General features: G+C 71.2%; 53 protein-coding genes and 1 tRNA gene (2 of these 54 cut by a window edge). 8 read left to right on the top strand and 46 right to left on the bottom strand.

The features are described from left to right. Positions 1 to 1,132 carry the 5' portion of a hypothetical protein gene (locus KUV85_RS03640; protein WP_219961859.1) on the bottom strand. 554 nt of this gene lie to the left of the window's left edge, so 1,132 of the gene's 1,686 nt are visible here — the first part of the coding sequence; the start codon lies at positions 1,130 to 1,132; its stop codon lies off the left edge, out of view. A 116-nt stretch (positions 1,133 to 1,248) separates the two neighbouring features. On the opposite strand from KUV85_RS03640, the gene KUV85_RS03635 reads away from it, so the two are divergent. After that, the gene (locus KUV85_RS03635; RefSeq protein WP_219961858.1) at positions 1,249 to 2,532 is read left to right on the top strand and encodes a lipopolysaccharide biosynthesis protein; all 1,284 of its coding nucleotides are present in this window, start codon (positions 1,249 to 1,251) and stop codon (positions 2,530 to 2,532) included. A 17-nt stretch (positions 2,533 to 2,549) separates the two neighbouring features. Here KUV85_RS03635 and polA read toward each other — a convergent pair whose 3' ends face one another. Further along, the gene (polA, locus tag KUV85_RS03630; RefSeq protein ID WP_219961857.1) at positions 2,550 to 5,237 is read right to left on the bottom strand and encodes a DNA polymerase I; all 2,688 of its coding nucleotides are present in this window, start codon (positions 5,235 to 5,237) and stop codon (positions 2,550 to 2,552) included. Between the two features lie 42 nt (positions 5,238 to 5,279). Here polA and KUV85_RS03625 point away from each other — a divergent pair, with 42 nt between their 5' ends. The 3 genes from KUV85_RS03625 to KUV85_RS03615 all read left to right on the top strand — a co-directional run bounded on the left by KUV85_RS03625 (position 5,280) and on the right by KUV85_RS03615 (position 7,880). Beyond that, complete coding sequence (locus tag KUV85_RS03625) at positions 5,280 to 5,696, top strand: hotdog fold thioesterase (RefSeq protein ID WP_219961856.1); 417 nt, start codon at positions 5,280 to 5,282, stop codon at positions 5,694 to 5,696. A 15-nt stretch (positions 5,697 to 5,711) separates the two neighbouring features. After that, the gene (locus tag KUV85_RS03620; protein WP_219961855.1) at positions 5,712 to 6,458 is read left to right on the top strand and encodes a DUF554 domain-containing protein; all 747 of its coding nucleotides are present in this window, start codon (positions 5,712 to 5,714) and stop codon (positions 6,456 to 6,458) included. 144 nt (positions 6,459 to 6,602) lie between these two features. Continuing rightward, a complete protein-coding gene (locus KUV85_RS03615; protein WP_219961854.1) occupies positions 6,603 to 7,880 on the top strand; it encodes an ABC transporter substrate-binding protein in 1,278 nt (425 codons plus the stop codon). Between the two features lie 56 nt (positions 7,881 to 7,936). On the opposite strand, the gene KUV85_RS03610 is transcribed toward KUV85_RS03615, so the two are convergent. From KUV85_RS03610 to KUV85_RS03585, 6 genes are all read right to left on the bottom strand, one after another. Further along, positions 7,937 to 8,836 (bottom strand): NAD-dependent epimerase/dehydratase family protein, encoded by a 900-nt coding sequence (locus KUV85_RS03610; protein WP_219961853.1) that lies wholly within the window; start codon positions 8,834 to 8,836, stop codon positions 7,937 to 7,939. A gap of 133 nt (positions 8,837 to 8,969) precedes the next feature. After that, positions 8,970 to 9,743, bottom strand: a complete 774-nt coding sequence (locus KUV85_RS03605; RefSeq protein WP_219961852.1) for an ABC transporter ATP-binding protein — start codon at positions 9,741 to 9,743, stop codon at positions 8,970 to 8,972. Beyond that, complete coding sequence (locus tag KUV85_RS03600) at positions 9,740 to 10,660, bottom strand: ABC transporter ATP-binding protein (RefSeq protein ID WP_219961851.1); 921 nt, start codon at positions 10,658 to 10,660, stop codon at positions 9,740 to 9,742. Before KUV85_RS03600 ends, KUV85_RS03605 begins: the two co-directional genes overlap by 4 nt. Next, the gene (locus KUV85_RS03595; protein ID WP_219961850.1) at positions 10,650 to 11,645 is read right to left on the bottom strand and encodes a branched-chain amino acid ABC transporter permease; all 996 of its coding nucleotides are present in this window, start codon (positions 11,643 to 11,645) and stop codon (positions 10,650 to 10,652) included. The genes KUV85_RS03600 and KUV85_RS03595 overlap by 11 nt, the downstream gene beginning before the upstream one ends. 13 nt (positions 11,646 to 11,658) lie before the next feature. After that, positions 11,659 to 13,098, bottom strand: coding sequence for a branched-chain amino acid ABC transporter permease (locus tag KUV85_RS03590; RefSeq protein ID WP_219961849.1), 1,440 nt, complete (start codon positions 13,096 to 13,098; stop codon positions 11,659 to 11,661). Positions 13,099 to 13,238: 140 nt separating this feature from the next. Beyond that, a complete protein-coding gene (locus KUV85_RS03585) occupies positions 13,239 to 13,847 on the bottom strand; it encodes an ANTAR domain-containing response regulator (RefSeq protein ID WP_425299383.1) in 609 nt (202 codons plus the stop codon). A 75-nt stretch (positions 13,848 to 13,922) separates the two neighbouring features. On the opposite strand from KUV85_RS03585, the gene KUV85_RS03580 reads away from it, so the two are divergent. Beyond that, a tRNA-Leu gene (locus KUV85_RS03580) sits at positions 13,923 to 14,006 on the top strand. Between the two features lie 40 nt (positions 14,007 to 14,046). Next, positions 14,047 to 14,826 (top strand): hypothetical protein, encoded by a 780-nt coding sequence (locus KUV85_RS03575; RefSeq protein WP_219961848.1) that lies wholly within the window; start codon positions 14,047 to 14,049, stop codon positions 14,824 to 14,826. Here the strand turns inward: KUV85_RS03575 and pyk are convergent, their stop codons facing one another. The 8 genes from pyk to trpC form a co-directional block, all read right to left on the bottom strand. Then, positions 14,827 to 16,293, bottom strand: a complete 1,467-nt coding sequence (gene pyk / locus KUV85_RS03570; RefSeq protein WP_219961847.1) for a pyruvate kinase — start codon at positions 16,291 to 16,293, stop codon at positions 14,827 to 14,829. Positions 16,294 to 16,415: 122 nt separating this feature from the next. After that, a complete protein-coding gene (locus tag KUV85_RS03565) occupies positions 16,416 to 17,885 on the bottom strand; it encodes a glutamate synthase subunit beta (RefSeq protein ID WP_219961846.1) in 1,470 nt (489 codons plus the stop codon). After that, on the bottom strand, positions 17,878 to 22,455 hold the full coding sequence (gene gltB, locus KUV85_RS03560; RefSeq protein ID WP_237690193.1) for a glutamate synthase large subunit: 4,578 nt from the start codon (positions 22,453 to 22,455) through the stop codon (positions 17,878 to 17,880). Before gltB ends, KUV85_RS03565 begins: the two co-directional genes overlap by 8 nt. Before the next feature lie 105 nt (positions 22,456 to 22,560). Then, the gene (gene lgt / locus KUV85_RS03555; RefSeq protein WP_219961844.1) at positions 22,561 to 23,544 is read right to left on the bottom strand and encodes a prolipoprotein diacylglyceryl transferase; all 984 of its coding nucleotides are present in this window, start codon (positions 23,542 to 23,544) and stop codon (positions 22,561 to 22,563) included. A 24-nt stretch (positions 23,545 to 23,568) separates the two neighbouring features. Then, a complete protein-coding gene (locus KUV85_RS03550; protein WP_219961843.1) occupies positions 23,569 to 24,174 on the bottom strand; it encodes an SCO family protein in 606 nt (201 codons plus the stop codon). Next, the gene (trpA, locus tag KUV85_RS03545) at positions 24,167 to 24,961 is read right to left on the bottom strand and encodes a tryptophan synthase subunit alpha (protein WP_219961842.1); all 795 of its coding nucleotides are present in this window, start codon (positions 24,959 to 24,961) and stop codon (positions 24,167 to 24,169) included. Before trpA ends, KUV85_RS03550 begins: the two co-directional genes overlap by 8 nt. Further along, positions 24,958 to 26,187 carry a tryptophan synthase subunit beta gene (gene trpB, locus KUV85_RS03540; RefSeq protein ID WP_219961841.1) on the bottom strand — a complete coding sequence of 410 codons (1,230 nt, stop codon included), beginning with the start codon at positions 26,185 to 26,187 and terminating at the stop codon, positions 24,958 to 24,960. Before trpB ends, trpA begins: the two co-directional genes overlap by 4 nt. Continuing rightward, on the bottom strand, positions 26,187 to 26,969 hold the full coding sequence (gene trpC, locus KUV85_RS03535; protein ID WP_219961840.1) for an indole-3-glycerol phosphate synthase TrpC: 783 nt from the start codon (positions 26,967 to 26,969) through the stop codon (positions 26,187 to 26,189). Before trpC ends, trpB begins: the two co-directional genes overlap by 1 nt. A gap of 136 nt (positions 26,970 to 27,105) precedes the next feature. Between trpC and KUV85_RS03530 the strand changes: the two genes are divergently transcribed. Continuing rightward, entirely contained in the window at positions 27,106 to 27,468 is a 363-nt protein-coding gene (locus tag KUV85_RS03530; protein WP_219961839.1) for a DUF4190 domain-containing protein, read from the top strand. A 26-nt stretch (positions 27,469 to 27,494) separates the two neighbouring features. Here the strand turns inward: KUV85_RS03530 and KUV85_RS03525 are convergent, their stop codons facing one another. The 10 genes from KUV85_RS03525 to hisD are packed head-to-tail and all read right to left on the bottom strand — an operon-like array spanning position 27,495 to position 34,481. Beyond that, complete coding sequence (locus tag KUV85_RS03525) at positions 27,495 to 27,944, bottom strand: DUF2752 domain-containing protein (protein ID WP_219961838.1); 450 nt, start codon at positions 27,942 to 27,944, stop codon at positions 27,495 to 27,497. A gap of 12 nt (positions 27,945 to 27,956) precedes the next feature. Beyond that, on the bottom strand, positions 27,957 to 28,145 hold the full coding sequence (locus KUV85_RS03520) for an HGxxPAAW family protein (protein ID WP_219961837.1): 189 nt from the start codon (positions 28,143 to 28,145) through the stop codon (positions 27,957 to 27,959). 54 nt (positions 28,146 to 28,199) lie between these two features. Beyond that, positions 28,200 to 28,823, bottom strand: a complete 624-nt coding sequence (locus tag KUV85_RS03515) for a Trp biosynthesis-associated membrane protein (RefSeq protein ID WP_219961836.1) — start codon at positions 28,821 to 28,823, stop codon at positions 28,200 to 28,202. Then, positions 28,820 to 29,188, bottom strand: a complete 369-nt coding sequence (hisI, locus tag KUV85_RS03510; RefSeq protein ID WP_219961835.1) for a phosphoribosyl-AMP cyclohydrolase — start codon at positions 29,186 to 29,188, stop codon at positions 28,820 to 28,822. Before hisI ends, KUV85_RS03515 begins: the two co-directional genes overlap by 4 nt. Before the next feature lie 4 nt (positions 29,189 to 29,192). Further along, positions 29,193 to 29,969 (bottom strand): imidazole glycerol phosphate synthase subunit HisF, encoded by a 777-nt coding sequence (hisF, locus tag KUV85_RS03505; protein ID WP_219961834.1) that lies wholly within the window; start codon positions 29,967 to 29,969, stop codon positions 29,193 to 29,195. Next, entirely contained in the window at positions 29,966 to 30,700 is a 735-nt protein-coding gene (priA, locus tag KUV85_RS03500; RefSeq protein WP_219961833.1) for a bifunctional 1-(5-phosphoribosyl)-5-((5-phosphoribosylamino)methylideneamino)imidazole-4-carboxamide isomerase/phosphoribosylanthranilate isomerase PriA, read from the bottom strand. Before priA ends, hisF begins: the two co-directional genes overlap by 4 nt. A gap of 43 nt (positions 30,701 to 30,743) precedes the next feature. Then, positions 30,744 to 31,376 carry an imidazole glycerol phosphate synthase subunit HisH gene (gene hisH, locus KUV85_RS03495; protein ID WP_425299382.1) on the bottom strand — a complete coding sequence of 211 codons (633 nt, stop codon included), beginning with the start codon at positions 31,374 to 31,376 and terminating at the stop codon, positions 30,744 to 30,746. Between the two features lie 20 nt (positions 31,377 to 31,396). After that, positions 31,397 to 32,005, bottom strand: a complete 609-nt coding sequence (gene hisB, locus KUV85_RS03490) for an imidazoleglycerol-phosphate dehydratase HisB (protein ID WP_219961832.1) — start codon at positions 32,003 to 32,005, stop codon at positions 31,397 to 31,399. Then, on the bottom strand, positions 32,002 to 33,138 hold the full coding sequence (locus KUV85_RS03485) for a histidinol-phosphate transaminase (protein ID WP_219961831.1): 1,137 nt from the start codon (positions 33,136 to 33,138) through the stop codon (positions 32,002 to 32,004). Before KUV85_RS03485 ends, hisB begins: the two co-directional genes overlap by 4 nt. Further along, positions 33,135 to 34,481: a histidinol dehydrogenase gene (gene hisD, locus KUV85_RS03480; protein WP_219961830.1), complete on the bottom strand. Its 1,347-nt coding sequence runs from the start codon at positions 34,479 to 34,481 to the stop codon at positions 33,135 to 33,137. Before hisD ends, KUV85_RS03485 begins: the two co-directional genes overlap by 4 nt. A gap of 75 nt (positions 34,482 to 34,556) precedes the next feature. Between hisD and KUV85_RS03475 the strand changes: the two genes are divergently transcribed. Beyond that, complete coding sequence (locus KUV85_RS03475) at positions 34,557 to 35,222, top strand: LON peptidase substrate-binding domain-containing protein (RefSeq protein WP_219961829.1); 666 nt, start codon at positions 34,557 to 34,559, stop codon at positions 35,220 to 35,222. Here KUV85_RS03475 and KUV85_RS03470 read toward each other — a convergent pair. From KUV85_RS03470 to KUV85_RS03375, 20 genes are all read right to left on the bottom strand, one after another. Then, positions 35,151 to 35,789, bottom strand: a complete 639-nt coding sequence (locus KUV85_RS03470; RefSeq protein WP_219961828.1) for a hypothetical protein — start codon at positions 35,787 to 35,789, stop codon at positions 35,151 to 35,153. The genes KUV85_RS03475 and KUV85_RS03470 overlap by 72 nt on opposite strands. After that, on the bottom strand, positions 35,786 to 39,358 hold the full coding sequence (gene dnaE, locus KUV85_RS03465; protein ID WP_219961827.1) for a DNA polymerase III subunit alpha: 3,573 nt from the start codon (positions 39,356 to 39,358) through the stop codon (positions 35,786 to 35,788). Before dnaE ends, KUV85_RS03470 begins: the two co-directional genes overlap by 4 nt. A 160-nt stretch (positions 39,359 to 39,518) precedes the next feature. Then, positions 39,519 to 40,451 (bottom strand): RluA family pseudouridine synthase, encoded by a 933-nt coding sequence (locus tag KUV85_RS03460; RefSeq protein ID WP_219961826.1) that lies wholly within the window; start codon positions 40,449 to 40,451, stop codon positions 39,519 to 39,521. A 1-nt stretch (position 40,452) separates the two neighbouring features. Next, positions 40,453 to 40,974, bottom strand: a complete 522-nt coding sequence (gene lspA / locus KUV85_RS03455) for a signal peptidase II (RefSeq protein WP_219961825.1) — start codon at positions 40,972 to 40,974, stop codon at positions 40,453 to 40,455. A gap of 38 nt (positions 40,975 to 41,012) precedes the next feature. Beyond that, positions 41,013 to 41,843 (bottom strand): TraR/DksA family transcriptional regulator, encoded by an 831-nt coding sequence (locus tag KUV85_RS03450; protein WP_219962847.1) that lies wholly within the window; start codon positions 41,841 to 41,843, stop codon positions 41,013 to 41,015. Positions 41,844 to 42,029: 186 nt separating this feature from the next. Beyond that, positions 42,030 to 42,842: a DivIVA domain-containing protein gene (locus tag KUV85_RS03445; protein WP_219961824.1), complete on the bottom strand. Its 813-nt coding sequence runs from the start codon at positions 42,840 to 42,842 to the stop codon at positions 42,030 to 42,032. A 112-nt stretch (positions 42,843 to 42,954) separates the two neighbouring features. Continuing rightward, positions 42,955 to 43,248 carry a YggT family protein gene (locus tag KUV85_RS03440; RefSeq protein WP_219961823.1) on the bottom strand — a complete coding sequence of 98 codons (294 nt, stop codon included), beginning with the start codon at positions 43,246 to 43,248 and terminating at the stop codon, positions 42,955 to 42,957. An 84-nt stretch (positions 43,249 to 43,332) separates the two neighbouring features. Next, entirely contained in the window at positions 43,333 to 43,815 is a 483-nt protein-coding gene (locus tag KUV85_RS03435) for a cell division protein SepF (protein WP_237690192.1), read from the bottom strand. Between the two features lie 67 nt (positions 43,816 to 43,882). After that, a complete protein-coding gene (locus KUV85_RS03430; protein ID WP_219961821.1) occupies positions 43,883 to 44,581 on the bottom strand; it encodes a YggS family pyridoxal phosphate-dependent enzyme in 699 nt (232 codons plus the stop codon). Next, the gene (gene pgeF / locus KUV85_RS03425) at positions 44,578 to 45,261 is read right to left on the bottom strand and encodes a peptidoglycan editing factor PgeF (protein ID WP_219961820.1); all 684 of its coding nucleotides are present in this window, start codon (positions 45,259 to 45,261) and stop codon (positions 44,578 to 44,580) included. Before pgeF ends, KUV85_RS03430 begins: the two co-directional genes overlap by 4 nt. Before the next feature lie 8 nt (positions 45,262 to 45,269). Next, positions 45,270 to 46,496 carry a cell division protein FtsZ gene (gene ftsZ / locus KUV85_RS03420; RefSeq protein WP_219961819.1) on the bottom strand — a complete coding sequence of 409 codons (1,227 nt, stop codon included), beginning with the start codon at positions 46,494 to 46,496 and terminating at the stop codon, positions 45,270 to 45,272. A gap of 254 nt (positions 46,497 to 46,750) precedes the next feature. Then, positions 46,751 to 47,509 (bottom strand): cell division protein FtsQ/DivIB, encoded by a 759-nt coding sequence (locus KUV85_RS03415; protein WP_219961818.1) that lies wholly within the window; start codon positions 47,507 to 47,509, stop codon positions 46,751 to 46,753. Then, on the bottom strand, positions 47,502 to 48,920 hold the full coding sequence (murC, locus tag KUV85_RS03410) for a UDP-N-acetylmuramate--L-alanine ligase (RefSeq protein WP_219961817.1): 1,419 nt from the start codon (positions 48,918 to 48,920) through the stop codon (positions 47,502 to 47,504). The genes KUV85_RS03415 and murC overlap by 8 nt, the downstream gene beginning before the upstream one ends. Next, positions 48,917 to 50,017: an undecaprenyldiphospho-muramoylpentapeptide beta-N-acetylglucosaminyltransferase gene (gene murG, locus KUV85_RS03405; RefSeq protein ID WP_219961816.1), complete on the bottom strand. Its 1,101-nt coding sequence runs from the start codon at positions 50,015 to 50,017 to the stop codon at positions 48,917 to 48,919. Before murG ends, murC begins: the two co-directional genes overlap by 4 nt. 49 nt (positions 50,018 to 50,066) lie before the next feature. Continuing rightward, entirely contained in the window at positions 50,067 to 51,239 is a 1,173-nt protein-coding gene (ftsW, locus tag KUV85_RS03400; RefSeq protein ID WP_219961815.1) for a putative lipid II flippase FtsW, read from the bottom strand. A gap of 124 nt (positions 51,240 to 51,363) precedes the next feature. Beyond that, positions 51,364 to 52,833, bottom strand: a complete 1,470-nt coding sequence (gene murD, locus KUV85_RS03395) for a UDP-N-acetylmuramoyl-L-alanine--D-glutamate ligase (protein ID WP_219961814.1) — start codon at positions 52,831 to 52,833, stop codon at positions 51,364 to 51,366. Continuing rightward, entirely contained in the window at positions 52,830 to 53,942 is a 1,113-nt protein-coding gene (mraY, locus tag KUV85_RS03390; RefSeq protein ID WP_219961813.1) for a phospho-N-acetylmuramoyl-pentapeptide-transferase, read from the bottom strand. The genes murD and mraY overlap by 4 nt, the downstream gene beginning before the upstream one ends. Beyond that, entirely contained in the window at positions 53,936 to 55,321 is a 1,386-nt protein-coding gene (locus KUV85_RS03385; protein ID WP_219961812.1) for a UDP-N-acetylmuramoyl-tripeptide--D-alanyl-D-alanine ligase, read from the bottom strand. The genes mraY and KUV85_RS03385 overlap by 7 nt, the downstream gene beginning before the upstream one ends. Further along, complete coding sequence (locus KUV85_RS03380) at positions 55,318 to 56,841, bottom strand: UDP-N-acetylmuramoyl-L-alanyl-D-glutamate--2,6-diaminopimelate ligase (RefSeq protein WP_219961811.1); 1,524 nt, start codon at positions 56,839 to 56,841, stop codon at positions 55,318 to 55,320. The genes KUV85_RS03385 and KUV85_RS03380 overlap by 4 nt, the downstream gene beginning before the upstream one ends. Then, positions 56,841 to 56,962: the 3' end of a peptidoglycan D,D-transpeptidase FtsI family protein gene (locus KUV85_RS03375; RefSeq protein WP_219961810.1), read on the bottom strand. It continues 1,645 nt past the right edge of the window; the window shows 122 of its 1,767 coding nt (coding positions 1,646-1,767); the start codon falls outside the window, past its right edge; its stop codon occupies positions 56,841 to 56,843. Before KUV85_RS03375 ends, KUV85_RS03380 begins: the two co-directional genes overlap by 1 nt.

Genomic DNA, 56,962 nt, shown 5'->3' with positions numbered 1-56,962 from the left:
CCCACACCGCATCGGGCAACAACAGCACCGGGAGAAGGACGACGGTGGCCGCGGTGACGGAGCGCGCGACGGCGCTGGGCGCGATCCGACGCCGGGCCTCGACGACGCCGTGCCCGACCAAGGACACCAGCAGGGGCGCGCAGAGCACGAGACCGCGCGCACCGTCGCGGAGGAGGCCGAGGCCCGGGACCTGCTCCCCCAGCCATCCGACGGCCCCCGGCGCCACCCACGTCGCGCAGGCGGTGGCCCATCCCGCCACCCAGCACCCCAGCACGGCACCACGCTCGCGGCGCTCGGTACGTCGCCACCACGACCGCGCGCCCAGCGCCGCCAAGCCTCCCAGCACCACCAGCGCGATCCACCCGAGAAGACCACCACGGGTGTCCGGCACGACCTCGCTGTTCCACACGCCCCCGAGCGTCAACGCTGCCACCGGACCCGGCACGGTCCCCTCGTCGTGGAGGGCGAAGACCCGGGCACCAGCCGGATCCACGGCCGCGTCCCCTGCGTGGAGCAGGCCAGCGATGACCCACGGCGCGTTCGCCGCGGCGACGAGCAGCACCAGAGTGACCTGACGGGCACGTCCGGCAGCCGCGGCGACCAGCACGACCGCCGTGGCGAGCCCGGCGCTCGCCGAGAGGCTGCCCAACGGCACCAGGAGCAACAGGCCGGCGGGCACGGCCGCCCGTGCCCGCCACCGGCGGCACAGCACGATCACCCATGGGAGGACGGCGTACCCAACGAGCACCGGCCAGTGGCCGAGGACCAGTCGCTCCACCACCAGCGGGTTCCACTGGTACACCCCGACCGCGACCAGGCGGGGGACCAGGCCGTCAGGCACCAGTCTGGCCGCGCCGAGGCCGCCACCGACCAGGGCCGCCAGCAGCACGACCTTCTGCAGCACCGCCCCCGGCACCAGCTCGTCCAGTACCGCCACCACGGCATCCGACGGCACCGCCCGCGGGAGTTCGCTGCCGAGGCCGAGGAAGTCCGGGCGCAGCGACAGGTCGGGGACCCAGACCATGTCGTAGGAGAGGACGTACCCCGGCGCCAGCGCCGGACCGAGCAGTGCCACCGCGAGGACGACGGACCACCCGGGGACCAAGGCGCGCGTGCGGTCGTACGTGCTCAAGCTCTCCCCTTCACCGGCTGGGCCAATCCAACCACCTCGGTCCCGCGCCGGGTCGACCTCGACACGGCGCCCGGGCGGTGGGATCGATGTCCCGGGCAATGGCTAGTGTCATGGTCGTGAGCACCGACACCGGGTCGCGCGACCGCTCGACCTCGCCAGCTGCGACCGGGCGCATGATCGCGTTCCTGCGCAGCAGCGCCGGCATCGCGGTGGCCATGGCGGCGATGAACGTCGGCAACTACGTCTTCCAGATGCTGGCCGCGCGCCTCCTGGGACCCAGCCAGTTCGGCGCGATCGCCAGCCTGATGGCACTACTGATGGTGCTCTCGGTGGTCCAGCTCGGCATCCAGGCGACCGCAGCACGACGTATCGCCGCCGACCCTGACGACGTGTCAGCGATCGAGGACACGGTGCTGGGCACCACCTGGCGCGCTGCGATCCTGCTCGCCGGGCTCGCCGTCGCCTCAGCACCGCTGGTCGCCTCCCTGCTGCGCCTCGATTCGGTGTGGTCGGCGGTGATGCTCGCGCTCACGGTGCTGCCGGTGACGGTGATGGGAGGCCACGCGGGAGTCCTCCAGGGCGAGCGACGGTGGTTCGCCCTCAGCCTCGTCTACCTGGCCGTCGGCATCCCGCGCGTTGCCGTCGGCTCGGTGTGCCTGCTGGTGTCCCCCACGGCGACCAGCGGCATGGTCGGCGTGCTGATCGCGGCCTGGGCACCGGTACTGGTCGGGTCGCTGGCGCTGCGGAACCGGACCCACCACGAAGCCGCCTGGAACGCGCACGACCGCGCCGTACGCCGCGACGTCCGGCGCGAGGCGGCCGGGAGCTCGGTGGCGCTGCTGGCCTTCGTCGCACTGGCCAATCTCGACGTGGTCGTCGCCCGCAGTGTCCTCGACGACCACGACGCCGGCCTCTACGCGGCCGGCCTGATCGTGACCAAGGCGGTGCTGTTCCTCCCCCAGTTCGCCGTGATCATCCTGTTCCCCTCGATGTCGACGGCCTCGGAGAACCGGCAGGCCGTGCGACAGGGACTGGCGCTCCTGACGGGGATGGGAGCCGCGTGCGTGCTCGCCACCTACCTGCTCAGCGGTCTGGCCCTCGAGTTCATCGGCGGCGGCGAGTACGCCGACGTCCAGGACCGCCTCTGGCTCTTCGCCGTCCTGGGAAGCCTGCTGGCGCTCCTCCAGCTGCTCGTCTACGCAGGCCTGGCCAAGCGCGGCCGCTGGACGAAGTACCTCATCACCATCGGTGTCGGCGTTCTCGTCGCCGTCGGCGCCACCACCAGCACCGTGACCGGCCTGGCAGCGAGCGTCGCGACGATCGACGCGGTGGTGCTCACCCTGTTGCTCACGCTGCAGGCGATTCGGTCGCGGACCGGGCGGACCACCGTCGGCGCCTAGCCAGCGCGGCGCCGCCCTCAGTGGGCGGCTTCGTGCCAGGTGGCGCCGGTGCCGACCGAGACGTCGAGCGGGATGGTGAGCTCGGCGGCACGGCCCATCTGCTCGCGCACGATCTCCTCCAGCGCGTCCCGCTCCCCCGGCGCGACCTCGAGCACGAGCTCGTCGTGCACCTGCAACAGCATGCGGGAGGAGAGCCCGGCCGCAGTGATGGCGTCCTGCACGTGCAGCATCGCCACCTTGATCAGGTCCGCGGCCGACCCCTGGATCGGGGCGTTGAGCGCCATCCGCTCCGCCATCGCGCGCCGCTGCCGGTTGTCGCTGGTCAGGTCGGGCAGGTAGCGGCGCCGGCCCATGATCGTCTCGGTGAACCCGTCGCGCCGCGCCTCGTCGACGACGCCGTCGAGGTAGTCCCGGATGCCGCCGAAGGTCTCGAAGTAGTCCTCCATCAGGCCCCGCGCCTCGCCCGGCTCGATGCCGAGCTGCTGGCCCAGGCCGAAGGCGGACAGACCGTAGGCGAGGCCGTAGTTCATCGCCTTGATCTTGGCCCGCATCTCCTGGGTGACCTCGTCGGGCTCCACGTCGAACACCCGCGCCGCCGTCGTGGCGTGGAAGTCCGCGCGGTTGCGGAACGCCTCGATGAGCAGCTCGTCCTCGGACAGGTGCGCCATGATCCGCATCTCGATCTGGCTGTAGTCGGCCGTCATCAGGCAGTCGTAGCCCTCGCCCACGACGAACGCCTCCCGGATGCGGCGCCCCTCCTCGGTGCGGACCGGGATGTTCTGCAGGTTGGGGTCGGTGCTGGAGAGACGCCCCGTGGCCGCGATGGTCTGGTTGAAGGTGGTGTGGATCCGGCCGTCCGGCTGCACGGTCTTGAGCAGGCCCTCCACCGTCTGACGCAGTCGCGCCACGTCGCGGTGGCGCAACAGGTACTCGAGGAACGGGTGCTCGGTCTGGACGTACAACCCGCGCAGCGCGTCGGCGTCGGTGGTGTAGCCGGTCTTGGTGCGCTTGGTCTTCGGCATCCCCAGCTCGTCGAAGAGCACCACCTGGAGCTGCTTGGGCGAGCCGAGGTTGATCTCCTTGCCGATGACCTCGTACGCCGCGTCCGCGGCCGCGCGGACCTCGCCGGCGAAGTGCTGCTCGAGCTCGGCGAGGTGGTCCCCGTCCACCGCGATGCCGACCTGCTCCATGCCGGCCAGCAGGTGGACCAGCGGCAGCTCGACGTCGGTGAGCAGGCGCGCGCCACCGGCGCGCTCGATCTCGCCGGCCAACGCCTCGGCCAGCTCGATGACGGCGTGGGCCGAGAGCATCGCGGTCTGGGCTGCTCCCCCGGCCGTGTCGGGGTCCTCGAAGAGCTCCCCCTGGTCGGGGTCGGCCTCGGCGTGCAGCTCCCGCTTGAGGAAGCGCAGGGTCAGGTCGCGCAGGTGGTAGGTGCGCTGGTCCGGCTGCGCGAGGTACGCGCTCAGTGCGGTGTCCGCGGCGACCCCGGCGAGCGTCCACCCATGGGCAGCCAGCGCCAGCTCGGGCCCCTTGGCCTCGTGCAGCACCTTGGGCTTCTCGGGATCGGCCAACCAGGCAGCGAGCGCGGCGTCGTCGGCCGGCCCCAGGTCCGCCAGGTCGAGGTAGGCGGCCCGGGCGTCGGCCGTGGCGAAGGCGATGCCGTCGACGCTGCCCGTGCCCGCGGCCCAGGCGCCGCGCAGGTGCACGCCGACCTGCTCATGGCCCAGGCCCTCGAGGAAGTCAGCTACCTCGCCGGCACGCACCACCGTGGTGGCGAGCTCCACCTGCTCCTCCGTCACCGGCTCCTCGTCGCCACCGAGGGTGTCGAAGGCACGGGTGCGCAGCTCGCCGCGGAACTCCAGCTCGTCGAAGAGCTCCAGGGTCGCCTGCCGGTCCCAGTCGACCCACGCGAGGTCGCCCGGCGCGCGCTCGAGCGCGAGGTCCCGCACCAGGGCGTTGAGGCGTCGGTTGCGGATCACGTCGCCCAGGTGGGCGCGCAGCGCCTCACCCTTCTTGCCGCCGATCTGGTCGGCCTGCGCGATGACGTTGTCCAGCCCGTCGTAGGTCGTGAGCCACTTGGCAGCGAACCCCTGGCCCACACCGGGCACGCCGGGCAGGTTGTCGGAGGTCTCCCCCACGATCGCCGCGAGCTCGGGGTAGCGCTCCGGGCGGACGCCGTACTTCTCCTCCACGGCGTCGGGCGTCATCCGCGCGAGGTCGGACACGCCGCGCATCGGGTAGAGCACGGTGGAGGTGTCGGTGACCAGCTGCAGCGAGTCGCGGTCGCCGGTGAGGATGAGGACCTCCATGTCCTCGGCGAGGGCCTGCGTGGTGAGCGTGGCGATGATGTCGTCGGCCTCGTAGCCGTCGACCTTCAGGAACGGGATGCCGAACCCGGTCAGCACGCCCTCGATGAGGGGCAGCTGGCTGCGGAACTCATCGGGGGTCTTGTTGCGCTTGGCCTTGTAGTCGGCGTACTCCTCGGTGCGGAAGGTCTGGCGTGAGACGTCGAAGGCCACCGCGACGTGGGTGGGCTGCTCGTCGCGCAGCACGTTGACCAGCATCGAGGTGAAGCCGTAGACGGCATTGGTGTGCTGGCCGGCGGCGGTGGAGAAGTTCTCCACCGGCAGGGCGAAGAAGGCGCGGTAGGCCAGCGAGTGGCCGTCGAGCAGCAACAGGCGGGGGCGCGAGGTCTCGGAGGGCACCCTGCGACCCTATCGACCGCCACGGACAGTAGGTTGACGCGCATGACCGACGTCGACGCGCTCCTCGCCGCCATGCCCGACGGTGCGGGCGCACTCAACCGCAAGCTGGGCGTGGAGGTCCTCGAGGCATCCGCGGACCGCGTCGTGGCCACCATGCCCGTCGAGGGCAACACCCAGCCCTACGGCCTCCTCCACGGCGGCGCGTCCGTCGCACTCGCCGAGTCCCTGGGCTCGATCGGCGCCGCCATCCACGCCTTCCCCGACAAGGCGCCGGTCGGCGTGGACATCAACGCCACGCACCACCGCGCCGCCACCGAGGGCACGGTCACCGGCACGGCCACGGCCATCCACCTCGGTCGCACCAGCGCGGCGTACGAGATCGTCATCACCAACGAGGCCGGCAAGCGGATCTGCACCTCGCGCATCACCTGCGCGCTGGTCGACGCCAGCCGGGTCTGAGCCGAAGGACCCACGGTGATCCCGGGCACCGGCACGGCCGTCAACATCGCGACGGTGCTGCTCGGCTCCGTGATCGGCCGCTACGCCGGCCACCTGCTCCCCGAGCGCACCCGGCAACTGGTCACCGACGCGCTCGGGCTGGTGACCCTGCTGATCGCGGCGACCTCGGCCCTGGCAGTGCTCAGCGAGGACCTCAGTGATGCCGTCGGGGACGCCGCTCCCCTCCTCATCGTGCTCGGCTCGGTGCTGATCGGGGGCATCGCGGGGTCGCTGGCCAGGATCGAGGAGCGCGTCGAAGGGCTCGGCGGCTGGCTGCAGCGCCGCCTGGCCGGTGGCGCCTCCGGTGCCGATCGGCGCCGCTTCGTCGAGGGATACGTCGTCGCCTCGCTCATCTTCTGCACCGGCCCGCTCACCATCCTCGGCTCCCTGTCCGACGGCCTGGGGCTGGGTGCCGACGAGCTCTACCTGAAGTCCGTGCTCGACGGCTTCGCCGCCATTGCGTTCGCCGCGGCGTTCGGCTGGGGCGTCGCGGCGAGCGTGCTCACCATCGCCGTCGTCCAGGGCGGCCTCACCGTGGTCGGCATGGTGCTCGGCGACGTGCTCTCCGACGCCCAGGTCGCCGCGATCACCGCGACCGGAGGCGTGCTGCTGGTCGGCGTGGCCCTCCGACTGCTGGACCTGCGCCGGGTCGCCGTCGCCGACCTACTGCCGGCCCTCCTGATGGCGCCCGTCCTGGTAACGACCGTCACTGCCCTCGCCTGAGGATTCCCCCGGTTTATTACGGTTCGGCCACATTCGGCAATTGGTTGAAGCAACAACGTGCCCGAAGTGGCCCAGCGCACATTATCGTGCCCTCCAAGCCCGTTCCCGAGGGCGTGACAACTATCCGGAGGACACATGAAGCGGATGACCCATGCGAAGCGGTTGGCAGCAGTGAGCGCTGCGGCGGCTCTCGTGCTGACAGCCTGCGGTTCCGAAGACGGTGGCGGCGGTGACGGCGGGGGCGACGGAGACGCCGCGGCCCCCACCGGCGACGGCACCTTCAAGGTCGGCGCCCTGCTGCCCCAGTCCGGCAGCCTCGCCTTCCTCGGCCCCCCGGAGTTCGCCGGTGTCGAACTCGCGGTCCAGGAGATCAACGAGGCCGGCGGCGTGCTCGACAAGGACGTCGAGTACCAGGCGGCCGACTCGGGCGACTCGGACAACAAGGCGGCCCTCACCAGCTCGGACGAGCTGCTCGACTGGGGTGCGGACGCGATCATCGGCACGGCATCCTCGGGCGTGGCCAGCACGGTGATCGACAAGATCATGGGCGCGGGCACGGTGCTGTTCTCGCCGGCCAACACCACGACCACCTTCGACGAGGGCAAGTACGGCGAGCCGGACAACTACTTCCGGACCGCACCGTCGGACATCCTCCAGGGTGCGGTGCTGGCCAACCTGCTGATCCAGGACGGTCACCAGAACGTCGCGATCATGTCCCGCCAGGACGCCTACGGTGAGACCCTCACCGACCAGGTGACGCAGAACCTGGAGGCGCAGGGTGCGTCGGTCGTCGAGACGGCCTACTACGGCCAGAAGGCGACCTCGTTCGGTGCCGAGGTCTCCAGCGTCGCCGGCTCCGGTGCCGACGCGCTCGTTCTCATCGCCTTCGACGAGACGACCACCATCGTCCCGGAGCTGATCCAGGAGAACTTCGGCCCGCAGGACGTGCCGACGTACTTCGTCGACGGCAACACCTCGGGCTACACCCCGGGTGAGAACGACCCGAGCCTGCCCCGCGGCGTCCTCAAGGGCACCAAGGGCACCATCCCGGGTGCGGACGCCGGTGACGAGTTCAAGGACCGCCTGCTGGAGGTCAACCCGGACCTGACCTCGTGGTCCTACGCCGGTGAGGCCTACGACGCCACCATCGTGTCGGCACTCGCAGCGATCGCTGCCGGTGACGACGCCGGTGACGCCATCGCCGAGGAGATCCCCGACGTCACCCGTGGCGGGACCAAGTGTGAGTCCTTCCAGGAGTGCGCCGACCTGCTCGCCGACGGCGAGGACATCGACTACGACGGTGTCTCCGGCCCGATCGAGCACGGCGAGACCGGCAGCCCGACTGCCGCGTCGATCGGCATCTACGAGTACGACGGCAAGAACGCCATCGCCCCCGTGGAGTACATCGACGGCCAGATCTGATCCGGCTCGACCAACGACGGAGCCCCGCAGCCGGAAGGTTGCGGGGCTTCGTCGTGTCAGGCGCGGCCGGGATCGTCGAGCACGTCGCGCCACGAGTGCTGCGGCTCGTAGCCCAGGAGCTCGCGAGCCTTCGCGATGCTGTAGAAGGTCTCGTCACGCCCCAGGTCGCGGCGCAGCTCGACGCCGCCGTAGAACTGCTCCCGGACCTCCTCGGTGGTGGCCGCGACCGACATGTCTGCGTTCGCGACGTTGAAGACCTGGTACCCCAGGCCGTCGGTGGCCAGGCACCGCTCCACCATGAGAGCGAGGTCGCGGGTGTCGATGTAGCCGAAGACGTTGCGACGCCGCAGCGACGGGTCCTCGAGGAAGTCGGGGAAGAGCTCGGCGTACTCGTGCGGCTCGATGACGTTGTTGATCCGCAGGCCGTAGACGTCCGTGCCGGCGCGGGCCTGGAAGGAGCGGGCCGTCACCTCGTTGCTGACCTTGGCCATGGCGTAGGAGTCCTCGGGCACGGTCGGGTGCTCCTCATCGACCGGGAGATACAGCGGCCGGCGCTCGCCCTGGGCGAAGCAGATCCCGTAGGTCGTCTCGCTGGAGGCGAAGACCACCTTGGGGATGCCGAGCCGGGTCGCCGCCTCCAGCACGTGGTAGGTGGTGAGCACGTTGGTGGCGTAGGTCGCCGCGTCGGAGGCGACCAGGATCGCCGGGATCGCCGCGAAGTGGACGACCGCGTCGTACGCCGGCTTCTCGGGCAGGTCCAGCTCGTCCATGCTCGCCAGCCCGGCCATCGCCGACCAGGTCTCACCGGCGTCGGTGAGGTCGACCCGCAGGTCCTGGACATCGGGGTGCCCCAGGGGAGTCACATCGGCGTTGGTGACCTGGTGCCCCTGCGCGGCGAGCGCAGGGGCGACGTGGTGGCCGGCCTTGCCGCTGCCTCCGGTGAAGAAGATCCGCATGTCTCCCGAACGTACTAGCCGGGTCCGGAGGCGGGCGGCGTCATGGTGCAGCGCTGTCCGGTGCCGACCTCGAGGCGCAGGTCGGCGTCGACGGGCCCTGAGCGGCGACCCCTCCCGTGAGGCGTACCGCGCCTCAGCCGGCCTTCTTGCCCAGCGTGCCCAGGTAGAGCTCGATCACCTTCGGGTCGTCGGCGAGGTCCTTGCCCGAGCCGGTGTAGGCGCTGCGGCCCTGGTCGAGCACGTAGCCGCGGTCGCAGACCTGCAGGCAACGGCGGGCGTTCTGCTCCACCATCACGACCGAGACACCGGCCCGGTTGATCTTGCGGATCTGGACGAACACCTCGTCCTGCAGCACCGGCGACAGCCCCGCGGAGGGCTCGTCGAGGAACAGCACCGCCGGGTCCATCATCAGCGCGCGACCCATCGCGACCATCTGTCGCTCACCGCCCGAGAGCGAGCCCGCACGCTGCTTGCGACGCTCCCCGAGCTTCGGGAAGAGGTCGGTGACGAAGGAGAACCGCTCGGAGAACTTCTTCGGCGCTTGGTAGCACCCCATCTCGAGGTTCTCCTCGATGGTCAGCGTCGGGAAGACGTTGTTGGTCTGCGGCACGTAGCCGATGCCGCGGCGTACCAGCTGGTCGGCGCGCATGTTCGTCACGTCCTCGCCCTCCAGGCGGACCGTGCCGCTGGAGACGGTGACCAGGCCGAACATCGCCTTGACCAGCGTGGACTTGCCCGCACCGTTGGGGCCGATGATGCCGACCAGCTCGCCCGGCTGGCAGTACAGGTCGGCGCCGTTGAGGATGTTGACGCCGGGGAAGTAGCCCGCCACGACATCGTCGGCGCGGATGACGGCGCCGTCCGCCGCCGCGAGGTGCGCGGTCCGCTCGGGAGTCTCGTCGGTCACTTGCGCTCCTCCTCCTCGATCTCCTCGCGAGCTTCCTCTTCCAGCTCGTCCTCGTCCAGGTCACTCAGGTCCGTGTCGTGGTGGGCACCGAGATAGGCGTCGATGACGGCCTCGTCGGCCATCACGGCGTCCGGGGTGCCCTCGGCCACGATCCGTCCCTGGGCCATCACCACGACCCAGTCGGCGATGTCGCGCACCATGTCCATGTCGTGCTCGACGAAGAGCACCGTGCGTCCCTCGTCGCGCAGGCCGACGACGTGCTCGAGCAGCGACTGCTTCAGCGCCGGGTTCACGCCGGCCATCGGCTCATCGAGCATGATCAGCTCGGGGTCGACCATCAGCGACCGTGCCATCTCCAGCAGCTTGCGCTGGCCACCGGACAGCGATCCCGCGAAGTCCTCGCGCTTGGTGTCGAGCTTGAAGCGCTGCAGCAACACGTCGGCACGCTCGGTGATCTCGGCCTCCTGGCCGCGCCAGAGCGCGGCGAAGGGCGCGGACCAGAACTTCTCGCCCCGCTGGCCGGTCGCGCCGAGCCGCATGTTCTCGATCACCGTCAGCTTGGCCAACACCTTGGTGAGCTGGAAGGTACGCACCATGCCGCGTCGTGCGACGCGGTGCGGCGGCATCCCCTTCAACGACTTGCCGTTGAAGGACCACTTGCCGCTGCTGGGCTGGTCGAAGCCGGTCAGGCAGTTGAACAACGTCGTCTTGCCCGCACCGTTGGGACCGATGAGGGCCGTGATGACCCCCCGCTGGACCTCGATGTGGTCGACGTCGACGGCCTTCAGCCCGCCGAACTGCCGTACGACGTGGTCCCCGACCAGAATCGCATCGGGCTTCGCCGCCCCGGGCTCGTTGGGGACCTCACGGAGGCCGCGGACGGCCTCCGGGACGGTGCCCGCTCTCTCAGCGCCCATCGATCGCCAACTCCTTACGGTCACCGAAGATGCCTTGCGGCCGGAAGATCATCAACAGCATCAGGCCGAGACCGGCCAGGATGTAGCGCACCAGTCCGGACTGGATGTCGGTCATCAGCCATTCCGGCATGAGCGGGTCGGCACCGGAGGTCATCTGACCGAACAGCGTGCCGAGCGAGCGCACCAGGAACCAGAAGATGACCGCACCGATGACCGGCCCCCACACTCGTGCCGCGCCACCGATCAGCAGGGCGGTGTAGGCGAAGAACGTCACGACCGTCTCGTAGTCCGTCGGCACCACCGACGCCTGGTGAAGCGCCAGGAAGAGGCCGGCGAGGCCACCGAAGAAGCCACCCAGGACCAGCGCCTGCATCTTGTAGGCGAAGACGTTCTTGCCCAGCGAGCGCACCGCCTCCTCGTCCTCGCGGATGGCCTTGAGGACGCGTCCCCACGGGCTGCGCATCAGCAGCCAGACCAGGAGCACCGACAGGCCGATCGCGATCCAGCCGACCGTGATCGACCACAGCTCGGCGCGGCGGAAGGAGATGATGCCGAGATCCAGACCCGAGTCGTAGGGGTTCCAGCTCTGGAACGTGCCGGCATAGCCAGTCAGGCCGTCAGTGCCACCGAGGGTGTCGGCCAACTGCACCGATCCGAAGATCAGGCGCAGGATCTCGGCCGCAGCGATCGTGGCGATCGCCAGGTAGTCCGCCCGTAGTCGCAGCGTCGGCGCGCCCAGCAGCAGCGCGAGCACGATCGGGGCGATCAGTGCCACCACCAGGCCGACACCGAACGGGAGACCCATCACCGTCACGCTCACCGCCATGCCGTAACCGGCGACGGCCATGAAGCCCGCCTGGCCGAAGTTCAGCAGGCCGGTGTAGCCGAAGTGCACGTTGAGTCCGATGGCGGCCAGCGCCAACATGATCGCGTAGGGGCCGAACGCGCTGGAGAGGCCCGCACGGAGTACGTCGAAGAGATCCATGGTCGTTGCCTCCTCAGCCAACCCGCTCGCGTCGCCCGAGGATGCCCTGGGGACGGATCAGCAGGATCAGGATCAAGATCGCCAGGGCAGAGGCCTGCTTGATCGAGGTCGGCATGCCGAACAGCGGCGCGACCTCCACCACGAGACCCACGATGATCGCACCGACCATCGCGCCCCAGATCGTGCCGAGACCACCGAGGGTGGCGGCGGCGAAGATGATGAGCAGCAGCTTGAAGCCCATGTCGAACACGACCTGGTTCTGGATGCCCATCAGGACGCCGGACATGCCGGTCAGCCCCGCACCCAGCACCCAGGCCGCGCTGATCACGCCGTCGACGCGCATGCCCGAGGACGCCGCCAGCGAGGGGTTGTCCGAGACCGCCCGCATCGCCTTGCCGAGCCGCGTGCCCATCAGCATCGCGCCGACCAGCGCCAGGAGGGCGATCGAGATCAGGATGATCGCGATCTCCTTGTCCGCGAGCTCGACGATGCCGTAGTCCTTGCGCTGCTGCGCGGTGTACTCGGAGTAGGGGCGCCGGCTGCCGCCCATGAAGTACTGGAAGAGGTAGCGCAGCAGGATGCCGAAACCGATCGAGACGATCATCATCGCGATCAGCCCGCTGCCGCGGTGCCGCAACGGGCGCCAGATCCCGCGGTCCTGCAGGTAGCCGAAGAGGCAGGAGCAGATCAGGCCCAGCGCTGCCGCGGCGATCACCGGGATGCCGATCAGGTTGAACCCGAGCGTCACCGCGGCCCCGAAGGTCAGCAGCTCACCGTGGGCGAAGTTCGTCAGGCCCGTGGTGCCGAAGATGAGGTTCAGGCCCAGCGCGGCGAGGGCGATGATCAGGCCGAACTTCAGTCCCGACACCACGTTGGTGGAGAGTTCCTCGCCGAACGAGGCGGACTCCACGGCACTGGTGCCGATCGGGAAGACCATGTTGGTCGGCGCCGAGAGCCGCAGCGTCTGACCGAGCTCCGCACTGGTGTTGTCGTCGAGCTCGATGCCGTCGGGCAGCGTCCCCTCGTCCAGTGCCAGCACGTAACGGCCGCGCTCGAGGGAGAAGAAGACCTGTCCCTCGGAGTTGGTCACCTCGGTCCCGAGCTCGTCACCGCGCTCGGGACAGGTGCCGTCCGTGGCGAGCTCGGGGCACTCGAAGACCGAGAGCGTGACCTCGGGGATCGGCGTACCCGCCTCTCCCCCGGACTTGTCGGACTCGTCGATCAACGTGACCAGGAAGCCCGAGCCCTCGACGACCACCTCGTCGGACTCCTCGGTCGCTTCCTGTCCGGGATCAGCGGTCTGCTCGTCCTCCGGGGTCTCCGACGACGTCGGCTCCGCGGACGGCTCGGCGGTCTCCTCATCGGCGACCGCCACGCCCGGCGCGAGGAGGATCAGTCCGATCAACCCCGCGACCAGGACCACCACGGCCCGCCCCAACCATCTGGCTACCACGCAGTCACTCCTGTCGACTTGAGGGACGTGTGATCCGAGTCTCACCCCTGTACGGCGGACCGCAGTCTATGCATCTTCACCCGAGGTTTGCCCGACATCCCCCGGCCGACATCGAATCGTGACTCTTCTTCACACGCCCGTCATGCGTCGGACCCGGGCGTCGGAGCACCGGGAACGCCGTGCGTGACCACGCCCTCGGCGACCTCGCGCATCGACATGCGCAGGTCCATCGCCGTCTTCTGGATCCAGCGGAACGCGTCCGGTTCGGAGATCTGGAGCTGCTCCTGCAGGATGCCCTTGGCACGCTCCACCACCTTGCGCGTGTCGAGCTGCTCGGACAGGTCGCCGATCTCCGACTCCAGCGCGCGGATCTCGGCGAACCGACTCAACGCCATCTCGATCGCGGGCACGAGGTCGGACTGGTTGAACGGCTTGACCAGGTAGGACATCGCTCCGGCGTCGCGAGCCCGCTCGACCAGCTCGCGCTGGGAGAACGCCGTCAGCATCACCACGGCCGCCAACCGGTCACCCGCGATCCGCTCGGCGGCCGCGATCCCGTCCAGGACCGGCATCTTGACGTCGAGGATGACCAGGTCCGGGCGGTGCTCCTCGGTCAGGTCGATCGCCTGCTGACCGTCGCCGGCCTGCCCCACGACGGTGTAGCCCTCGTCGGCGAGCATCTCGGCCAGATCCATCCGGATCAGCGCCTCGTCCTCCGCGATCACCACGGTCCGGTCCTGCTCAGTCACCGCCACAGGCTATCGGGCCGGCTGCCCGATCCTCGATGTGAGGCGCCGTCGTGGCCTCGGCTAGGGTGCCCCCGAGCCGGGTTGGCGGAATAGGCAGACGCTGTGCACTCAAAATGCATTGTCCGAAAGGGCGTGTGGGTTCGAGTCCCACACCCGGCACTCGGCGGCATCTGTCGGCGCGATGGTCGAGACTCGTGCCATGCCGCACGTGCGCCCCACCTCCACCGTGGAGTCCGCGCTGCGTGACTCCGCGGCAGGAGTTCCGGACGCCGTCAACGCCACCAAGCACGGGGTTGCCGTGGTCACCATCCGGCGGTGGCGTCGTCGCTACGTCCGCCGTGGGCTGCCGCGTGGCCAGGCCCACACGAGCGTCGCTTGTCCCATCTGCGACGACGCTCCCCTGGATGGATCCGCCTACAGCGAACTCCTGGGTTGGTACCTCGGCGATGGCCACATCTCGAAGGGAAGGCGACGCGTCCACAACCTCCACGTGGTCAACGACGTGCGCTACCCACGGGACAACGAGCACATCGGCGCCCTGATGCGCCGTGTGAAGCCCGGTGGCCGTGCGCACACACGTGACGTACCCGGGTGTGTGATCACGACCGTCTCGTGGAACCACTGGCCCTGCCTCTTCCCCCAGCACGGCCCCGGCCGCAAGCACGAGCGACCGATCGTGCTGGCCGACTGGCAGCGCCACGTCGTCGAGGCCGAGCCGGCGGCGTTCCTGCGGGGCCTGTTCCACTCCGACGGGTGCCGGGTCATCAACGCGACGACACGACGGGTCGCCGGCGCGCCGCGTACCTACCGCTATCCGCGCTGGCAGTTCTGCAACGCCTCCGCCGACATCCGGGGGTTGTGCTGCTGGGCGCTCGACCTCGTCGACGTCGCCTGGCGACGCTCCAACGTGCGCGTCATCAGCGTGTCCCGCCGCGAGGCGGTCGCCCGGTTGGACGCGTTGATCGGTCCGAAGTCCTGATCAGGTGTCCCGGCGGTAGGCCGGGGCCACCTCGTTGATCGCGTCGCCCATCCGGTGGATGCGCAGCGCGTTGGTGGAGCCGGGGATGCCCGGCGGGCTGCCGGCGACGATGACGACGAGGTCGCCCTCGGCGACACGGCCAATCTCGAGCAGCTGCTCGTCCACCTGGCGCACCATCTCGTCGGTGTGCTCGACCGAGGCGGCCAGGAAGGCCTCGACGCCCCAGCTCAGCGAGAGCTGGTTGCGCACGCGCTCCTCGGGAGTGAACGCCAGCACGGGGATGCGGCTGCGCAGCCGCGACAGGCGCCGCGCCGAGTCGCCGCTCTGGGTGAAGGCCACCACGCACTTGGCACCGACCCGCATGGCCACCTCCTCGGCGGCCTTGGTGATGACGCCGCCACGGGTGCGCGGGTCCCACGCCATCGCGTCGTAGTCGAGGCTGTCGTCGGTGCGCTCGAAGGCGTGCTGCTCGGTGGCGGCCACGATGCGTGCCATCGTCTCCACGGTGTGGACCGGCCGGCTGCCGATGCTGGTCTCCCCCGACAGCATCACCGCGTCGGAGCCGTCGAGCACCGCGTTGGCGACGTCGCTGGCCTCGGCCCGGGTCGGCGCCGGATTGCTGACCATCGACTCCAGCATCTGCGTGGCCACGATGACCGGCTTGGCGTTGCGGCGGGCCCGGTCGATGACCGACTTCTGCAGGAAGGGCACCTCCTCCAGCGGGCACTCCACGCCGAGGTCTCCGCGGGCCACCATGAACCCGTTGAACGCCGCCACGATCTCGTCGATGTTGTCGATGGCCTGCGGCTTCTCGACCTTCGCGATCACGGGCACGAGGATTTCCTCCTCGCGCATGATGCGGCGTACGTCCTCCGCGTCGGCGGCGTCGCGGACGAAGCTGAGGGCGATCCAGTCGACACCGAGACGGAGCGCGAACCGCAGGTCCTCCTCGTCCTTGGTCGACAGTGCGGGCACCGACACCGCCACCCCGGGCAGGTTGATGCCCTTGTGGTTGCTGACCGTGCCGCCCACGACGACCTCGCACACCACGTCGGTGTCGGTCACCTCGGTGGCCCGGAGCCGGACCTTGCCGTCGTCGATGAGGATCGGGTCGCCCGACGTGACGTCACCGGGCAGGCCGGCGTAGGTCGTCCCGCAGCTCTCGCCGTCGCCGGGCACGTCGCGGGTCGTGATGGTCCACGACTGGCCGCGCTTGAGCTTCACGGGACCGTCGGCGAACGTGGCGAGCCGGATCTTGGGCCCCTGGAGGTCGGCGAAGATGCCGACGCCCTTGCCCGAGGCCGCCGCTGCCTCCCGCACGAGGCGGTAGGACTCGGCGTGGTCCTCATGGCTGCCGTGGCTCATGTTGAGTCGGGCCATGTCCATGCCCGCCTCGACGAGTTCGCGGATCCGCTCGCCGGAGGAGGTCGCCGGGCCCAGGGTGCACACGATCTTGGCTCTCCGCACGGCCTCAGCCTATCGGCGTGGCCGCGTGCGCGAACCGGTGGCCTGCCGAGTCGGCGCCAACTCGGCTGGCCACCGCCGCATCACTGTGCGACGGGGCCGAGTTGGCGCCGACTCGAGCCGTGTCAGGCCGTCAGCTGGCGCTCGCTGGCGCGGATCGGCGCCGGCAGGTTGGTCTGCCCGGTGAGGTACCGGTCGACCGATGCGGCGGCAGCACGCCCCTCGGCGATCGCCCACACGATCAGCGACTGGCCGCGACCGGCGTCGCCGGCGACGAAGACGCCGTCCAGGTTGGTCCGGTAGGCGTCGTCACGGGCGATGTTGCCCCGCTCGTCCAGCTCCACACCGAGCTGCTCGACCACGCCGGGCTGTTCGGGACCGGTGAAGCCCATCGCGAAGAGCACCAGCTCCGCCGGGATCTCCCGCTCGGTGCCCTCGTGCTCGACGAGCTTGCCGTCGACGAACTCGACCTCGACGAGCTTCAGGGCACGGACGTTGCCGTCCTCGTCACCCAGGAACTTTTTGGTCGAGACCGAGTAGACACGGTCGCCGGCCTCCTCGTGGGCCGAGGACACCCGGAACAGCATCGGGTACGTCGGCCACGGCTGGCCCTCGGGGCGGTCCAGCGGCGGCTCGGGCATGATCTCGAGCTGCGTGATCGACGCCGCACCCTGGCGGGTCGAGGTGCCGAGGCAGTCGGCGCCGGTGTCGCCGCCGCCGATGATCACCACGTGCTTGCCGGTGGCCGTGACCTGGTCCTCGACCTCCTCGCCGAGCGCCACCCGGTTGGCCTGGGGCAGGAAGTCCATCGCCTGGTGGATGCCACCGAGGTCGCGGCCGGTGATCGGCAGGTCACGCGGCACCGTCGCGCCGGTGGCGAGCACGACCGCGTCGTACCGGTCACGCAGCGCGTCACCGGTCAGCTTGCCCTCGCCGACGGTCACGCCGGAGCGGAAGATCGTGCCCTCGCGCATCATCTGGTCCAGGCGACGGTCCAGGTGGCGCTTCTCCATCTTGAACTCGGGGATGCCGTAGCGCATCAGTCCGCCCGGGCTGTCGTCCCGCTCGTAGACCGCGACGGTGTGGCCGGCACGTGTCAGCTGCTGCGCGGCGGCCAGCCCGGCGGGTCCGGAGCCGACGACGGCGATCGTCTTGCCCGAGAGCCACTCGGGCGGCTGCGGGACGACGTTGCCGTCCTCCCAGGCCCGGTCGATGATCGAGACCTCGACGTTCTTGATGGTGACCGGGTCCTGGTTGATCCCCAGCACGCAGGCCGGCTCGCACGGCGCGGGGCACAACCGCCCGGTGAACTCGGGGAAGTTGTTCGTCGCGTGGAGCCGCTCGATCGCACCCTCCCAGTCGTCGCGCCAGACCAGGTCGTTCCACTCCGGGATCAGGTTCCCCAGCGGGCAGCCCTTGTGGCAGAACGGGATGCCGCAGTCCATGCAGCGGCCCGCCTGGGGGGTGATGATCGGGAGCAGCGCGCGCCCGATGCCGTCGGGGTACACCTCGTCCCAGTCGTTGACGCGCTCGTCAACCGGACGGCGGGTCGCCTCCTCGCGCCCCTCCTTCAGGAATCCCTTCGGGTCAGCCATGCAGCACCTCCATGATGCGAGCGGCAGCCTGGTCCTCGTCCAGACCCTCCTCCAGCGCCTTCGCGCGGGCCTCCAGGACCCGCTTGAAGTCGCTGGGGATGACCTCGGCGAAGCGCGGCAGCGCCGCCTCCCAGTCAGCCAGCAGCTCCTCGGCGACGTCGGATCCGGTCGCCTCGAAGTGCCGGTTGATCAGGGCCTTCAGTTCGTCGGCGGCCTCACCCCCGACGGCGGAGATCTCCACCAGCTCGGGGTTGATCCGCTGTTGGTCCAGGTCGAGCACGTAGGCGTAGCCACCGGACATGCCGGCCGCGAAGTTGCGTCCGGTCTTGCCCAGGACCACGACCCGACCACCGGTCATGTACTCGCACCCGTGATCGCCCACACCCTCGGTCACCACGGTGGCGCCGGAGTTGCGCACGCAGCACCGCTCCCCCACCTCGCCGCGGATGAAGATCTCACCCGACGTGGCGCCGTAGGCGATGGTGTTGCCGGCGATGATGTGCTCGTTGGCGCGGAACGTCGCGCTCCGGTCCGGGCGCACCACGAGGCGACCACCGGAGAGCCCCTTGCCGAGGTAGTCGTTGACGTCGCCCTCGACGCGCAGCGTGACGCCCGGCGGCACGAAGGCACCGAAGGACTGGCCCGCGGAGCCGGTGAAGGTGATGTCCACCGTGCCGTCGGGAAGCCCCTCCGCGCCGTACTTCTTGGTGATCTCGTGCCCGAGGATCGTGCCCACGGTGCGGTTGGTGTTGCGCACCGGCAGCTGGGCACGCACCGGCTCACCGGACTCGATGGCCGGCTGCGCCAACGGCACCAGCTCGGTGACGTCCAGCGAGACCTCCAAGGAGTGGTCCTGGCCCTGCGTGCAGTGCAGGTCCTGGTCCGGGAAGTGGGTCTCGGACCGCTGGACCTTGTGCAGGATCGGCTCGAGGTTCATCCCCGACGCCTTCCAGTGGTCCACCGCCTCGCGGGTGTTGAGCGCCTCGACACGACCGATGGCCTCGTCCAGGGTGCGGAACCCGAGCTCGGCGAGCAGCTCGCGCACCTCCTCGGCGATGAACTCGAAGAAGTTCACCACGTGGTCGGCCTGGCCGTTGTAGCGCTCGCGCAGCACCGGGTTCTGGGTCGCGATGCCCACCGGGCAGGTGTCCAGGTGGCACACCCGCATCAGGATGCACCCCGACACCACCAGCGGGGCGGTGGAGAAGCCGTACTCCTCCGCGCCCAGCAGGGCGGCGATGACGACGTCCCGGCCGGTCTTGAGCTGGCCGTCGGTCTGCACCACGATCCGGTCCCGCAGGCCGTTGAGCAGCAGCGTCTGCTGGGTCTCGGCCAGGCCGAGCTCCCACGGACCGCCCGCGTGCTTGAGCGAGGTCAACGGTGCGGCACCCGTGCCACCGTCGTGGCCGGAGACGAGCACCACGTCGGCGTGCGCCTTGGACACTCCGGCGGCGACCGTGCCGACGCCGACCTCGGAGACCAGCTTCACGTGGATGCGGGCCGCCGGGTTGGCGTTCTTCAGGTCGTGGATCAGCTGCGCCAGGTCCTCGATGGAGTAGATGTCGTGGTGCGGCGGCGGACTGATCAGACCGACGCCCGGCGTGGAGTGCCGGGTCTTCGCCACCCACGGGTAGACCTTGTTGCCGGGCAGCTGGCCACCCTCGCCGGGCTTGGCGCCCTGCGCCATCTTGATCTGGATGTCGTCGGCGTTGGTCAGGTAGTCCGCGGTGACACCGAAGCGACCCGAGGCGACCTGCTTGATCGAGCTGCGGCGCTCGGGGTCGTAGAGCCGCTCGACGTCCTCGCCGCCCTCACCGGTGTTGGACTTGGCGCCCAGTCGGTTCATCGCGATCGCGAGGGTCTCGTGCGCCTCCTGGCTGATCGAGCCGTAGGACATCGCACCGGTCGAGAACCGCTTCACGATCTCCGAGGCCGGCTCGACCTCGTCGATCGGGATCGACTCCCGGCCGTAGTCGGCCGGGTCGGCGAACTTGAACAGGCCGCGCAGCGTCATCAGCCGCTCGGACTGGTCGTCCACCGCCCGGGTGTACTCCTTGAAGATGTCGTAGCGACGCGTCCGGGACGCGTGCTGAAGCCGGAACACCGTCTCGGGGTTGAACAGGTGCGGCTCACCCTCGCGGCGCCACTGGTACTCGCCCCCGATGGTGAGCTCGCGGTGCGCGGGCGCGATCCCGCTGGGCGGGTACGCCGTCTGGTGCCGCTTGGCGACCTCCTGCGCGATCACGTCGAGGTCGATGCCGCCCAGCTTGGAGGTCGTGCCGGTGAAGTACCGGTCGACCACGCTCTGGGACAGGCCGACGCACTCGAAGATCTGCGCACCGGTGTAGGACGCGACGGTGGAGACGCCCATCTTGGACATCACCTTCACCACGCCCTTGCCCAGGGCCTTGATCAGGTTGTCGACCGCGGCCTGCGGGTCGCTGTCGACGAAGTAGCCCTCGCGCGCGAGGTCCTCGACCGACTCCATCGCCAGGTACGGGTTGACCGCGGCGGCGCCGTAGCCGACGAGGAGCGCGACGTGGTGCACCTCGCGGACGTCACCGGCCTCGATGAGCAGCCCGACCTGGGTGCGGGTCTTCTCCCGCACCAGGTGGTGGTGCACGGCGCCGGTGAGCAGCAGCGACGGGATCGGCGCCTCGTCGGCGTCGGAGTGCCGGTCGGAGAGCACGATGATGCGCGCCCCGTCGGCGATCGCGTCGCTGACCTCCTGGCAGATCTCGTCGATCCGGGCCGCCATGGCGGTGCCGCCGCCCTTGACGTCGTACAGCCCGCGGGAGACGTGGGTGATGAAGCCCGGGTGGTCGCCCTCGCGGTTGATGTGGCGGATCTTGGCCAGGTCGTCGTTGGAGATGACCGGGAAGGGCAGCACCACCTGGCGGCACGAGGCCGGGGAGGCGTCGAGCAGGTTCGCCTCGGGACCGATGGTGCCGCCGAGGGAGGTGACCAGCTCCTCGCGGATCGCGTCCAGCGGCGGGTTGGTGACCTGGGCGAAGAGCTGCGCGAAGTAGTCGAACAGCAGCCGCGGCTTGTTGCTCAGCGACGCGATCGGGGTGTCGGTGCCCATCGAGCCGATGGCCTCAGCGCCACTGTTGGCCATCGGGGTCAACAGGACCCGCAGCTCCTCCTCGGTGTAGCCGAAGATCTGCTGGCGCCGCGTGACGGAGGCGTGGGTGTGCACCACGTGCTCGCGGTCCGGGACGTCGTCCAGGTGGAGCTGGCCGGCGTGCAGCCACTCGTCGTACGGATGCGCGGCGGCGAGCTCGTCCTTGATCTCCTCGTCCTCGACGATGCGGTGCTCCTCGGTGTCGACGAGGAACATCCGGCCCGGCTGCAGGCGGCCCTTGCGGACCACCGACGCGGGGTCGATGTCGAGGACGCCCACCTCGGAGGCCATGACGACGAGGCCGTCGTCGGTGACCCAGTAGCGCGACGGTCGCAGGCCGTTGCGGTCCAGCACGGCGCCGATCTGGGTGCCGTCGGTGAACACCACGCAGGCCGGGCCGTCCCAGGGCTCCATCAAGGAGGCGTGGAAGCGGTAGAAGTCGCGCCGCTTCTGGTCCATCTCCTCGTGGTTCTCCCACGCCTCGGGGATCATCATCAGCACCGCGTGGGGCAGGCTGCGCCCGCCCATGTGCAGCAGCTCGAGCACCTCGTCGAAGGTGGCCGAGTCCGAGGCGTCGGGCGTGCAGATCGGGAAGAGCCGCTCCATGTCGCCGGGGATCACCTCGGACTCCAGCAGCGCCTCACGGGCCCGCATGAAGTTGCGGTTGCCCATGACGGTGTTGATCTCGCCGTTGTGGGCGATGAAGCGGAACGGGTGCGACAGCGGCCAGCTCGGGAAGGTGTTGGTCGAGAACCGCGAGTGCACCACGGCGAGGGCCGAGGCCATGCGCTCGTCGCGCAGGTCGGGGAAGAACTCGTCGAGCTGCTCGGTGGTCAGCATGCCCTTGTAGGCCAGCGTGCGGGCCGAGAGCGACGGGAAGTACACGTCGGTCTCCCGCTCCGCGCGCTTGCGCAGGCAGAACGCGAGCCGCTCCAGCGCCATGCCGGTGGTCGCGCCGTCCGAGCCGGCGACGAAGAGCTGGCTGAAGGTCGGCATCACGGCGAGCGACATCGTGCCGAGGATGTCGGGGTTGACCGGAACGTCACGCCACCCCAGGACCGTCAGGCCCTCCTCGGCGGCGATCTCCTCCAGCCGCGTGCGGGTCTTGGCGACGTGGTCGTCCTCGCCCGGCAGGAACGCCGTGCCGACGGCGTACTCGCCGGCCGCGGGCAGGTCGAAGTCGGCGACCTCGCGCAGGAAGGCGTCGGGCACCTGGAACAGGATGCCGGCGCCGTCGCCGGAGTTGGGCTCGGCGCCGGCGGCGCCGCGGTGGTCGAGGTTGCGGAGCGCGGTCAGCGCCTTGACCACGATGTCGTGGCTCGCCTCACCTGTCATCGTCGCCACGAAGGCAACACCACAGGCGTCGTGTTCGTGACTCGGGTCGTAGAGACCCTCAGGCGGCGGGAACGCGTGCGGATAGGGCACTTGGAGTTCTCCCGTCGGCATCGTCCGTGGTGAGAGAGCACCACGGAAGGTGGGTCGCAAGGGACGTCGGTGGCCCACGCGGCGGAAACTCCACGTTACCACCGCGTCAACTGGCCCGTGCCATCCTCACTCCTCGGAGCGCTCCTGCGTGGCCTCGGTCACATCGGTGTCATCGGCCGGCTCCGCGGAGCCGTCGGCGACGGTCTCGACGGGTCCGCGCCCGTCGACGTAGACCGACTCCGGCTGGCCGGGGTGCCGGCGTGCCGACCACCACCAGTAGGCGGCCGCGAGCAGGAACAGCGCGATCGACATCCACACGTTCCACCGCAGGCCCAGGACGTCGTCGAGCTGCACGTCGTCGATGCGGACGTGCTCGATCCAGGCACGCCCGGCGGTGTAGGCCATGACGTACGCCGCGACCACGCGCCCGTACCCGAGCCGGTAGCGACGCTCGAGCCAGAGCACCACGACGAACGCCGCGAGGTTCCACAGGCTCTCGTAGAGGAACGTCGGGTGGAAGGTCGCCACCTCGGGGATCGGCTGCCCGGAGGCGGCGAGCTGGTCGACGTAGCTGCCGGAGAAGTTCTCCTGGTCGATCTCCAGCGCCCAGGGCAGGTCGGTGGGGCTGCCGTAGAGCTCCTGGTTGAACCAGTTGCCCCAGCGACCGATGGCCTGGGCGAGGAGCACGCCGGGGGCGAGCGCGTCGAGGACGGCCGAGATCCGGATGCCCTTCTGCCGGGCACCGAGGTAGACGCCCAGCGCGCCCAGGGCCACGCCGCCCCAGATGCCGAGGCCGCCGCGCCAGACGTAGAGCGCGGCGACCGGATCGCCGCCCTCGCCGAAGTACTGCTGCCAGTCGGTCGCGACGTGGTAGGCGCGGGCGCCCACCAGGCCGAACGGGATCGCCCACAGCGCGAGGTCCTGGACCTCGCCGGGCTGACCGCCCCGCGCCACCCAGCGGCGCTCGCCCAGCCAGATCGCGACGATGATGCCGGTGATGATGCACAGCGCGTAGGCGCGGATCGGCACCGGTCCGAGCTCCCACACGCCCTGGGAGGGGCTGGGGATGCTGGCGGCGATGAGGCCGGGGATCAGGTCGGGCAGCAGCACGTTGGTGTCTCCGTCGTCGGGCCGTCAGTCGTCGGCGAGCAGCGCGTGGATGTCCTCGGCGTACTCCAGTGCCGAGGTGTCCTGCTTCCACAACGCGACGGCCTCGTCCTCCTCGCCGATGGCCAGGGTCGCCGTCGTGTGGCCGCCGAGGTCGCGGCCGCCGCTGGGCAGCTCGGCACCGTCGGCGACGTAGATGTGCAGGGGCTCGGCGAGCTCGACGACCCGCTCGAGGTCGCCGGTGAGGCCCACGAACTCCGATCCGTAGCCGTCGAGGTAGTCACGCAGGGCCTGCTCGTCGTCGCGCGCGGGGTCGGTCGTCACGAAGGTGACGTTGACCCGCTCGCGGTCCTCCTCGGAGAGGTGGTTCATCGCCGCCGAGAGCGACCCCATGACCAGGGGGCAGTAGTCGGGGCAGTGGGTGTAGCCGAAGAAGACGATCGTCAGCGCGTCCTCCCGGTCCTCCTTCAGCGAGTACGACGCCCCGCTGGTGTCGGTCAGCGGGACGTCGGGGACGCCGTACGGCTGTTCCAGGCGGACCCCGTTGAACTCGGCGGAGGAGGCGTCAGCACCGCAGCCGGCCACCAGGGCGGCCACGAGCAGCAGGGACAACCGGGCCAGGAGACTACGCACGGACGCCCTCCGCGAGGTCCTCGGTGAGCGAGCCGAGGGCACGCCGTCCGGCCGCGGCGTCGCCGGGGTGGTCCAGGAGGGTCCGCACGAACGCGGACCCGACGATCACGCCGTCGGCGTACGCCGCCACGGCGGCCGCCTGCGCACCGTTGCTGACCCCCAGGCCGACGCCGACGGGCAGGTCGGTGGTGCGGTGGGTGCGGGCGACGAGTGGTCCGGCGAGGTCGCTGGTCGACTCGCGGGCGCCGGTGACGCCCATGACGGCGGTCGCGTAGACGAAGCCGCGGCACGCGGCCGTGGTCATCGCGATGCGCTCATCGGTCGAGGAGGGAGCGACGAGGAACACCTTGTCCAGGTCGTGGGCGTCGGCGGCCGCGATCCACTCCGGCGCGAAGTCCGGCGTGAGGTCGGGCGTGATCAGTCCCGCTCCCCCGGCGGCGGCGAGGTCGCGGGCGAACCGCTCCGTGCCGTAGCGCTCGACGGGGTTCCAGTAGGTCATGACGAGTGTGGGGGTGCCGGTCCCGGCCACGGCCTCCACGACGCGCAGCACGTCGCTGGTGCGGGTGCCCGCCTCCAGTGCCTGCTGCGCGGCGGTCTGGATGGTGGGCCCGTCCATCACGGGGTCGCTGTAGGGCAGGCCGATCTCGATGACGTCACAGCCCGCGTCGACCATGGTGCGCAGGGCCGCGATGCTCGCCTCGACGTCGGGGAACCCGGCAGGCAGGTAGCCGACCAGTGCGGCCCGGTCCTCGGCGCGGGCCTTCTCGAAGGCGGTCGCGGCGCTCACGTGTCGGACTCCCGGCCCGCCTCGCCGAGCCCGAAGTACTCCAGCGCGGTGCCCATGTCCTTGTCACCGCGGCCCGACAGGTTCACCAGCAGCGTCTGCCCCGGGCGCTGCTTCGCCAACTCCAGGGCCCCGGCGACCGCGTGCGCGGACTCGATCGCGCAGATGATCCCCTCGGTGCGCGCCAGGCGCGACATCGCCGCCATCGCCTGGTCGTCGGTGACGGGGACGTAGGTGGCGCGCTCGGTGGCCGCCAGGCTGGCGTGCTGCGGGCCGACCCCCGGGTAGTCCAGGCCGGCCGAGATCGAGTGGGACTCCACGGTCTGCCCGTCCTCGTCCTGCAGGACGTAGGTGCGGGCGCCGTGCAGGACGCCGACGCTGCCGGCGTGGATCGTGGCGGCGTGCCGATCGGTGTCGACGCCCTCGCCGCCGGCCTCGAAGCCGTAGATCGCGACCCCGGGGTCGTCCACGAAGCCCGCGAAGAGGCCGATGGCGTTCGAGCCGCCACCGACACAGGCGGCGACGGCGTCGGGCAGCGAACCGGTGAGGTCGAGGCACTGCTGCCGCGCCTCGTCGCCGATGCCGCGCACGAAGGAGGCCACCAGGCTGGGGAACGGGTGGGGTCCGGCAGCGGTGCCGAAGAGGTAGGCGGTGTGGTCGACGCTGGCCACCCAGTCGCGCAGCGCCTCGTTGATCGCGTCCTTCAACGTCCGGGATCCGCTGGTCACCGGGACCACCTCGGCGCCCAACAGCTGCATGCGCGCGACGTTGAGGGCCTGGCGCTCGGTGTCCACCTCGCCCATGTAGACGGTGCAGTCCAGGCCGAGGTACGCCGCCGCGGTGGCGCTCGCGACACCGTGCTGTCCGGCACCGGTCTCCGCGATCACGCGCGTCTTGCCCATGCGCTTGGTCAGCAGGGCCTGGCCGAGCACGTTGCGGATCTTGTGCGCCCCGGTGTGGTTGAGGTCCTCGCGCTTGAGCAGGATCCGGGCGCCCGCCTCGGCCGAGAGCCGGGTGGCGTCGTACAGCGCGGAGGGGACGCCGGCGTACTCGCGCAGCAGGCGCTGGAACTCCTCGGTGAACGCCGGGTCGGCGAGGGCGTCGCGCCACGCGACGTCGAGCTCGTCGAGGGCGGCGATCAGCGCCTCGGGCATGAACCGGCCACCGAAGCCGCCGGTGCCACCGAACCAGCCGAGGGCGTCCGCACCGTGCTGTTGGTCGAGCTCCATCAGGCCTCCCGTCCGGTCATGGCCGCCACGGCCTCGCGGGGCGTGCCGCCCCGCACCAGTGCCTCGCCGACGAGCACCACGCGGGCGCCCGCGGCCACGAAGTCGTCGACGTCCGCAGGGCCGGTGATGCCCGACTCCGCGACGCGTACCCGGTCCTCGGGGATCAGGGGCGCCAGCCGGCCGAAGGTGCCGGCGTCGACGTCGAGGGTCTTGAGGTTGCGGGCGTTGACGCCGATCAGCTCCGCTCCCAGGTCCACCGCACGTGCGGTCTCGGCCTCGTCGTGGACCTCCACCAGCACCGTCATGCCGAGCTCGCGGGCGGTGTCGTGCAGCCGGCGCAGCTCCTCGTCGGTCAGCGCGGCGACGATCAACAGCACCAGGTCGGCGCCGGCGGCTCGGGCCTCGAGCACCTGGTACTCGGTCACGAGGAAGTCCTTGCGGAGCACCGGCACGTCCACGGCGGCGCGCACCGCGCGCAGGTCGTCGAGGCTGCCGCCGAACCGGCGCGCCTCGGTCAGCACGCTGATCGCGCCGGCGCCGCCGGCGGCGTACTCGCGCGCCAGCGAGGCGGGGTCGGGAATCTCGGCCAGGTCCCCCTTGCTGGGGCTCCGGCGCTTCACCTCGGCGATCACGCTCGATCCCGGAGCACGGAAGTGGGGCATCGGGTCCCGCGGCGCCGGGGCGTCGGCGAGCATCGCGCGGACCTCGACCAGCGGCGTCGACGACTCCCGGACGGCGAGGTCCTCACGCACGCCGGCGACGATCTCGTCGAGCACCGACATGTCGCGCCTCTCCGTTCCTCGCACAGCAGTTGGGTCCACAGCGGCCTGCCGCTGCTGCACCGAGTCTGTCACGGCCCCGGTAGGGTCACCGCAACCGCCCGGTGCTCGGCCGGGCCGATGTCGAAGGGACTCCCCCATGAGCGTCAACGAGCCCCCGAACTACGGCACCCCGCCCCCGCCTCCCCCGGGTGGCGACTCGCCCTACGGCGGCCAACCGCCCGCCGGTGAGCAGCGGAGCATGTCGGTGATGTCGCTGATCTCGATGATCGTCGGCATCGTCGGCCTGTGCTGCTCGGGCATCTTCGTGGTGTCCATCGCGGCGACCGTGCTCGGCTTCCTCGGCCGCAAGGAGGTCGCCGAGTCCGGTGGCATGAAGACCGGCGGCGGCATGGCCCTCGCCGGCATCATCCTCGGCGTCGTGGGCGTCGTGCTGGGCATCGTCAACTGGGTGCTGGTGGCGACCGGCGTGGTCGACATGACCTGGAACACCAACGTGTGACCCGATGCTGGCCGGGTCGGGCTCGCTCAGGGCGCCAGCCAGGACCCGGCCGGCAGGTTGCGCAGGACGGTGAAGACCGCCATCGCGACCACGAGTCCGGCGGCCACGACGTTGCCGGTGGCGGCGCTGGGCCGCCAGGCGCGTCCGGTGAACCGTCCGGCGCTCCAGCGCCAGAAGGCGTAGGCGATCAGCGGCAGCGAGGCCACGAAGAGCAGGTTGCTCGACGCGGCGTCGGCCACCTGGGCGTTGCTGAGGTCGTTGACCGCTCGAAGACCACCGCACCCGGGGCACCAGAAGCCGAGCGCTGCGCTCGGGCACATGCCCCACGAGCCGGCAGCGTGCGGGTCGCGCACGTGGAGAGCGACCGTCGCCGCGAGCAGTCCGCCGGCGACCGCGGCGGGCGCGACCATCCGCTGCCAGCGCGGGCGGCCGTCGGTCCCCCGCGGGAGCAGGGTCGGCGCTTCACCGACGCTCATGGTGCCTCCCGGTCAGTCGTGCAGACCCATCTTGTCCATGACGACGAACACGATGCCCGCACCGACCACGATCGCACAGCCGACCCAGAAGATGGCCATCTCGATGGGGCTGAACATCAAGCCCACGCCGCCGACCACGAAGCCGACCAGCGCGATCAGGACAGCCGTCCACGCCGCCGGGGTGTTGCCGTGATGTGCCATCTGCGCTGGAGCTCCTCGTGCCGGTGATGCGTGCCGGATCATTGTAGGGGAGGCTCACCGCGTCGGATCGGAGCCCTCGTCGAGCGACTTCCACAGTTCCAGGTGGGACTGCTCCTCGGCCGGGTCGTCGTCCGCCGTGGCCGTGTCCGGCGCGCTGGGCGCGTCGTACCGGCTGCCCATCTGGGGCCAGTGGCGCACGTCCCTGGCCGCGGCGAGCGCGGCCGCCAGCGCGAAGGGGGTCGCGGCGAGCGCGACCCAGGACCACGGCGTACGCCGCAGGTCGGGCTCGGTGATGCCGTACTGCGCCATCAGGTCACGCAGGTCGTCCGGTGCCGCGGCCAGTCCCAGCACCACCACGACCAGCAGCGCCACGGCCACCAGGGCGCCGAACCAGGCCATCACGCGCCGGAACCGGTCGCGCGTCACCAGCACCACGCCCCACGTCGCCAGCGAGACCAGCGCGACGGCAGTCGTCAGGGGCGAGGACGCATCCGCCGCGATGGCGGCCACCTGGCCGATCGAGCCGGCCGGGGAGTCGCTCGCGGGCTCGACCCACGCCTGGTTGCCGGCCACCGCCGCCACGGCGCCCGCCAGCAGTCCGACCAGCAGGGCCGGGACGAAGGTGCGGCGCCGGCCGCGCGGTGGGTCGGTCGCTCCGGTCGCCTCAGCGGCGGTCACGCCGGGCCTCCCCCGGTCTCGGCACCGAGCGGGAGCCGGTCGGCGTCGAAGCACGTGCGCGCACCGGTGTGGCAGGCCGGCCCCTCCTGGTCGACGAGGACCAGGAGGGTGTCGCCGTCGCAGTCCAGGCGCACCTCGTGCACCCACTGCCGGTGCCCCGAGGTCTCGCCCTTGACCCACATCTCCTGCCGGGAACGACTCCAGTACGTCGCGCGCCCGGTGGTCAGGGTCTGGCGCAGGGCCTCGTCGTTCATCCAGGCCAGCATCAGCACCTCGCGCGTGTCGTGCTGCTGCACGACGGCAGGGACGAGCCCCGCATCGTTGCGGGTGAGGCGCTCCGCGATCGCGGGATCCAGGTCCGGCACGGGCTCAGCGTACGGGGTGGCCGGCGGCGGCGAGGGTGTCCTTCACCTCGCCGATGCGCAGCGTGCCGAAGTGGAAGACCGTGGCGGCGAGCACGGCGTCGGCCCCGGCGTCGACCGCCGGCGGGAAGTGCTCGACCGCGCCCGCGCCGCCGGAGGCGATCACCGGGATGGTGACCTCGCGGCGTACGGACTCGATCAGCTCGAGGTCGAACCCGTCGGTCGTGCCGTCGGCGTCCATGGCGTTGAGCAGGATCTCCCCCGCACCGAGCTCGGTCGCCTGCACCGCCCACGCGATGGCGTCCAGCCCGGCCGACTCGCGTCCGCCGTGGGTGGTCACCTCGAAGCCGGAGGGACAGGCCTCACTCGCACCGCCGGGCACCCGGCGGGCGTCCACCGACAGCACCAGGACCTGGTTGCCGAACCGGTCGGCGATCTCGGCGACGAGGTCGGGGCGACGGATCGCCGCGGTGTTGACCGCGACCTTGTCCGCGCCGGCCCGCAGCAACCGGTCGACGTCCTCGACCGAGCCGACACCGCCACCGACAGTGAGCGGGATGAACACCTGCTCGGCGGTCGCGGCCACCATCTCCAACGTGGTCGCGCGTCCCTCGTGGGAGGCGGAGATGTCGAGGAAGGTCAGCTCGTCGGCACCCTCGGCGTCGTAGGTGCGCGCTAGCTCCACCGGGTCACCGGCGTCGCGCAGCTCCTTGAAGTTGACGCCCTTGACGACCCGGCCGGCGTCGACGTCCAGGCACGGGATGACGCGCACGGCCAGGCTCATGCCGCACCCTTGGTCAGGGCGAGGGCCTCCTGGAGGGTGAACCGGCCCTCGTAGAGGGCGGTCCCTGCGATGGCGCCCTCGACGCCGTCGGCGACCAGGCCCATCAACGCCTCGATGTCGGCGAGCGTCGTCACTCCCCCCGAGGCCACGACCGGGCGGTCGGTGGCGGCGCACACGTCACCGAGCAGGTCCAGGTTCGGCCCCTGCAGCATGCCGTCCTTGTTGACGTCGGTGACGACGTAGCGGGCGCACCCCTCGCGGTCGAGGCGCTCGAGGGTCTCGTAGAGGTCGCCGCCCTCGCGGGTCCAGCCACGCGCGGCGAGCGTGCGGCCGCGCACGTCCAGCCCCACCGCGACCCGGTCGCCGTAGGTGGCGATCGCTCGGGCGCACCACTCGGGCTGCTCGAGCGCGGCGGTGCCGATGTTGACCCGTCGGCAGCCCGTGGCCATCGCGGCCTCGAGGGACGCGTCGTCGCGGATGCCGCCGCTCATCTCCACGTCGATGTCCAGCCGGGCGGTGATCTCGGCCTGCAGGGCGCGGTTGCTGCCGCGGCCGAACGCGGCGTCGAGGTCGACCAGGTGCAGCCACTCCGCACCGGCCTCCTGCCAGCGCAGCGCCGCCTCGATCGGGTCGCCGAAGGCCTTCTGGGACCCGGCGACGCCCTGCACGAGCTGCACGGCCTGGCCGTCCTGGATGTCGACGGCGGGGAGGAGTTCGAGGTAGTTGCTCATCTCGTCCTTCCGGGGGCGGTCGCCCCCGTGTCGTGGCGGGGTGTCACGCGGCGAGGCCGGCGACCCAGTTGGCGAGGACGCGGGCCCCGGCGTCGCCGGACTTCTCCGGGTGGAACTGGGTGGCGCACAGCGGGCCGTTCTCGACCGCGGCGACGAACCGGTCGCCGCCGTGCTCGGCCCAGGTCACCCGCGGCTGGTACGCCGCCGGCGTGCGGTCGTTGGTGGTCAGCGCCCATTCACGTACGCCGTAGGAGTGGACGAAGTAGAACCGCTCCTCGGCCGCGCCGGCGAACAGCGACGAGTCCGACGGGGGCTGGACCCGGTTCCATCCCATGTGGGGCACGATCGGCGCCTGCAGCCGCTCGACCACGCCGGGCCACTCGCCACAGCCCTCGGTCTCGACGCCGTGCTCGATGCCGCGCTCGAAGAGCACCTGCATGCCCACGCAGATGCCCAGCACCGGTCGCCCGCCGGAGAGTCGGCGCGCGATGAGGCGCTCGCCGCGGATCCCACGGATGCCGGCCATGCAGGCGGCGAAGGCACCGACGCCGGGGACGACCAGTCCGTCGGCCGCGAGTGCCGCGTCCATGTCGTCGGTCAGCGTCACCGCCGCGCCTGCGCGCTCCATCGCGCGCACGGCGGAGCGGAGGTTGCCCGAGCCGTAGTCCAGGACCACGACGTCGGGTCGCTGCGGGGTCAGAGCGCGCCCTTGGTGGAGGGCACACCGGTCTCGCGCGGGTCCAGGGCGATCGCGTCGCGGAAGGCGCGGGCGAAGGCCTTGAACTGGGTCTCCACGATGTGGTGCGGCTCCCGGCCCGCGAGCACCCGCACGTGCAGCGCGAGGTGGGCGTGGAACGAGATCGTCTCGAAGACGTGCTGGGTCAGCGACCCGAGGTAGGGCACGCCGTCGCCGCCGAGTTGCACGTAGGCCTGCCCCTCGGGCTCGCCGGTGTGGACGCAGTACGGGCGCCCGGACACGTCGACGACGGCCTGCACGAGCGCCTCGTCCAGCGGCACGGTCGCGTCGCCGAAGCGGCGGATGCCCTTCTTCTCGCCCAGCGCCTCGCGCAGTGCCTGCCCCAGCACGATCGCAGTGTCCTCGACCGTGTGGTGGGCGTCGATCTGGACGTCACCCATGGTGTGCACGGTGAGGTCGACCAGGGAGTGGCGGGCGAAGGAGTCGAGCATGTGGTCGTAGAACCCGACCCCGGTGGAGACCTGGGCCTTGCCGGAGCCGTCTAGGTCGACCTCGACGTGGACCTTGGACTCCTTGGTGCCCCGCTCGATCGTTGCCGTGCGACTCATACGGTTGTCTCCTTGCCTTGGGGGCCGTGGTGGTGCATCGCGTGGCGCAACGCGTCCCGGAACGTCGCCATCTCCTCGTGGGTGCCGATCGACACCCGCAGCCAGCCCTCCGGGCCGACCTCGCGGACCAGGACACCCGCGTCCAGCAGACCCTGCCAGACAGCATGCCGGTCCTCGAAGGTGCCGAACAAGCAGAAATTGGCGTCCGAGTCCGCCACTTGGAGGCCCTGCTCGCGCAGCCAGACCACCGTCCGGTCGCGCTCGTCGCGCAGGTCGGCCACGCCACCGAGCAGCTCGGTGGCGTGGTCCAGCGCCGCCACGGCGACCGCCTGGGTGGTGGCCGAGAGGTGGTAGGGCAACCGGACGACACGGATCGCGTCGCAGATCGCGGGGTCGGCGGCGAGGTAGCCCAGCCGGAGCCCGGCGGCCGCGAACGCCTTGCTCATCGTGCGCGTGACGACCAGGTTGCGGTGCCGGGGCAGCAGCTCCAGGGCCGTGGGCGTGCCGGTACGCCGGAACTCGCCGTACGCCTCGTCGACGACGACCACACCGGACTCCCCCACCGCCTCGCACAACAGCGTCACGGTCTCGGGGGCCAGCGCGGTCCCCGTGGGGTTGTTCGGGCTCGGCAGCAGCACGACGTGCGGCCGGTGCTGCTCGATCAGCTCGCGTGCGTGGACGGGGTCGAGGGTGAAGTCGTGCTCGCGGTGGCCCGCGACCCACGCGGTGTGGGTGTCGCGGGCGTACTCGGGATACATCGAGTACGTCGGCGCGAAGCTCAGCGCCGTCCGTCCCGGGCCGCCGAAGGCCTGCAGCACCTGGAGCATCACCTCGTTGGACCCGTTGGCCGCCCAGACCTGGCCCGCGGTGACCCCCGGCGCGTCGCTGCCCGTCGACCGCAGGTCCGCGGTGAGGTAGTCGGCGAGCCGCTCGCGCAGCACGGTGAACTCGCGGTCGGGGTAGCGGTTGAGGCGCGCGGCGGCCTCGCCCGCAGCGCGCGCGATGTCCGCCACGCAGGCCGCAGAGGGGGCGTAGGGGTTCTCGTTGGTGTTGAGCTGCACCGGCACGTCCAGCTGGGGCGCGCCGTACGGCGTGAGGCCACGCAGCTCCTCACGGATCGGGGGAAAGCTCATGCGTCGTCCCCCGGGAGGTCCCGGGCCGCCTCGGTGCGCACCCGGACCGCGGCGCCGTGACCGGGAAGGTCCTCGGCATCGGCGAGTGCGACCACGTGGTGGGCGACCTCGGCCAGCGCCGCGGCGCTGTAGTCCACGACGTGCACCGACTTGGTGAAGGCGCGCACCGACAACCCCGAGGAGTGGCAGGCGCACCCGCCGGTCGGGAGCACGTGGTTGGAGCCGGCGCAGTAGTCGCCCAGGCTCACCGGCGCGTGCGGACCGACGAAGATCGCACCGGCGTTGCGGATGCGCGCGGCGTCGGACGCGGCGTCCGCGGTGTGGATCTCGAGGTGCTCGGCGGCGTAGGCGTCGACCACGGCGATGCCCTGCTCGACGTCGCGGACCAGGACGATGCCCGACTGCTCCCCCGCCAGCGCGGTCGTGATGCGCTCGGTGTGCTTGGTCGCGGCGACCTGGCGCTCCAGCTCGGTCTCGACCTCGGTGGCCAACCGCTCGGAGTCGGTGACCAGGACCGAGGCGGCGATCGGGTCGTGCTCGGCCTGGCTGATCAGGTCCGCCGCGACGTACGCCGCCTCCGCGGTGTCGTCGGCGAGGATCGCGATCTCGGTGGGTCCGGCTTCCGAGTCGATGCCGACCCGGCCGCGCACCAGCCGCTTGGCGGTCGCGACGTAGATGTTGCCGGGCCCCGTGACGAGGTCGACCGGACGGCAGCCGTCGGGCGCGTCGGGTCCCTCGGTGCCGTAGGCGAACATCGCGATCGCCTGGGCACCGCCGACGGCGTACACCTCCTCGACCCCCAGCAGCGCGCAGGCAGCGAGGATCGTCGGGTGCACGCTGCCGTCGAACTCGCGCTGGGGTGGGCTCGCCAGTGCGATCTCCCGCACTCCCGCGGTCTGCGCCGGTACCACGTTCATCAGCACGCTCGACACCAAAGGCGCGAGACCGCCGGGGACGTACACCCCGACCCGGTCCATCGCCACCTTGCGGTGGGTCACGCGCGCACCGGGCGCGAGCTCGGTGGTGGCATCGCGCTCGAGCTCGTGCTCACTGGTGATCCGCAACCGGCGGATGGACTCCTCCAGGCCCGCCCGCACGTCGGGATCGAGCTGCTCCAGTGCTGTCACCATCGCCTCGCTCGAGACCCGCACGTCCGCCAGCGTCACGCCGTCGAACTGCGCGGCGTACTCGCGGATCGCGGCCAGGCCGCGGTGCCGCACGGCCTCGCAGATCGCATGCACCGCCGGCACCGCCGCCTCGACGTCGAAGTCGGCGCGGGGCACGGCTGCGCGGTAGTCGACCGAATCCGGGTCCTCCGCGCGCAGGTCGATGCGTCGGATCATGTGTCCGATTCTATGGGGCGCCACGCCTGGGGGCCGCTTCGCCGGTGCGCGGTGGACACCGCCTAGGTTGGTGGGGTGGCGACCACGCTGCCGATGTTTCCCCTCAGCACCGTCCTGTTCCCCGGGGCGAGTGTGCCGCTGCGGATCTTCGAGGACCGCTACACCGCCCTGGTGCGGGAGCTGCTCGACGTCGCGGACCCGGCCGATCGTGTCTTCGGGTCGGTCGCGATCCGCGAGGGGTACGAGGTCGGCGACCACGGCGCGCAGTCACTGTTCCGCCTCGGCGTGCGTCTCCAGCTCACCCAGCACGAGGCCCACGAGGACGGCACCTTCGACATCGTCGCCGTGGTGCGGGACCGGATCCGTCTCAACCGGCTCACCCCGACCGACACCTACCCGGTGGGTGAGGTGGAGGACGTCCCCGAGACCGGCGCGCCGGTCGACGACGAGGTCGCCATCGTCGCTCGCGGGATGTTCACCGCCTATCGGCACCAGGTCGGGCAGTTCGCCACCGACCCGCACCCGGGGACGCTCCCCCGCGATCCGGGGTACCTGTCGTGGGCACTCGCCGCCGCGGTGCCGCTGCCGATGCCGGAGCGGCAGGCGCTGCTGGAGAACGACGACGCCACCGACCGGCTCACCCGCCTGACCACGCTGTTGCGCAGCGAGCTACGAGCGCTGAACGTGATCCCGTCGCTGCCCGCCACCGACGTGGCGCGCAACCGGTTCTCCCCCAACTGAGGAGCCCCGCGGACGGCGGGGGGCGAGCAGGGTCACGGCCAGGTGGCCCAGCAGCAGCCCGGCCGGCCAGGCGACGTGGGGCGACCAGCCCGGCACCTGCAGCGCGCCCCGCAGTTCGGCACCGGCGCCTGCCTCCTCGACCAGCGAAGCCGGGTCCGGCGGACTGAGGTCGGTGCCGACGGTGACCATCACGACCGCCGCTAGCGCCGCCGCGACCAGGCCCACCGCCAGTCCGGCCAGCTCCCAGCCGCGGGTCAGGGCCGCGACCACGCAGCCGAGCAGCACGCCGAGAGCGCTGCCGATGGCGACGTACTGACCGGTGGCGGAGAAGAGCTGGGCCGACCCGGCGTCGACCGGCTCGGCGATCCACCGCAGCCCCTCGGCGGTCTCGTAGACGAAGCCGGTCGGCGCGGGCGACCACCACTGCCACCACGCCTGTCCGGCGACCCACCCCAGGCCGGCCGCGCCGGCCAGGATGCCCACCGCGACGAGCACGCGACGGAGGACCCCGCGCCGGGTGCCGGGCACGGGGGGCGGAGGGGGCGGGGGCGGGGTCGGGGTGCTCACCCCGTCAAGCATCCCGGACCGAGCAACTGTTTCAACTCCGCGAACAGCTCCGAGCTCGGCGAGACCCGCAGTCGGTCGTCGAGGCGCATCAGCTTGGTCGAGTCACGGTTGAGCAGCCGCAGCCGCACCTCGGTCACTCCGGGGTGGGTCGAGAGGACCTGCTTGAGCTGCGACACCACCGGCGCCGTGCAGCGCGTGGCCGGCAGGCTGATGACGACGGGGCCCTCCTCGGAGCGGTCCAGGTCGGGGACCGTCGCCTCCTGGGCGTGCAGCTCGGGCTGGTCCTTGCTGCGCGAGAGCCGGCCCCGCACCGAGATGATCGCGTCGGGCATCAGCAGGGTGTTGGCCAGCTGGTAGGAGCTGGGGAAGAACAGGACCTCGACGGCACCCTCGAGGTCCTCGAGGGTGACCATCGCCCACGGGTCCCCCTTCTTGGTGATCTTGCGCTGCACCGAGGTCACCAGTCCGCTCACCGTGACCGTGGAGCCGTCAGGCCGGTCCTCGTCGGCCATCAGCTCTCCGATGGTGCAGTCCGCGGTGTTGGACAGGACGTGCTCGAGGCCGTAGAGCGGGTGGTCGGACACGTAGAGGCCGAGCATGTCGCGCTCGTGGGCGAGCAGGGTCGTCTTGTCCCACTCGTCGATGTCGGGGATCGCGACCTGCACCCCGAAGTCGCCGCCGTCCTCGTCGTCCAGACCGGCGAAGAGCGAGTCCTGGCCGATGGCCTCGTTGCGCTTGATGTCGACGTACTGGTCAACCGCGGACTCGTGGACCGCCACGAGGGCGCGGCGCTTGTGCTTGAGGTCGTCGAACCCGCCGGCCTTGATCAGCGACTCGACGACCCGCTTGTTGCACACCTGCGCAGGCACCTTGGCCATGAAGTCGTCGAAGTCGACGAACCGACCCTGCTCCTCGCGAGCGGCGACGACCTGGTCGACGACGTTGCGGCCCACGTTGCGGATGGCGGTCAGGCCGAAGCGGATGTCGTGGCCGACCGGGGTGAAGGTCGCCTGGGACTCGTTGACGTCGGGCGGCAGGACCGCGATCTTCATGCGGCGGCACTCGTTGAGGTAGACCGCCATCTTGTCCTTGTCGTCCTTGACCGAGGTCAGCAGCGCGGCCATGTACTCGGCCGGGTAGCGCGCCTTGAGGTAGGCGGTCCAGTAGGACACGACGCCGTACGCCGCGGAGTGGGCCTTGTTGAAGGCGTAGTCGGAGAACGGGAGGAGGATCTCCCACAGCGCGGTGATCGCCTCCTGGGAGAACCCGCGCTCGAGCATGCCGGACTGGAAGCCGACGTACTGGCGGTCCAGCTCCTCCTTCTTCTTCTTGCCCATGGCGCGACGGAGCATGTCCGCCTCACCGAGCGTGAACCCGGCCAGGACCTGGGCGATCTCCATCACCTGCTCCTGGTAGACGATCAGGCCGTAGGTCTCACCCAGCACCGGCTCCAGCGCGTCGGCCAGCTCGGGGTGGATCGGCTCGATCGCCTCGCGCCCGTTCTTGCGGCGGGCGTACTTGTTGTGCGAGTCCGCACCCATCGGGCCGGGACGGTAGAGCGCACCGACCGCGGAGATGTCGGCGAACTTGTCCGGCCGCATGCTGCGCAGCAGCGCCCGCATGGGGCCGCCGTCGAGCTGGAAGACCCCCAGCGTGTCGCCGGCGGTGAGCAGCTCGAAGGTCGCGGGGTCGTCGAAGGGCAGGTCCTCCACGACGACGTCCTCGCCGCGGTTGATCTTGATGTTGGCGACCGCGTCGTCGAGGACGGTGAGGTTGCGCAGCCCCAGGAAGTCCATCTTGACCAGCCCGAGCGACTCGCACATCGGGTAGTCGAACTGCGTGATGATCGCGCCGTCCTGCTCGCGCTTCATGATCGGCACGATGTCGACCAGCGGCTCACTGGACATGATCACGCCGGCCGCGTGGACGCCCCACTGCCGGATCTGGCCCTCGAGGCCGAGGGCGGTCTTGTAGATCGTGCGGACGTCGGGGTCCTGCTCGTGCAGGGTGCGGAACTCCGCACCGTCGGCGAAGCGCTTGTGGCTGTCGTCGAATATGTCCTTCAGCGGCACGCCCTTGCCCATCACGTCCGGCGGCATCGCCTTGGTGATGCGGTCGGAGATGGCGAACCCGTGGTCGAGCACCCGTGCGGCGTCCTTGATCGCCGCCTTGGCCTTGAGCCGGCCGAACGTCGCGATGTAGGCGACGCGGTCGCTGCCGTACTTCTCGCTGACGTACTGGATGACCTCGGTGCGCCGACGCTCGTCGAAGTCGATGTCGAAGTCGGGCATCGAGGGGCGCTCGGGATTGAGGAACCGCTCGAAGATCAGGCCGTGCTCGAGGGGGCAGAGGTCGGTGATGCCCAGGGCGTACGCCGCGATCGAGCCGGCGCCTGATCCACGACCGGGGCCGACGCGGATGCCGTTGCGCTTGGCCCAGCCGATGAAGTCGGCGACCACCAGGTAGTAGCCGCAGTAGCCCTTGGTGCGGATGACGTCGAGCTCCATCTGCACGCGTTCCTTGACCCGGTCGTTGAGCCGGGTGCCGGGGTAGCGCTCCTCGATGCCACGCCAGACCTCCTTGACGAACCAGGACTCCTCGTCCTCGCTCGCCGGCACGTCCGCCCGGGCCATGTAGCCGCCGGTGGACTCGGTGAAGTCGACGTCGCACCGCTCGGCGATGAGCAGGGTGTTGTCGCACGCCTCGGGCATGCCGAACCGGTCGGCCCACGTCTCACGCATCTCGGCCGCGGACTTCACGTAGTAGCCGCCCCCGGCGAACTTCAGCCGATTGGGGTCGGCCAGCCGCTTGCCCGATGCGACGCAGATCAGTGCGTCGTGCGCCTCGGCGTCGCCGGGTTGGCTGTAGTGGGAGTCATTGGTCGCCACCGGCGGCAGCCCGAGCTCCTTGCCGAGCCGCAGCAGGTCGTTGCGGACCCGCTTCTCGATGTCGATGTCGTGGTCCATCAGCTCGAGGAAGAAGGAGTCCTTGCCGAAGATCTCCTGGAACTCCCCCGCGGACTTGCGCGCCTCGTCGTACTGGCCCAGGCGCAGCCGGGTCTGGATCTCGCCGGAGGGGCAGCCGGTGGTGGCGATGATGCCGTCGGCGTACTGGTGGAGCAGCTCGCGGTCGATGCGCGGCTTGTAGTAGAAGCCCTCGAGGCTGGCGTAGGAGGAGAGCCGGAACAGGTTGTGCATCCCGGGGGTGTTCTCGGCCCACATCGTCATGTGGGTGTAGGCACCACCGCCGGCGACGTCGTTGCCGCCCTCCTCGGCCATGTCGCCCTGGCCCCACCGCACGCGGCGCCGCTCGCTGCGGTGGGTCTGCGGGGTGAGGTAGGCCTCGATGCCGATGATCGGCTTCACGTCGTGCTTGCGGGCCTTGGACCAGAAGTCGTAGGCACCGTGGAGGTTGCCGTGGTCGGTCATGGCGATCGCCGGCATGTCCAGCTCGTTGACCCGCTCGAAGAGCCCGTCGAGCAGCGATGCCCCGTCGAGCATGGAGTACTCGGTGTGGACGTGGAGGTGGACGAAGTCCCCGGACGTGGACCCACTCGGACCGGCGGCCATGGTGTTGCTGGTGTCTCCCGATTGCGTGGTGCGACTGGACGGCGGAGGCCGACGCGACGGTGGCGACGACTCGGCGGGGAAGGAACGTCAGCCTACGCGACCTCGGGGTGCAGCCTGGGCAGCCCCGCCGACATCCGCGGGAGTCTTCGCGGTGATCGGCTCAGTGGCTCTCGCGGACCGTGTCCAGTGCCTGCTGCAGGTCCTGCGGATAGGTCGACTCGTACTCGACGTACTCGCCGGTGTCGGGGTGCTCGAAACCCAGCCGCATGGCGTGGAGCCACTGGCGCTGCAGGCCCAGGCGCTCGGCGAGGACCGGGTCGGCGCCGTAGGTCAGGTCGCCGCAGCACGGGTGCTTCAACGCGGACATGTGCACCCGGATCTGGTGGGTGCGCCCGGTCTCGAGGTGCACCTCGAGCAGGCTCGCGAAGCGGTGCGCCTCCAGCGTCTCGTAGTGGGTGATGCTGGCGCGGCCGCCGTCCATCACCGCGAACCGGTGGTCCGCGCCGGGGCGCCGGCCGATCGGCGCGTCCACCGTGCCGGCCAACGGATCCGGGTGCCCCTGCACCAGCGCGTGGTAGGTCTTGTCGACCGCCCGGCGGCGGAAGGCGTTCTTGAGCAGGGCATAGCCGTGCTCGGACTTGCAGATGACCATGACGCCGGAGGTGCCGACGTCGAGGCGCTGGACGATGCCCTGTCGCTCCGAGGCGCCGCTCGTCGCGATGCGGAAGCCCGCCGCGGCGAGGTGCCCGACGACGGTGGGGCCCTTCCAACCGGGCGAGGGGTGCACGGCCACACCCACCGGCTTGTCGATCACCACGATCGACTCGTCGTCGTGGATGATCGTGATGCCCTCCACGACCTCGGGCACGACGGTCAGGGGGTCGGAGGAGACCGGGATCTCGACCTCGAGTACCGCCCCGGCGAGCACCCGTTCGCTCTTGCCGCCGACGGTGCCGCCGTCGAGGTGGACGACGCCCTCGACGATCAGGTCGGCAGCACGGGTCCGGGAGAGCCCGAAGAGCTGGGAGATGGCGACGTCGACGCGCTCGCCCTCGAGGCTGTCCGGCACGGGCAGCTGTCGGTGGTCGACCACGTCACTCCCCCTCGTCGACGACGGCGCCGTCGTCGTCCTGCTGCTTCTGCCCGTCCAGGCCGATCGCCCGCAGGGACTGGAGCAGTACCAGGCCGACGCCGATGTTGATGCAGATGTCGGCGACGTTGAAGACCGGCCAGTTCGGCAGCATGAGGAAGTCGATGACCTCGCCGCGGAACGGGCCCGGATCCTGCAGCAACCGGTCGGTGAAGTTGCCGAGGATGCCGGCGAGGAGGAACCCGAGCGCGATCGCCCACACGCGGTCCTCCAGCTGGCGGCTGAGCCACAGCACCACCAGCGAGGCGACGAGCGCGAGGATGCTGATCCCGATGGTGAAGTCCGGACCGAGGCTGAACGCCGCCCCGGGATTGCGGGTCAGGTGCAGCTGGAGGACGTCCCCGATGACGGACACGTCGGGCCGTCCCGTGAGGTGGGTGACGGCCAGCTGCTTGGAGACCTGGTCGACGGCGTACCAGAACGACGCGAGGGAGGCGAACAGCAGCCACGTCGGGAGGTGGGCCACCGCGCGCTTCCCCCGTCGGGGGTCGCCGTCTGCGTGGTCTACCGCCGCTCCTCGCGCTGCTTGCATGTCATGCACAGTGTGGCACGGGGGAAGGCCATCAACCGCATCTTGCCGATGGCATTGCCGCACCGCTCACACATGCCGTAGGTGCCGTCGTCGATGCGGGCCAGGGCCCGGTCGATCTGCGCGAGCTTGTCGCGTTCGGTGTTGAGCACCGTGATCTCGTGGTCGCGCTCGAAGCTCGTCGCGCCCACGTCGGCCTGGTCCTGCCCCGCGCCGTCACCGGAGTCGTGGAGCATGGCGGAGAGCTCGGTCTGCTGCCCGTCCATGATCTCCAGCGAGTGGGCACGCTGCTCGTTCAGCTGCGCGAGCACGTCGGCCAACTCGCTCTTGGACCACTTGCTCTCGCCCTCACGGACGACCAGGGCGCTGGGGGCAGCCTTCTTGGCAGTCCGTTTCGCCGCGGGCGGCTTGCGCGCGGGCGCCTTCTTGGCGGGTGCCTTCTTCGTGGGTGCCTTCTTCGCGGGTGCCTTCTTCGCGGGTGCCTTCTTGGCCGGTGCCTTCTTCGCGGGTGCCTTCTTCGCGGGTGCCTTCTTGGCCGGTGCCTTCTTCGCGGGTGCCTTCTTGGCCGGTGCCTTCTTCGCGGGTGCCTTCTTGGCCGGTGCCTTCTTGGCCGGTGCCTTCTTGGCCGGTGCCTTCTTGGCCGGTGCCTTCTTGGCCGGTGCCTTCTTCGCGGGTGCCTTCTTCGCGGGCGCCTTCTTCGCCGACGTCTTCTTCGCAGCCGAGGTCTTCTCGGAACGGGATCCGACCACACGGCGGGCGGCGGATGCCGCCTTGCCGGCCAATGACTTCTTGCTACTGCGGGCCATCGCCGCTGCCTCCTCCGAGTGGCACTGGCCGTGACGGGCTCGTCACGGCTGACGGGGAAGAGTAACCGGTGAGATGTTCCTCACCAAGCAGCCACACCGTCCGATTCCGTGGTGGCACCCCCGAACGCGACGAGCGCGGCCACCTCGGTGAGGTAGCCGCGCTCGTCGCGGTGATCGGCGTGGGGCCTACTGCCCCTGGTTGCCGTCGGTGGAACGGAGCCGCTTGGGCGCGTCACCACGGAGTTCTGCGTCGCTGGGCGCCGCCGTCTCGCCGGGGGCGTCGAGCGCCTCGAGCTGCTGGTGGAAGTAGCTCTTGAGGCGGGCGCGGTACTCGCGCTCGAACGACCGGAGGTTCTCGACCTCCACGCTGAGCTTGTCGCGCTCGGTCTCGAGCTCGCTGAAGAGCTGCGTACGCCGCTCCGCGGTCTCGCTGTCGAGCATCTCGGCGCGGGTACGGGCGTCGGACTCCATGCGGTCGGCCTTGCCCTTGGACTCCTGCTCGCGACGCTCGGCCTTGGTGCGCGCCTCGCCGAGGATCTTGTCGGCCTCGTTCTTGGCGTCCTCGACGAGCTCGTCGGCGTTGCGGGTGGCGATCTCGAGCAGCCGCGCGGCGGCGTTCGAGGCCTCCGGCACGGTCTCCACCTTGATGGTCTCGACACCGCCGGAGACCTCGCCGATCGGCTCGTCAGGCGCCTTGGTGGGCGCGGGCACCGGCTCCGGCGCCTGCACGACCGGGGTGGGCTCCGGCTCCGGCTCGGGCTCCGGCTCGGGCTGCTTCTCCACGACCGGCGGAGTGGTCGGGATGGCGGCGGTGGCCTCGGGGTCCCCGGCCTGGGCTGCGGAGAGCTTGGTGCGCAGCTCGTCGTTCTCGGTGGTCAGGCGGGCCAGCTCGGCCTCCACCTCGTCGAGGAACTGGTCGACCTCTCCCATGTCGTAGCCCTCGCGCAACCGCACTGGTGTGAAGCGCTTGTTGCTCACGTCCTCAGGCGTCAACGGCATGATCTCACCTATCTGTTGTCCTCGACGTTCTTTCCGACTGACAGTAGCGCCTCGGGCGGCTCGACTCGACCTCGCCGCGGCGCATCTGCACGATGATCTTCTTTCACACCAGTCACACCACCATCGTCTGGCGGACCACGCTCATCGCGATGTAGACCAGGATCAGCACCAGGATGAAGCTGAGGTCCAGCGCGACGTTGCCCAACCGCAGCGGCGGGATGAACCGGCGGAAGAGGCGGATCGGCGGATCGGTGATGGTGTAGACGAACTCCAGCGCGACCAGCAGCACCCCGGTGGGCGTCCACGACCGCGCGAAGACCTGGACCCAGTCGAACAGGAACCGGATCCACAGCAGGCCCATGAAGAGGAACAGGACCCCGTACAGGATCTGGCCGATGACCGTCACTGATGGTTCCTAGCTCTACGACAACAGGGCGCGCCCGAGCCTATCGGTGCAGCCCAACCGCGGACCGAGCGACCCACGCTCGGGTCAACTCTGGTTGAAGAAACCGCCCTCGGCGATCCGCTCCTTGTCCTCGGCCGTGACCGAGACGTTGTGGGGCGAGAGGAGGAACACCTTGTTGGTGACCCGCTCGATGCTGCCGTGCGTGGCGAAGATGAGCCCCGCGGCGAAGTCGACCAAGCGCTTGGCGTCGGCGTCGTCCATCTCCGAGAGGTTCATGATCACCGGCGTGCCCTCGCGGTAGTGCTCACCGACCGCCCGGGCCTCGTTGTAGGTGCGGGGGTGCAGCGTGGTGATCCGCGACAGCTCCGCCACCGTGCCGGGCTGCGGCTGGGGGCGACGCCGCTCGCTGAGGTCGGCCACCGGGGCCGGCGGGGCCGTCGCCGCCGGCACGGAGCGCACGGGCCGCGAGGCGGACCGCTCCTCGGTGCCGGTGAGTTCGTAGTCGTCGTACCCGGTGTCCTCGAGCAGGCCGAGGTATTCACCGATCCTGCGCATCGCGCCGCTCATGACACTTGCCTCCGCTTGCTCTCTGCCCGGCAGGGAGCCCTGTCGGGCGGGGTTGATGTTCGTGACATTACTGGACCGAGGGCCTCGAACCGAGGACCGCGCTCCCGACGCGAACGTGTGTCGCGCCGACGGCGATCGCATGCTCCAGATCGCCGCTCATCCCGGCCGAGAGCCAGGAAGCTTCGGGGTGGTGGGCGAGGAAGTCCGCGCGCACCGTCGCCAGTCGGGCGAAGGCCTGCCGGGGGTCCTCGTCGAGCGGGGCGACCGCCATCAGGCCACGCAGGCGCAGGCCGTCCGTGGCCGCCACCCGGTCGGCCAGCACGGGGACGTCCTCGGGATCCGCACCGGCCCGGCCCTCGCGGTCGGGCGGGTCGAGGCTGACCTGGAGGAGTACGTCGACCGGCTCGCTGCGCTCGGCGGCTCCGGTGGCGAGCTTGCCGACCAGCTTGGGCCGGTCCACCGAGTGGACCGCGTCGGCGTAGCGCGCCACCGCGGCCGCCTTGTTGCTCTGCAGGCCGCCCACGTAGTGCCACCGCAGGTCGAGGTCGGCGCACTCGGCGTGCTTCGCCTCCGCTTCCTGGTGCCGGTTCTCCCCGACGTCGGTGACCCCCAGGTCGGCGAGCACGCGCACGTCGGAGGCCGGGAAGTACTTGGTGACCACGACGAGGCAGACCTCGTCGGGGTCACGGCCGGCGTCGCTCGCCGCCGTGGCGATGCGGTGCCGGACCGTGGCGAGGCCGGCGGCGATCTCGTCGTGGCGCGTCATGACTGCCACACCAACGCTGCCATACGACCCGCGGCCGCTCCGTCGCGACGGTGGGAGTGCCAGCGCGCGTCCTCCCGGGTGCATCCCGGCACCACCCGGACCGCGACGCCGAGAGCGTCGAGCTGGGACCGGACGCCCGCACCGAGGTCGAGCGACGGCGTGCCCCACGTCGTCTCGGCGTGGGCGGCGGGCACCACTGCGGACACCTCGCGTCGCATCTCCTCGGGCACCTCGTAGCAACCGCCGCAGACGTGAGGACCCACCCAGGCACGGAGGTCCGCCGCCCCCATCGCGCGGAGGCGGTGGACGGCGCGCTCGACGATGCCGGCCGACATGCCTCGACGCCCGGCGTGCACGGCGCCGATGAGGTGCCGGTCGGGATCGCCGAGCAGCACGGGCACGCAGTCGGCGACCCGGATCATCAACCCGACGCCGTCGAGACCGGTCACGGCGCCGTCAGCGGTGGGGACCTCGTCGCTGGGCGCCTGCTCGAGGGTCAGTACGTCGTCGCCGTGGACCTGGTGCAACCGGGCGAGGGTGACGCCCGTCTCGGCAGCGACCGCGGCGATCGCAGCACCCAGGCCCGGACCGTCCTCGCGGAGGTCCATCGAGGCGTCGGTGACGGCGACCTCGACCCGGTGGCCCGGGCCGAGATCGCAGGAGTCACGGAAGGCGAACAATCGCAGCCCTACTTGAGGAAGTCCGGGACGTCGAGCTCGTCGTCGTCGAACTCCATCGGCTTGGCCGACTGGGTCGACTGCTGGGCCGGCGCCTGCTCGGCGGCGGGCTGCTCGTCGCGCTCAGCCCTCGCCGGGGCCGGCTCGGGCGTCGCCTGCTCGGCGGGTGCTGCGTCGCGCTCCTCGGCTCGTCGGGTCGCCACGGCGGCCACGGCAGCCCGGGTGTCCTCCTGGGACTGCTGCGGGCGGGACTCACCGCGCCGCAGCGCGGTGCCCTCCTCGCGCTTCTTGGGCTGTCCGCCGTCGAAGCCGGCCGCGATCACCGTGATGCGCACCTCGTCACCCAACGCGTCGTCGATGGTCGCACCGAAGATGATGTTGGCCTCGGGGTGGACCGCCTCGGAGACGAGGGCAGCCGCCTCGTTGATCTCGAACAGGCCCAGGTCCGACCCTCCCGCGATGGAGAGCAGGACGCCGTGCGCACCGTCGACACTGGCCTCCAGCAGCGGGCTGGACACCGCCATCTCGGCGGCCTCCACCGATCGCTGCTCACCGCGCGCCGACCCGATGCCCATCAACGCGGAGCCGGCGTTGGACATGACCGACTTCACGTCGGCGAAGTCGAGGTTGATCAGGCCGGGCGTGGTGATGAGGTCGGTAATGCCGGAGACGCCCTGCAGCAGGACCTGGTCGGCCTGCCGGAACGCGTCCATGACCGAGACGTTGCGGTCGCTGATCGAGAGCAGCCGGTCGTTGGGGATGACGATGAGGGTGTCGACCTCGTCGCGGAGGGTGGCGATGCCCTCCTCGGCCGACGAGGCGCGCCGACGTCCCTCGAACTGGAACGGTCGGGTCACGACACCGATGGTGAGCGCACCGAGGCTGCGGGCGATCCGGGCGACGACCGGAGCGCCGCCGGTGCCCGTGCCGCCGCCCTCACCAGCGGTGACGAAGACCATGTCGGCCCCCTTGAGGACCTCCTCGATCTCCTCGGCGTGGTCCTCGGCGGCCTTCGCGCCGACCTCCGGGTTGGCACCGGCACCGAGGCCGCGGGTCAGCTCCCGCCCGATGTCCAGCTTGACGTCGGCGTCGCTCATGAGCAGCGCCTGGGCGTCGGTGTTGATCGCGATGAACTCGACGCCCTTGAGTCCGACCTCGATCATCCGGTTGACGGCGTTGACGCCACCGCCACCGATGCCCACGACCTTGATGATGGCCAAGTAGTTCTGTGCAGCCACGGCGGCTTCACCTCTCGTTGCTCGTACGTGTGTGCGGTTGGCGGTTGTACCGGGCGGGGAAGCGGCGGTGTCGACTTCCAACCCTGACCCTCAGCCTGAGGGTTATAGTTATGTCAACCTCGTCCTGCCCATGACAGTAGGCATGCCGGAGAGCCGTTGTGCGGCAACACGCCGACGGCGCGCCGAGTTCGTCCGACGGGTTCTCCCCGGGCGTGCTCGCGCGCCCGCGACGAACGCCGGCGCGGCCGCCGCGATCAGCCGCGGGTCGTCGGGCGGCCGGGCACGCTCACGTCGTAGACACGGGCCGGTTCGGCGTCGCCGGCCTCCTCGGCGTTGAGGAAGGCCAGCAGCACGCGCGCCTTCTCCTCGGAGGCATCGGCACTCCCCCAGCGGACCTCGCGGTCATCACTCAGGCGCAGCCGGATCCGGTCGACGGTGGCGACCTCGACGTCGTCGACGAGCTCGCTCACGGCCGGGTCCAGGGCGCTGACGACCGCTGCGGCCTCGCTGATCGCGGCCCGGTCCGCGCCGGGACCGGTGCGGATCCGCGGCAGGTCCTCGGGGACGTCGTCCACGCGCCCGAACGTGACACCCTCGTCGTCGAGCTGGGTGTAGCCGCCCGCGCCGCGGGCGATCACCGCGATCGGCGTCCGCTCCACGACCTCGATGCGTACGCCGTCGGGCCACCGACGCGTGACCTCGACGGTCTCGACCGTCGCCAGCGACCGCACACGCACGGCGATCGCATCCAGGTCGACCAGTGCGAGCTGCTCACCGGTCGGCACGGCGGCGGCCTGCAGGATCGGGTCGCGGGTGAGCTGCTCCTCCCCCAGCACCTCCACGTCGGCGACCCGCAGCCAGGCGGAGAAGAAGACGGCATAGGCGCCGAAGCCGAGCAGGCCGACCAGCGCCAGCGCGGCCAGCAGGTAGCGCCACGTCAGCCAGCGACGGGCCCACTGGCGGCGGGCGAAGCGCTTGCGGTTGCGCTGCTGGTCGCTCCCGGCCTCACGCACCACGTGTCCCCAGGTGATCGACCAGCAGCGGTGCGAGGTCGGTGATGTCGCCAGCACCCAGCATCAGCACCACGTCGCCCGGTCGAGCGCGGGACACGAGCTCGGCGAGGACGTCGGTCCGACCGGGGACGTAGGCGATCCGGTCGGCCGGCAGCGGCACCGCCTCGGCCACCAGTGCTCCCGTCACCGCGGGATCGGCGTCCTCACGGGCCACGTAGACGTCCATCACCACGACCTCGTCGGCCGCGCCGAGGGCGGTGGCCATCTCGGCGCCGAGGCGCCGCGTGCGTGAGACCAGGTGCGGCTGGAAGCACACGACGACGCGTCCGTCACCGGCGAGGGCCCGGGCGGCGTCGACGTCGCCGGCGATCTCGCTCGGGTGGTGGGCGTAGCTGTCGAGGACACGGATCCCGCCGGCCTCGCCGATGTGCTCCATCCGCCGCCGCGTGCCGGCGAAGGACCCCAGACCGGCTGCCAGGTCGGCGAAGGGCAGGCCCAGCTCGAGCCCCATGGCCAGCGCTGCCAGCGCGTCCACGACGTAGTGGCGCCCGGGGATCTGCAGGGCCACCGTGCCGACCAGTCGGCCGTCGCGGTGGACGTCGAAGGTCGTGCCGGTGCCGACGGTGCGCAGGTCGACGGCCCGGAGGTCCGCGGTGGGGTCCAGCCCGATCGTGACGACCCGGCCGCCGCGCTCGCGGTGGTGGCGTGCCAGTCGCGCCGCACCCGGGTCGTCGACCCCGAGGACGCAGAACCCGGCGGGGTCGATGCCGTCCACGAACTCCTCGAAGGCGGTGGCGTAGGCCTCCTCGGTGCCCCAGACGTCGAGGTGGTCGGCCTCGACGTTGAGCACGATGGCCGCGTGGGTGTCGTAGACCAGGAAGGCGCCGTCGCTCTCGTCGGCCTCGGCCACGAACAGGTCGGAGTCGCCGGCGTCGGCGTTGCGGCCGGTGGCGGACAGGACGCCGCCCACGGCGTAGGACGGCGAGGCGTCGGCCGCCTGGAGCGCGACCGTCAGCAGCGAGGTGGTGGTCGTCTTCCCATGGGTGCCCGCGACGGCCAGGACCCGCTGGTCGGCCATCACCGCGGCGAGGCCGGCCGAGCGCGGCAGCATCCGCAGCCCGCGGCGCATCGCCTCCACCACCTCGGGGTTGTCCTCCCGCGCAGCGGTGGTGACCACCACGGTGTCGGCGTCGCCGAGGTGGGAGGCCGCGTAACCGTGGTGGCAGGTCACCCCGAGCTCGCGCAGCGAGTCCAGGAACGGTGTCTCGTTGTCGTCGCTGCCCGACACCGCGACCCCACGCAGCGCCATGATGCGGGCGATCGCGGAGAGCCCGGCACCGCCGATGCCCACGAAGTGCACCCGTCCGAGGTCGGCGGCCGCCAGCACCTCGTCCGGAACGGGGATCCTCATGCCCGGCCTCCCCCGCGACCGGCGTCGAGCGTGATCGCGGCCAGCCGTTCGTCGGCGTCACTGGGCACGAGGTCGGCCGCCGCCCGGCCCATGGCCGCGATGCGGTCGGGGTCGCCGAGCAGTTCGGGCACGGTGGCCGCCACGTAGTCGGCGGTGAAGTCGGCGTCCTCGCACGACAGTGCGCCGCCGGCCGCCACCACCGGGCGCGCGTTGAGGGCCTGCTCGCCGTTGCCGATCGGCAGCGGCACGAAGATCGCCGGCACGCCGGTCGAGGCGGCCTCGACCACGCTCGACGCCCCGGCCCGGCACACCATCAGGTCGGCGGCGGCCAGGGCGAGGTCCATGCGCTCGACGTAGGGCAGGACGCGGTAGGGGACGCCGGCGTCGACGGGGTCACGCCAGGACGGGTCGCTGGTGCCCTTCGGCCCGGCGACGTGGAGCACCTGGATGCCGGCCGACCCGAGCGCGGCGGACGCACCCACCAGTGCCTGGTTCAGCCGCCGCGCGCCCTGCGATCCCCCGGTCACGACCAGGGTCGGCAGGTCGGGGTCCAGGTCGAACGCTGCTCGTGCCTCCGCACGCAGCGCGGCACGGTCGAGGGTGGCGATCATCCGGCGCACCGGCAGGCCGACGTACTCCGCGCGCGGCAGCGGCGTGTCCGGAAAGCTCACCGCCACCCGCGTCGCGACCCGGGCACCGAACTTGTTGGCGATGCCGGGCAGCGCGTTCTGCTCGTGGACCACCAGCGGCAGCCGTCGCCGGCGGGCGGCGAGGTAGGCAGGCATCGAGACGTAGCCGCCGTAGCCCACGATCACGTCCGGCCGCACCCGGTCCACGATGGCCAGGGTCTCCTTGACCGCGCGACGCAGCCGGGCCGGGACCTTGGCCAGGTCGCCGCTCGGCCGACGCGGGAGCGGCACCGGCGGCACCAGCTCCAACGGGTAGCCGGCCTCGGGCACCACGCGGTTCTCCAGGCCACGCGGGGTGCCCAGGCAGGTGATGGCCACCTCGGGCTCGAGTCGCTGCAGCGCATCCGCGGTCGCGAGCAGCGGCGACGTGTGGCCCGCCGTGCCCCCGCCGGCCAACAGCACTCTCATCCTCTGGTCTCCACTCCTTCTCGCACCGACACCGTCGACCGGCCGGGCCTCACCGTCGGGCCGACAGCCCCGCCGGGCGCGTACGCCGGCGCTGGGCCAGTGCCCGGGCCGCGGCCGGCTCGCGGCGCGCGAAACCGATCACCATGCCCAGACCGACCAGCGTCGGCACCAGGCTGGAACCACCGTAGGAGACGAGGGGAAGCGGGATGCCGATGACCGGCAGCAGCGCGAGCACCATGCCGACGTTGATCATCATCTGGCCGACCAGCCAGATGGCCACGCCGAAGCAGGCGAAGCGGACGAAGGAGTCCTCGGTCTGCCGGGCGACGCGGAGCGTGCCGTAGGCGATGACGAGGAAGAGTCCGATGACCAGCAGGGTGCCGGCCAGCCCGAGCTCCTCACCGAGCACGGCGAAGATGAAGTCGGTGTGGGCCTCGGGCAGCTGGCCCCACTTCTGACGGCTGGCGCCGATGCCCTCTCCGAAGATGCCGCCACTGGCCAGGGCGTAGAGGCCGTGGGCGGGCTGCCAGCCGGTGCCGTGGTAGTCGGCGAACGGGTCGAGCACGGTGGTGATGCGCGCCATCCGCTCGGTGTTGGTGATGGCGAGGGCGCCGGCGGCTGCTCCGGCTGCTCCGAGGCAGACCACGAAGAACCGGGCGGGCGCCCCGACGACCCAGAGCATGCCCGCGAGGATGCCGAGGAAGACCAGGGCCGTGCCGAGGTCGCGGCCGGCGACGACCAGGCCGGTCGCCAGGAGCATGCCGGGCACCACGGGCACCACGACGTGGTGCAGCCGGTGCAGGCGTCGCTCCTTGTTGGCGTAGATGTGGGCCGCCCAGATCACCAGCGACAGCTTGGCGATCTCGGAGGCCTGGATGCGGACCGGCCCGAGCTGGAGCCAGTTGGTGTTGCCCGAGACCGCCACGCCCATCACCGCGGTGAACGCCAGCAGCACCAGCGAGAACGCGAACGCGGGATAGGCCAGGCGCCGGATGGTGCGGATCGGGAGCCGTGACGCCACCCAGGCACACGGGATCGCCAGAGCCACCCACATCAGCTGACGGCGCACGGTGACGTAGGAGTCGTCGAACTGGGTGTAGGACCACACGCTGGAGGCGCTGAGCACCATGATCAGCCCGATGGTGAGCAGCAGAGCGGTGGCGCCCAGCAGCAGGTAGTAGGTCGTCAGCGGCCGGTCGAGGGCGGCGCGTGCCGCAGCCAACCAGGCCGGCCCGTCGGTGCGGCGAGCGGGCGGGGTCGGGAGGCGCCAGCGACGGCGTGCCGACTCGGGGTTCGCGATGGTGATGGCGTCCCCTCCTCGTCCTCAGGGGCCCGGTGGGCGTCCCTCACTGCCGTGCGATGGCCGCCCGGACCGCCGCTGCGAACGCGTCGCCCCGGGCCTTGTAGTCGGCGAACTGGTCCATGGATGCGCATCCCGGGGCCAACAGCACGGTGTCGCCCGTCCGGGCGACCTCGGCCGCTGCCCCGACGACACGCGCCATCAGGCCGGCACCGTCGACCGTGCCAGTCTCCCCGGCGTCGACCTCGATCACCGGGACATCGGGTGCGTGTCGCTCCAGCGCCTCGGCGATCACGGCCCGGTCGCGGCCGATCAGGACCACCGCACGCAGGCTCTGACGGGCCCGCTGGACCAACTCCTCGAACCGCGCACCCTTGGCGAGCCCCCCGGCGACCCACACCACCTGCTCGTACGCCGCCAGGGAGGCGGCGGCCGCGTGCGGGTTGGTCGCCTTGGAGTCGTCGATCCAGTCGATGCCGTCCCCGCTGGCCACCAGCTCGATGCGGTGACCGTCGGGTCGGAACGCACGCAGCCCCTCCCGGACCGCGGACTGGCTGATGCCGTGGGCACGCGCGAGGGCCGCCGCCGCGAGCGCGTTCTGCACGAAGTGGGGAGCGGGCGAGGCCAGGTCGGCGATCGTGCACAGCTCGGCGGCGCTCGTGGCGCGCTCCTCGACGAAGGCGCGGTCGACCAGGATGTCCTCCACCACGCCCAGCATGCCGACCTGTGGCACCTCGAGGGTGAAGCCGACGGCCCGGGCGCCCTCCACGACGTCGGCCTCGCGCACGAGTTCCTCGGTGCGGTGGTCCATCGCGTTGTAGACGCACGCGTTCCAGACCTGCTCGTAGATGCGGCCCTTGTCGGCGGCATAGGCGTCGAAGGAGCCGTGCCAGTCGACGTGGTCCTCGGCGAGGTTCAGCACCGCTGCCGACTCCGCGGCCAGGGTGTCGGCGAAGTGCAGCTGGAAGCTGGAGAGCTCGACCGCGAGGACGTCGTACGCCGCCGGGTCCATCACGGCCTCGGTCAGCGGCAGGCCGACGTTGCCGGCGGCGACCGTCCGCAGGCCGGCGGCGCGCAGGATCGACTCCAGCATCTGCACGGTGGTGGTCTTGCCGTTGGTGCCGGTGACCGCCAGCCACGGGGCCGGGCGCTCGGTGTCACGCAGTCGCCAGGCGAGCTCGGGCTCGCTCCAGATCGGTACGCCGCGCTCCTCGGCCTGGCGGACCAGCGGCGAGTCCGGCCGGAACCCGGGTGAGACGACCAGGACGTCGCACGGGTCGGGCAGCACCTCGGTGGCTCCCGGACCGATCTCGACCCGCGCGCCGAGGGTGCGCATGAGGTCGGCCTGCTCCTGCTGCGCCTCGGTGGCCGACTCCGCGAGCGCCGTCACCGTCGCTCCCAGGAAACCGAGGTTGTCGGTCGCGGCGTACCCGCTCGCCCCGAAGCCGGCCACGGTCGCGTCGACGCCGTCCCACCGGTCGTGGCGGCCCAGCGTCGTGGCGTCGAGGGCACTCATCCCGCTCCCCCGAGCGCGACCCAGTCGGCGTAGAACAGCCCGATGCCGACGGCGACGAAGAGGCCGCAGATGATCCAGAACCGGATCACGATCGTGACCTGCTCCCAGCCGAGCATCTCGAAGTGGTGGTGGATGGGGGTCATCCGGAAGACCCGTCGACCGACGCCGGTGAACCGCTTGGTCACCTTGAAGCAGGTGACCTGGACCATCACCGACATCGTGACCAGCACGAACAGGCCACCGAGGATCACCAGCAGCAGCTCGGTGCGGGTGAGCACCGCCAGCGCCGCCAGCGCACCGCCGAGGGCGAGCGAACCGGTGTCGCCCATGAAGATCTGGGCCGGCGAGGCGTTCCACCACAAGAAGCCGATCAGTGCGCCACCGATCGCGGCGGCGATGATCGCGAGGTCCAGGGGGTCGCGCACGTTGTAGCAGGCGGGGCTCGGGTCGCTCTGGCAGAAGTTCTGGTTCTGGAAGATGTTGAGGAGCGTGTAGGCACCGAACACCAGCACGCTCGCACCCGCGGCGAGGCCGTCGAGCCCGTCAGTGATGTTGACGGCGTTGCTGAAGCCGGTGAGGAAGAACCAGACCAGCACGACGGCGAGGACGGTCGGCAGCGCCAGCCAGTCGATCTCGCGCAGGAAGGACACCTTCTCCGAGGCCGGCCGGCGACCGTTCTCGTCCTCCAGCCAGGGCGAGAGGGCGAGCGCACCGAAGGTGACGGCGATGACCGTCTGGCCGATCATCTTCGCCTTGCTGCGCAGGCCCAGGTTGCGCTGCTTGAAGACCTTGATGAAGTCGTCGAGGAACCCGACGAGCCCCATGCCGACGAACGCCAGCAGGAGCAGCCAGGCCGAGGCGGAGGGCAGCGCGACGTCGCCGAGCCGGATCGAGTCGAGGACCTTCGCCCCGAGGTAGCCGATCAGGGTGGCGATGATGACCACCACGCCCCCCATCGTGGGCGTCCCCCGCTTGGTGTGGTGGGTGGTCGGACCGTCCTCCCGGATCTCCTGGCCGTAGCCCAGCCGGGTGAAGAGGTTGATCGCCACCCGGGTGCCGAGCAGGGACACCAGCAGCGCCAGTCCCCCACCGAACAGGATCGCTAGCACTGCGCCGTCCCTTCTCCCGTGTCGTCGACCAGCCCGTCGGCGACGCGTTCGAGCGCGACCCCGCGCGATGCCTTCACCAACACCACGTCGCCGGCCCCGGCATTGTGCCGCAACCACTCCAGCGCGTCGTCAGTGCCCGCGACCTCGACGGCCGTGGTGTCGCCACGGGCCTCCCGGAACCCCGCCACGATGCCGGCGCCCCCGGCGCCGACGGCGAGCACCACGTCGACCCCCAGCTCCACCGCGGCTGCTCCGACCGCCCGGTGACCGCTCTCGTGCTCGGCGCCGAGCTCACGCATCTCCCCCAGCACCGCGACGGTGCGTCGCCCCCGCCTCGCACCGACCGCGACCAGTGCCTCCAGCGCGGCGCGCATCGACTCGGGGTTGGCGTTGTAGGCGTCGTTGATGACCACCAGGCCGTCGGGTCGCTCGGTCACCTCCATGCGCCACCGGGACGCGGACTCGACCTCGGACAGCGCGTGCGCGACCGCCTCGAGGGACTCCCCGGCAGCCACCGCGAAGGCGGCGGCCGCCGCGGCGTTGGCGACCTGGTGGGCACCGGTCTGGCGCAGCTGCACCGGGAACCAGTGGCCGTCGTACCCGATCTCGAAGGCGGGGCGACCGAGGTCGTCGAGCCGGAGCTCGCGCCACGCGACGTCGCCCCGGCTGCCGAAGGTGAGCGCGCCGGCCGTGCTGCGGTCCCGCTGGGCCAGCGTGAGCGGGTCGTCGGCGTTGAGGACCGCGGTGCCCCCGGCGCCCAGCGCCGCGACGATCTCGCCCTTGGCCTCCGCGATCGCCTCGCGGCTGCCGAACTCGCCCACGTGGGCGCTGCCGATGTTGAGCACCGCCGCGACGTCCGGCGGCGCGATCTCGCACAGGTAGGCGATGTGGCCGCGTCCCCGCGCCCCCATCTCGACCACGAGGTGGGTGGTGCCGGCATCGGCGGCCAGGACCGTCAGGGGCACGCCGATCTCGTTGTTGTGGTTGGCGGCGGTGGCCACGACACGGTCCGCGCCGACCAGGGCGCGCAGCACCGCGGCGAGGTAGTCCTTCGTGCCGGTCTTGCCCTGCGACCCGGTCAACGCGAGCACGCGGGCGTCGATCCGACCCACTACCTCCCGGGCCAGCCGACCCAGAGCGGCCACCTGGTCGTCCACGACCACTGTGGGCGCCGAGGTCGGACGGGAACCCAGCACCGCGTGCGCCCCGTCGGTGAACTCGTGGCCGTCCACGTGCTCACCCGCGATCGCGACGAAGAGGCCGCCGGCCACGGCCTCCCGGGTGTCGACGTACGCCGCGCCGGTGACCAACGTCGCGGGGTCGCCGTGGACCTCGCCCCCCACGATCGCGGCGATCTCGTCCAGGCGCAGCGGGATCATCGGCCCGCCACCAGTTCCCGCACCACGGCACGGTCGTCGAAGGGATGGACCACCCCGGCGACCTCCTGGCCCGTCTCGTGACCCTTGCCCGCGACCAGCACCACGTCGCCCGGTCCGGCGAGGTCCAGTGCGGACCCGATGGCCTCGCGCCGCCCGCCGACCTCACGCACCTCGGCACGGCCACCGGCCGCACCGGCGAGGATCTCGGCCCGGATCGCGGCCGGGTCCTCGCTGCGGGGGTTGTCGTCGGTGACGATGAGTACGTCGGCCGAGGCGGCCGCGATCTCGCCCATCAGCGGCCGCTTGCCGCGGTCGCGGTCCCCACCGGCGCCGATCACCAGGATCAGCCGGCCGTCGGTCACCGGGCGCAGGGTGTGCAGGACCGCTGCCACCGCATCCGGCTTGTGGGCGTAGTCGACGACGACGGTGTAGTCGGTGTCGGTGTCGACGCGTTCCAGCCGTCCGGGCACGCCGCCGGTCGCGGCGATACCGGCCGCCACCTCGGCCGCGTCGAACCCGGCCTCGGTGGCGGCGGCGATGGCCGCGAGGGCGTTGGCGACGTTGAAGTCGCCGGGCAGCGCGACCGTCACCGGGAGTGGCCCGACACCGGGTCCGTGCAGCGTGAACCGGGATCCGTCGGGCCCGAGGTGCAGGTCGGTCGCGGTCCAGTCCGCGTCGCTGCCGCGCGCCGACAGCGTGCGGATCGGGATCCGTGCCTCCTCGACCAGCCGGCGCCCGTGGGCGTCGTCGATGTCGACCAGCCCGAGGCGCGCACGCTCGGGCGTGAACAGCTCGGCCTTGGCGCGGTAGTAGTCCTCGACGTCGGCGTGGAAGTCCAGGTGGTCCCGCCCGAGGTTGGTGAACACGGCGACGTCGAAGCGCACGCCGTCCACCCGTCCCAGCACCAGGGCGTGGCTGGAGACCTCGATGGCGCAGCAGCGCACCTCGCGCTCGCGCATCAGTCCGAACAGGCCGTGGAGGTCGGGCGCCTCCGGTGTCGTGAGCGCCGTCGCCAGGTCCTCGCCGCACACGCGGGTGCCGACCGTGCCGACCACCGCCGAGGCGACCCCGGCCAGCTCCATGCCCGACTCGAGCAGCCGGGTGATGGTGGTCTTGCCCTGGGTACCGGTGACGCCGACCATCGCCATCGAGCGCGCCGGCTCGTCGTAGACGCCGGCGGCCAGGGCGCCGAGCACGGCACGGGGCGATGCCACCACCACGACCGGCAGCTCGGGCGGCACGTGGGCGGCACCGACCTCGTCGGTCACCACCGCCACCGCGCCCGCGTCCCGCGCCTGCGGGACGAACTGGGCCCCGTGCACGGTGCTGCCGGGCAGGGCGGCGTAGAGGTCGCCGGGCTGGACGCGGCGCGAGTCCAGCGTGATGCCGGTGACGTCCGCCTCGCCGGACGCGGTGGACCCGACCCGGGCCGCCAGGTCGGTGAGCCGGACCGGTGGCGTGTCCCGGGGACGCGTGGCTGATGCGGCACCCCCGCGGGGTGCCGTCTCCTCCCCGGCCATCACCACTCGGTCTTGATCGTGGGCGTCTCCGACCCGGTGGGCGGAACTCCGTAACGGCGCAACGTGTAACTCATCAGCTTCGAGAATGCCGGACCACCCACAGAACCTCCACCTCCGCTCT

This window comes from Nocardioides panacisoli, assembly GCF_019448235.1.
Taxonomy (GTDB): Bacteria; Actinomycetota; Actinomycetes; order Propionibacteriales; family Nocardioidaceae; genus Nocardioides; species Nocardioides panacisoli_A.
This window is presented reverse-complemented; position numbering and strand designations above follow the sequence as displayed.

What these genes read in the sequence shown, in the direction of transcription:
- KUV85_RS03625 (WP_219961856.1), top strand. Translation starts at nt 5,280, where the DNA reads ATGACCGACGTCGACGCGCTCCTCGCCGCCATGCCCGACGGTGCGGGC.
- KUV85_RS03615 (WP_219961854.1), top strand. Translation starts at nt 6,603, where the DNA reads ATGACCCATGCGAAGCGGTTGGCAGCAGTGAGCGCTGCGGCGGCTCTC.
- KUV85_RS03610 (WP_219961853.1), bottom strand. Translation starts at nt 8,836, where the DNA reads ATGCGGATCTTCTTCACCGGAGGCAGCGGCAAGGCCGGCCACCACGTC.
- KUV85_RS03600 (WP_219961851.1), bottom strand. Translation starts at nt 10,660, where the DNA reads ATGGGCGCTGAGAGAGCGGGCACCGTCCCGGAGGCCGTCCGCGGCCTC.
- KUV85_RS03595 (WP_219961850.1), bottom strand. Translation starts at nt 11,645, where the DNA reads ATGGATCTCTTCGACGTACTCCGTGCGGGCCTCTCCAGCGCGTTCGGC.
- KUV85_RS03575 (WP_219961848.1), top strand. Translation starts at nt 14,047, where the DNA reads ATGCCGCACGTGCGCCCCACCTCCACCGTGGAGTCCGCGCTGCGTGAC.
- KUV85_RS03565 (WP_219961846.1), bottom strand. Translation starts at nt 17,885, where the DNA reads ATGGCTGACCCGAAGGGATTCCTGAAGGAGGGGCGCGAGGAGGCGACC.
- gltB (WP_237690193.1), bottom strand. Translation starts at nt 22,455, where the DNA reads ATGCCGACGGGAGAACTCCAAGTGCCCTATCCGCACGCGTTCCCGCCG.
- trpB (WP_219961841.1), bottom strand. Translation starts at nt 26,187, where the DNA reads ATGGAGCTCGACCAACAGCACGGTGCGGACGCCCTCGGCTGGTTCGGT.
- trpC (WP_219961840.1), bottom strand. Translation starts at nt 26,969, where the DNA reads ATGTCGGTGCTCGACGAGATCGTCGCCGGCGTGCGTGAGGACCTCGCC.
- KUV85_RS03530 (WP_219961839.1), top strand. Translation starts at nt 27,106, where the DNA reads ATGAGCGTCAACGAGCCCCCGAACTACGGCACCCCGCCCCCGCCTCCC.
- KUV85_RS03525 (WP_219961838.1), bottom strand. Translation starts at nt 27,944, where the DNA reads ATGAGCGTCGGTGAAGCGCCGACCCTGCTCCCGCGGGGGACCGACGGC.
- KUV85_RS03520 (WP_219961837.1), bottom strand. Translation starts at nt 28,145, where the DNA reads ATGGCACATCACGGCAACACCCCGGCGGCGTGGACGGCTGTCCTGATC.
- hisF (WP_219961834.1), bottom strand. Translation starts at nt 29,969, where the DNA reads ATGAGCCTGGCCGTGCGCGTCATCCCGTGCCTGGACGTCGACGCCGGC.
- priA (WP_219961833.1), bottom strand. Translation starts at nt 30,700, where the DNA reads ATGAGCAACTACCTCGAACTCCTCCCCGCCGTCGACATCCAGGACGGC.
- hisB (WP_219961832.1), bottom strand. Translation starts at nt 32,005, where the DNA reads ATGAGTCGCACGGCAACGATCGAGCGGGGCACCAAGGAGTCCAAGGTC.
- KUV85_RS03485 (WP_219961831.1), bottom strand. Translation starts at nt 33,138, where the DNA reads ATGAGCTTTCCCCCGATCCGTGAGGAGCTGCGTGGCCTCACGCCGTAC.
- hisD (WP_219961830.1), bottom strand. Translation starts at nt 34,481, where the DNA reads ATGATCCGACGCATCGACCTGCGCGCGGAGGACCCGGATTCGGTCGAC.
- dnaE (WP_219961827.1), bottom strand. Translation starts at nt 39,358, where the DNA reads ATGGCCGCCGGTCCGAGTGGGTCCACGTCCGGGGACTTCGTCCACCTC.
- KUV85_RS03450 (WP_219962847.1), bottom strand. Translation starts at nt 41,843, where the DNA reads ATGGCCCGCAGTAGCAAGAAGTCATTGGCCGGCAAGGCGGCATCCGCC.
- KUV85_RS03445 (WP_219961824.1), bottom strand. Translation starts at nt 42,842, where the DNA reads ATGCCGTTGACGCCTGAGGACGTGAGCAACAAGCGCTTCACACCAGTG.
- KUV85_RS03435 (WP_237690192.1), bottom strand. Translation starts at nt 43,815, where the DNA reads ATGAGCGGCGCGATGCGCAGGATCGGTGAATACCTCGGCCTGCTCGAG.
- KUV85_RS03430 (WP_219961821.1), bottom strand. Translation starts at nt 44,581, where the DNA reads ATGACGCGCCACGACGAGATCGCCGCCGGCCTCGCCACGGTCCGGCAC.
- murC (WP_219961817.1), bottom strand. Translation starts at nt 48,920, where the DNA reads ATGAGGATCCCCGTTCCGGACGAGGTGCTGGCGGCCGCCGACCTCGGA.
- murG (WP_219961816.1), bottom strand. Translation starts at nt 50,017, where the DNA reads ATGAGAGTGCTGTTGGCCGGCGGGGGCACGGCGGGCCACACGTCGCCG.
- murD (WP_219961814.1), bottom strand. Translation starts at nt 52,833, where the DNA reads ATGAGTGCCCTCGACGCCACGACGCTGGGCCGCCACGACCGGTGGGAC.
- KUV85_RS03385 (WP_219961812.1), bottom strand. Translation starts at nt 55,321, where the DNA reads ATGATCCCGCTGCGCCTGGACGAGATCGCCGCGATCGTGGGGGGCGAG.
- KUV85_RS03380 (WP_219961811.1), bottom strand. Translation starts at nt 56,841, where the DNA reads ATGGCCGGGGAGGAGACGGCACCCCGCGGGGGTGCCGCATCAGCCACG.